The sequence below is a fragment of the Aliterella atlantica CENA595 genome, assembly GCF_000952155.1.
Taxonomy (GTDB): domain Bacteria; phylum Cyanobacteriota; class Cyanobacteriia; order Cyanobacteriales; family Chroococcidiopsidaceae; genus Aliterella; species Aliterella atlantica.
On sequence record NZ_JYON01000001.1, the window covers coordinates 1 to 57,671 of the forward strand.

Below are 57,671 nucleotides of genomic sequence, written 5' to 3' on the forward strand. Positions count from 1 at the left end.
GCATAATAAAGCTCCAAGGTTGTTTAGCTTTGGTTTTTGCAATAAATTTTGTAGTTGTTGCTCTGTACTCACTCGACGTAAAACGTCTCTTGACTTAGGAACAATGTATTGAGAGTAAAGTTCATCTTTGTCCCAATACCCTAAAATAGTAAAAAATAGCCAAGGCTCGTAATTTAGCAAAAACTGCTTGCCTTCAACTCCTCCTTTCTCTCGTAATAATTGACCTATTAAACGCCGTAATTTTTCTGGCGATCGCTGGAAAATTTCAATAACCAAATCTAAACCAGGTTTACCATAATCAAGTGCTTCAGCAAGAGCTTTAATTTGTACTTCTATATCTGAGCTTTTCAGGCGATGCTTAACGCCTTCAAATCCTCCTAAAACTAAGCCATTAATAGGAGGTGGTAGTTGTCCCCCTAATACGGCATCAAATTCACTTGGCTGGTTTTGATTTTCTTGAGTCATAATGCGATCGCTTTTTTCTTACTGTTGTTTCTAGCTTTTTACTCTGCTACAGAACAATAGCGATTGTGAACATAGCTATCCTCATCTTCATCTTTTTGTCTATCTGCAACTATATGTAGCTTTTCATCTGGTGCTAATTGTTGTGGAAATTGCTCGAAATCAACGAGTTGCTGAACTGTACCTATTTGCGAAAATCGCTGCACCATGTCTTCAGATAAGAAGTTTTCGGAGAGATTGAGAATATCGAGTTCGCTAATAGCGGCACAATTGAGGAGAATTTCTGCGCCTGCATCGCTCAACGTACCCATTGAAAGATCCAAAACACTAATAGATTGAAGTAGAGGCGATCGCACTACAGCATCAGCAATTTCATCGCTAAACTGGCTATTACGCAATCCCAAATAAGTCAAATTTGGAAATTTCTGCTCGAATAAAATTGGGTTCACACTTTCCACCCAACAGTCACCGCCGTAATCTTCGCTACCAAACCACAATTCTAGATGTTCTAAAGCTGGTAAGTTAAGGTTGCAAATCTGGGCAACAGTTGTTCGACTCAAACCCCCAGTTTCAACAATCAGCGCCTTTAAATTGTCGTGTCGCACTGGTGGAGTAAATTCTAAGCCATCTCCCCCGCGTACTTGTAAAACTTCTAGTTGGGGATAAGCTGTCAAAATCGGGCTGATGTCACTTTGCCGAATCCAAGAAATTTCGTATTCATCCCAGGCAATATCGCCAAGGAAAACAGCTTTCAGATTGGTTAACCTATCTTTGGCAGTAACTAGAGCATTTACAGGTGGGATGGATATGTCTTCATCATCTTTAATCCACATCCCAAAAACCAAAGCTTCCAACTTACTAGCTAATGGATCTTCTAGAAGCTTTGCAAACTTGCTCGCCATGTCTTCCGCTTCACAATAATCACTTCTCAAAGCATAAGCAGTGCCAACAGGATCGGTGATGCCATTTTCGGGAGAGAAATCTACCATCTGGCGATCGCTAAAGATAGTAGCATTGCCATATTCCTCTAGTCGCTCAAATCGCTGCCAAGGTTCGTATTTTTGTAATGCTAGCTTGACTTGTAGCTCTTGTCTTTTGCGTAACAGTCGATAAGCTGAACGCTGTATCTGTCTCGATCGATCTTGCAATGCTTGAAGCACTACTTCTAAGCCAGCATCGCCATAGTTCAATGCGTCGTTAAGTGCAGTAACTCGTACTTCCATGACTGGACTATTCAAGCGAAGTTTAACACCTTCAATGCTTCCAGTTGCAATGCCTTGAAACGGCGATTGTCCTCCCAATACAGCATCTTCTTTTCTCGATTGATTATTTTGCATGACTTACCTCAGCACTTTTGTTAGGATGCCCATAAATAGCAGTGTTGCGATCGCAATCTCTAAGTATTATTTAATGCTTTTAGTATGTTTGTACTAATATTTAGCAAAACTTTAGCAGCAATTATGTCAGTTTAGCGATCGCTTCTTTATCTACCAACATCTTGCCCGTTAATAGATCCTTAACTGTAACTACTAACATCCGTCGTTCGTTTACTTCAAATTGCGCCTGAATGCGATCTATTCCAGTTTGCCCTGGTGGATCGAGGTGGGCGATACAAACTTGCTGGCGATTGGTTTCTAACGAACGGTAGGTATCCTGTTTCATTAACTGGCTGTTAGTCATTCTCCCTTGAGCATCATAGGTAACTTCTGCTTGAGCAACTTGGGATACTTCGCCAATATCTAAGCGAATTTCTTGCTGCCCCTCTGTAGCTACTTGTAGAGTCAAAGGTTGCGATCGCGCTCCTGGATACGTTGCTCCTTTTTCAATCAGAGTGTGATAGGTATAAGCTTTGTAGTATGGTTCCCAAAGCCGAATTGCATAGCTGTGACGCAAATAATCGTCTAAATCGGCAATTTCGCTCAAAGCTAACGCCCCATGTGCTACAGCTTCAAAGGGCTTGTCTAACTTCACCCGCCCCCGCCCAAAATAGGCATTTACAAGTTGCTGTACGGCAGGAATTTGACAAGTTCCCCCCACTAGCAACACTTGTTCGATGTCTGCTTTGCCGATACCTTTAGTAAGAGCGATCGCTAGCACTTCATCGATACAATCTCGTAGTTGTTGGAGTAGCTGTCGATTTTCTAAAATCTCTGCTAATTCGTCTCGTTGCAGTTGCAATTCATGAGACATAAAATTTTCATCATCAAACCAAGCTTCTTTAGCCGATTGGGCTGTAGAAAGGCGAATTTTTAGTCTTTCTGCAACTTCTAGCAGATTCATATAAACAATTTCGCCTACTTCTTGCCGTTGAGAACCGCTTGTTTGCAAATAGCGATCGACAATCCAAGTATCAATATCAACACCACCAACAAAAGCATCTGACTTGGCGATAACTTCCGCCTTCACGGCTTGTTGCTAAGAAGTAATGCTAATAGTTCTAACTAAACTTAGATCCAGCGTACCGCCACCAAAATCAATCGTCAAAACTACAGCACCAGGGCGTTTTACAGCATAACCAAGCGCGGCGGCTGTAGATTCATCGACAATCTGCACGTTAGGAATATTTAGTTTATCCCCTAGATCGCGAAACCAGTTTTGATAGCGCTCAAAAGCACCCACAGGTACAGTAAAAATAACGCGATCGCATGAAAATTGCTGTTCTACTTGTTGCCAAATTTCTCGCAGAAACAATTCGCAAACCAAAGGCGCAGCATAACTAATACCATCTAACAGGCGAGGAGGCGGGACAAAATCAGCAGCCAAATCGCGCTTAAAGGCTTGGAAACAGCGTTCTGGTTGAGCAAAACCTAAACGATGCGAGCGCACTTGTTCGCCAAGCACAAAGCGATTTTCCTCAGCAACAAATACCAAACTTGGAATAACACTAACATCGCCGCCAACATCCAAGCGACGAGAGATTGAGTCAAACTTCAAAGTTCTGGGCGATCGGGTTATCGCATCAGCAACGCATACTACGGTATTACTCGTACCAAAATCAATTACTACTGTGGTCATTTGTCGTTAGAGTTATCGCAAAATTATGGGGCGGTTGGAAATCGTGTTTACACCAGATAAAGAGATAAAGTAGCGGTTGGAAACCGCGTCTACACAGACAAAGTCCACCTTCGCAGACTAAGATACCCTTAATCTCCCTTGTCTCCCTTATCCCCAACTCCTCCTGGCAAATTACGGCTAACCTTTGCAGGGCAAAGAATGCGCTGTTGGTGCTTGTAGCCCACAAATCGGATATAAACTAATTCGCCTACAGTAATATCGCTCGCGTCTGGCTGATGAATTTGCGGCTCGAAAGGTACTTTTTGCCAAGGTTTACCTATCTGTTCGTAATTCAAGGAAGTAAACAGCGACAGCAGATTTTTGGCTGGTAATTCTGGTTTAATACCTACTAAAGAGTGGATGCTGGGATAATTAGTAAGTAAAGTTTGTAATTGCTCAAATGTAGATTGGCGCAACTCTTGAGTTAGTTCTAGCCGCTGCTGCTGCAATTCTTGATGCAGTCGCAACCCTTCTTGGCGCAATGCTTCTTGCTCTTTTGTAACCTGCTGCCACTGGCTTGTAAGTTGGGCGCATTCAAGACGACTTGCTGCTAATTCTGGATGTTCTAGCGGGAAACCTAATTTTTCTAATAATTCTGCTAAAGGTACGCAAAGGACTGTGGCAATTTGACTTAGTTCGTATAACTTGAGATTAGTTGTGTCGCCATCTCTTAGTTGCCAAATAGCAGTGCTACTTATACCAGATTTTTGCTGTAAAGCTTGCCAGTTAGGAATATCTACGCGCTGCATCCACTCTAACAGCAGCGAATCGTATAGATTACCTTTTGCATAAATACTAGAAAACAACCAACGGAAAAAAGCGATCGCACTTACCCACACTAGCAAGATAGCAATACAAGCGATCGCCAAGTACCAAATATTTACTAACACGATCTACATCTGCTTGAGCGACTGATTTTGTATATCTGTCAAATTCTCATCGCCCTCATAATACTCAGGTAAGAGTTCTTGACTTTCCACATTACCGAGAGTTTTTTCTACATCTGAAGTAGTTTCAATGCAGCTAGAACCAGAAGCATCAATAACTTTCTCCGTAATCTTACCGTCAGAGCCTATGCGATATTCAACTTTTCGATACTCTGACATAACTACATAGCAATATAACAATCCTTTTGTTATATCACTTCCCTAGAGCGATCGCCAATTGGTAGAATACCGAAGTAGGGTGCGTTTTCAAAACGCACCCTACCAATCTGCGTTCCTAATTATTCCCCTCAATTATAGGTAAAGCCGCCGAAGGACACAAATCAGCAAGTACGCAAGCACCACATAGCGGATTTTTAGCTTTACAAATTGCTCTACCGTGATATACCAATCTAATTGACCAATTTTCCCAATCTGGTTGCGGTAGCAAACGCATCAAATCGCGCTCGATGCGAATTGGATCTTCATAATCAGTTAAACCCAAACGATAACTCAAACGCTTGACATGAGTATCTACAGTTACCCCAGCATTAATATTGTAAGCATGAGCGAGAACTACATTTGCTGTTTTTCGCGCTACTCCTGGTAGCTTCAATAATTGCTCCATACTACGCGGTACTTCGCCGTTAAATTCCTTGACTAGCAAAGTACAAGCCGCTTGAATATTTTTGGCTTTGTTGCGAAAAAAGCCTGTAGAACGAATCAAAGCTTCTAATTCTGCTAAATCTGCATTTGCCAAAGCCACTGCATCAGGAAAACGGCGAAATAACTCTGGCGTAACCAAATTCACTCGCTCGTCCGTACACTGCGCCGACAAAATAGTTGCTACCAATAACTGTACGGGCGTTGCATAGTTGAGCGTACAGGGTGCATCTAAATATAGCTTCTTTAGACGCACCAAAATCTCTAACGCCCGTTGCTTTTTAGCTGCCCATTTGCGGGTGATGCTCACTGAAACAGTCTTTGTACCCACTCCAAGTTTGCCGTATCGCGCACGATTAAGAAAATGCCCAAACCCAACAGTAACATTAATCCAGTCTGCATGACACCGTCTTGAATGTGTATTGGTAGGGGTTTTCCTCTTACGCCTTCAACTAATAGAAATGCTAGTTGACCGCCATCTAAAGCAGGTAAAGGTAAGATGTTGAGAATGGCAAGGTTGATGCTAATTAATGCTGCAAATTGGAGTAAGTTAGCAGCATCAGAACGAGCAATTTTTGCACCAAAATCAACGATCGCAACTGGTCCTGAAATTTGACTAGCTGTTTCGCCAAAGTTGCCAATTAGTTGCCCAAAGCCATTAACTGTAAGCACCACAATCCGCTGGAATTCGGTAGCTGCTGCACTAAAAGCTGTCAAAATACCGTCAACTTTTTTCCGTTCTACTTTGCCATTAGGTGCAAGCCCAATCCCAATACTACCTTGCTTTTTGCTGTTGAGTTGGGGGACGACTTCGACGTTAAATGTCTTATCTGCACGTTCTACCGTAAGCTCTAGGGGCTTGCCAGGGCTTGTTTTGATGATTTCGCTCAAAGCCTCCATTTCTTGCAAAGACGTGCCAAATTGGCGATCGCCTACTGCCAAAATTACATCGCCTGGTTTAATCCCAGCATCGGCGGCTACCGAACTGACATTCGCCGCTAGTTGCGGTACTAATACTCCTGGTTGGCTAGCTTGGGGAATACCCACAAAACCGATATGAGTCACTAGGAGTAAGTAAGCAAAAATTAAATTCGCAATTACTCCGGCGCTAATAACGATCGCGCGATCGACTACGGGACGATTGCGTAACAAGTTGGGGTCATCTGGAGGAATTGTACTATCAGGATCGTCATCAGGAAAGCCGACGAAGCCACCTAACGGAAATGCTCTAACAGCATACTCTGTCTCTGTTCCCTGGTACTTCAATAAAATTGGACCAAAACCCAAGGAAAACCGATTGACGTGAATCCCTTGAGAACGGGCGGCTATAAAGTGTCCGAGTTCGTGTACTACGATGAGAACCGCTAAAACGGCGATCGCTGCCAATACTGACATAGAAAAAAATTAATCAAAAGCAACATTTCTTTAATTCTACGCTTGTTCTTGAATTAGGCGATCGCGCTTGAGATAGGGTTGCAATACCGATGGTATGTTTACGCTACCATCTGGCTGTTGATAGTTCTCCAAAATTGCCGCCATCGTCCGCCCTACAGCTAAACCCGAACCATTGAGAGTATGCACGAATTGCGTGCCTTTTTTCCCAGCTTCTTTGAAGCGAATTTGCCCGCGTCTTGCTTGATAGTCAGTGCAATTAGAACAGCTAGAAATTTCTCGATACTTACCCGCAGAAGGCAACCATACTTCTAAGTCATAGCATTTAGCAGCAGAAGGACCCATATCGCCAGTACACAGTTCCAACACGCGGTAAGGCAATTGTAATGCTTGTAAAATTGCTTCAGCATTTTGGACTAATTTTTGATGTTCGTCTTCCGAGGTACTAGGAGAGACAATTTTCACTAATTCAACTTTGCTAAATTGGTGCAGGCGAATTAAACCCCGCGTATCGCGTCCGTAACTTCCAGCTTCGCGGCGAAAACAAGGCGTATAAGCGCAATGGTAAATAGGTAAACTGTCAGCAGCTAAAATTTCATCTCGATAAAGATTAGTAAGTGGGACTTCTGCTGTCGGTATCAGCCATAAGTCATCATCTGCACACTTAAAGCTTTCTTCCGCAAACTTAGGCAACTGCCCTGTTGCTGTCAAGGATGCACTATTAACTAACAATGGGGGCATAATTTCTTGATAGCCAGCAGCAGTTTGGCGATCGAGCATAAACTGAATTAAGGCTCGCTCTAGCGCTGCACCTACACCTATCAGCGTCACAAATCGGCTTTGGGCAATCTTTGCAGAGCGCTCAAAATTAAAAATACCTAACTTTTCGCCTATTTCCCAATGCGGCAGAATATTGGGATTTTGGGGAATGTACTCGTCGCCCCAGCGTCGCACTTCAATATTTTCGTCTTCGCTTTTTCCTACTGGTGTAGAGTCACAAGGCAAGTTAGGAAATGTTAGTAATAGCGCTTGTAACTTAGATGCCAGTTCTTTTTCTTCAGGTTCGAGGAAACTAATTTGCGCTTTGACTTCGTTACCTTCTTCCCGTAGAGCTACAACTTCTGCATCTTCGGGATTAGTTCCCGCTCTAATTTTTTGCCCGACTAATTTACCAATTTCATTGCTACGGGCTTGCAATTGCGATCTTTTTGCTTCTAGTTCGCGCTGCTGTTTATCTAGCTGCGTTACAGGTTCTAGATCGTATTCGCCGCGACGATTTAATAATTCTTGTATTTTTTGCGGATTTTCTCTAATCTGCTTAATATCCAGCACAGATTTTTCCCTTATATTTCTGCCAATAGTTCAGCATACAATAGCTACACTACTGCTTATTCACGCGATTGAGCAGGAAAAGCGAAGCTACAAGTCCGACAAAATGAGCCGCAACTGTATTGGTGTTGGCTTGTACGACAAATATATCGACTGGACGAATAATTTGCTGAGGGTTGTAAATAGCTGCGCCTAATCCTTGGGGTAAAGATAGAGAACGCAATAGTAATATACCAACAATGGCTTGCGCTCCTAAAACAGTAAGTAAAGTGCCGATCAAGTTGACAATCAATCCCAAGCGCAGTACTTGTACTGTATCGGCTTTACGCGGGCGGTTGTTAGGATTGGTAGACTGCAAGCGCTTGCCTATGCGCGTGTAGCGAAAAGCTATATATACGCCTATAGCTAGCGTCACAATGCCACTAACTGCTAAAACTATCCCAAATCCAGTTCCGGCGCTTCTTTGCCCTTGAGGACCTATATCGCGTCCTAAACTGGCAAATATCAATACTAAGGTAGAAACAACTCCTAATACTGATTGAACCCAAAAACTAGCCCAGCCTGCCAAACGAAAAGTAGTGGCTATTTGTTGCAGCGTTGGCGGTAAGGGTTTTGCTGTCGATTTTTCTACCATAAATAATTTTGGCTATGAGTTTATAACTTATACCTCTATTTGAGCAAGCGATCGCCACTATGACTAGAAAAATCAACACTTATTTTCATCGCCGCGATCGCACTTCTAGGCATAACTTACCAATTTTCTCTCTACGACTGTAGAGATTTACCTAAATAAATATAATTTTTTAAAAAAATAATTCATCTTTTCAACATCAAAATGAATTGTTGAATTTACAGTTAGAAAATTAATTATTTTGACAGACAAATATGGGGAAAAGCGTTTAAAATTGCCTCAAATCTACTCATTAGTTTAAAAATGACAACCTCTTAAAAGAAAGCTGCCAATGTACAGTATCTCAGTAAACTACCAGTTCGCAAAACTGCCTCAATGTATGCAGGCTTGGCGGGATCGGTCAGCCAATTGTTAAAGCTAGAAGACTTAATTGATTGTTTTTTCTAATGGTTTGCGTCCACAATCTCTATGTTAAGGAGCGCCAGTATGTAGGCATTTAGGTTTCATTGAAAAGTTAAGAATTACAAACTTTACTTGTTTTTTTTGTCACCAGAACTTGACTCAAGCAGCAATTTAGCTAACCCATATCCTATGTCTAACAAAACTTTACTAGGAGAGCGACAAATGAAACTTGAGCATATCTACGAGTTTTTTCGCAATCGTCCTCCAACTTATTTAGGTCAAGAACTAGCAGTATGTTATGTCTTATCAGTATTGAGCGAGAAAGAGTCGTACGGTACAGAGCTAATTTCGCTGTTGGAGACTGAATACCCCCGCTATCGGCTTTCTGATACTGTTTTATACAGCGCAATCAAATTTTTAGAAGACGAAAAAGCGATTACTGGCTACTGGAAAAAAGTCCAAGGGCGCGGTCGTCCTCGGCGGATGTATCAAATTAGTCCCCAATGGCAAACTCAAGCTCAAGAGTTGGCTAGTCTATGGCAAGAATATACCAGTAGCCCACCAGGTAGCTAATAATGGAGAAGTAGGTACGAACTAAGTTGCTTTGAATACTACTATTTTGCCCTCAACTTTTGTATTGACTTTGTTACTGGCAATTGGACTGGTCTTTTTTATCCGCGCCTCAGCTAAAGACCGCATAGAACAAGTCAAGCTAATTTCTGACCAACCAGAAGGTACTTTGATGGCACAATTGCAACAGTATTTTGCTCAAAGGTCTTATCAAGTCATCAGCCTTGACAAGGAAAGCAACAGCGTTACTTTTGAAGGGATGGTCAGACCTAGTGTTTTTCTGGCTATCTTACTTACTTTGCTAGCTAGTGCTGGTAGTTTGAGTTTGGCGTTGGTTTTATCGTTCCTATTCCCCGACTACGGTCAGTTTTTCCTGTTACTTGTGCTACTTGCTCCTGGCGCAGGAATTTATTACTGGAAAAAGTCAAATCGCAAAGAACAAGTCTTTTTGAGGGTGCAACCAAGTAATAGCGATCGCCCTCTGGCAATTGCTGTCACCGCCCATCGTGATGAAATTGCTGCGCTGCAAAAAGCTGTCCCCGTTCGCAGCGCTGAAAATAGTTTTGAGGTTTGAGCAAGCATTGGTTTGATGTCGGGGTTTTTGCCAAAAAAATTACCCCACTCAAACTTAATAGTTTAAATAGGGTTATTTAGTCTCGAACTCAATTTCCTAATGGAGAAATTTTCGCCGTTCGTTGTTTAACGCGCCATCTCTTACTTGCGTAATGTAACTAAATCCTTTTCTGATGGGTTTTCCAAAAACCTCAGACTAGGAAATAAGAAATGATTTTCCTCTACATACTGCGCCCCAAATAGACCCTTTTCTGCCCAAAAATAACGGTCTGTTGTGTGTTCATTCCGTTTTACTAATAGCAGCGCTGGTGGTAAAATACCTTCCGCCTGAATATATTTTCTAGCAGCGGTTACAGGCTTATCTTCTCCACTTTCGATGCTAAACTGAGGCACATGTTCTAGGATCCGGCGTCCTTCTTGACGACGACGACTTTTACGCTTCCGTCTCCTTGCCAACCTCTTGTCCTCCTCTTTAAACGATCGAAGATTGTAGTTAGTGTTACAAAATTCGTTGTCAGTATATCTTTCTGAGTTTTAAAAATCAACTTATATGAAGCATTTGATACAAACTTAGTAAAAAAACTGTTAAGTTTGCGTTAATATTAAAGATATTGTCAATAAAGTTAACACTTCTTAAGAAAAGATCCATCGAAAGAAATACTCAGCGCTCTTACAAATGCTTGTTGTGAAAGCTAAAGTTTTTGCGAGAATCTAATCTCAGTTGCTAACATGAGGCAACCCCCAATAGACTGCTAGCAGAAGTGGAGAAAATCTTTTAACCTTTACTTTTGCCTATAGGTCTAATTCCAGCAGGGGTGCTTAAAATTCTGGTAATTGCAGAATGCTAACTACTACCGATTTTGTTACTTTATGTCAAGTTCAAGTTGCCATGCTCGCTCAAAGATTAGGAGCCGTATGGAGCATTGTATATTTAACAGAAGAACTAGCAGAGCAAGGTAGTAGCGAAGCAAAGTTAATTCCAGTAGTAGCGTATCCAGAAACGCTAGCCCAACGGCAAAAGGCAGGAGCATTAATCCCCCAAGAGACAGGCGCTCCTAGCTTGCTTCAATTGCCAGCAGCACCCACATCAGTACCTATACCTGCGTGGGAATCTTTAACTGATGAAGCTAAGGCGCAATTGCTACCCAGTCGTCAAATAGTATTGCCTTTGATGTATGAAGGGATATTAATGGGGCTATTAGTTACAGGTAGAGAAGATAGACCTTGGAATGAGAGCGAACGTAACGAAATAGAAAAAATAGCTCAAACCCTAGCGATCGCTCGTTCTTTGGATCGACAAAATAAATGGTACGAACAGCAACTAATTCAACAACAACGTTTGCAGAGACAGCAAAGAGATTTATTGGATGACTTATTGCATCAATTTCGCAATCCACTAACGGCATTGCGGACATTTGGCAAATTACTCCTCAAACGGTTTGCCCCAGGAGATGCCAATCGCTCTGTAGCCGATAGTATAGTCAGGGAAAGCGATCGCTTGCAAGAGTTATTATTGCAATTCGATCGGGCAATTGACCTAACGGTAGCAGATTTAGAGGCGCAAAAAGCTTTACCACCAGCACAAGAACCACCAGCTAAACCCTTGCCATTACTACTAGGGCAAGGAAATTCTCAAGTGTGTTTAGTAGCAGAAGTATTAGCACCATTAGTAGCATCAGCAAAAGCGATCGCCCAAGAGCGAAATTTACAACTAATAGCCGAGATTCCCGCCAACTTACCCCCTGTCAAAGCCGATCGCGCTGCATTAAGAGAAATATTTAGCAATTTAATTGACAACGCTTTGAAATATACTCCCAGTGGCGGAGAGATTTATATTCAATCTGGCAAACAACGCGATCGCGCTCAAGGAATTGAAATTAGCGATACAGGGTTAGGCATTCCGCCAGCAGACTTAGGCAAGATATTCGAGCGCCATTACCGAGGAGTACAAGAAAATTCAGCAATTGCTGGTACAGGATTGGGACTTGCGATCGTCAAGGAATTAGTAGAACAAATGCAGGGTGAAATCGAAGTTTTCAGCCCTGCACAAAATGGTTCGGGAAGCAAATTTGTTGTGTGGTTGCCCATCGCCGCGTAGAGACGTAGCAGTGCTACGTCTGTACATTTAGCGGGTTAAATTATCGATTCGCGGTATAAGGCATAGCCCATCGCGTAGAGACATAGCACTGCTACATCTGTACATTATCGATTCGCAGTTTGGGGAATCGTCAAATCGGAAGTAAGAGTTAATGGCAAATCGGTATCAGGATCGATCGCAATCAAATCGACACTATTTCTACCCAAGAACAAGCCAACTAAAGTACCAATTCCCGCACCGCCTAAGACTTCCTCAGTTGCGATCGCGCGATCGCCAGTTACAGCCGAAATAGCAGCAGCAGCAGCAGCACCCAAAGCGGCATTTTTTACTACATTACCCACATTAACACCCTTGCGGATGCGTTCGGTTTTGGTAATTACTTCTGAAGTAGCACTAATCTTGGATCTTTGTCCGCCACTTAAAACTAATTCTTGAGCGTAGAACTGCGAACCGCCCTCAGCAGGACGTAATTCACCTACTACTTGAGTACCAGCAGGGATTAAAACTGTGCCTTCACGAGTAACAACATTTTGCGCTACTGTGAGCGTCAAAGGTGCAGTTTCTTCCTTAGTTACCAAAATGCGCTCTGCTTGGTCGTATCTTACCGGAATAGCAGTTCCAGTAGGAATTCTCACAGCCTGTGGCGTAGTAGGTGTAGTTGGTTGAGTTGCTTGTCCGACAATATATGAAGAGTTAATTGCTGCAACTTGACCGGAATTAGCTAATGCTTGATAGATAAAAGCTGCTACATCAGCCCGCGTTGCAGGGCGGGTAGGATTGAGGAATTGAACGTTGGGGTAGTTAACAACGATCGCTCTTTGCGTAGCTGCGGCAATTGGCGAACGGGCGTAACCAGAAATGCTAGCAGCGTCGTTATAGTATTGAGTGAGATTGCTGTCACTTGTAGCTGTAAAGTCTAAACCGCTAGCTAAAGATACTAAAACTTGTTCGCGGGGAATATTTTGCTCTGGCTGGAAGCGACTACCAGGATATCCAGACATAAAGCCTGTTCGGTAGGCTTCTTGAATTGCGCTGTAAGCCCAGTAATTTGATGGTACATCACCAAAATTAACTGCATTGCGTTCTGGAGCTTTTTCAAAAGCGTTACGCACAATAGCCGCAAACTGAGCGCGGGTTACTGGTTGGTCGGGGCGGAAGGTACTATCGGGAAACCCAGCAATAATATCTCGTCTTGCTAATTCAGTAATAAAAGGGTTTGCCCAGTAATTTGCCGGAACGTCAGTAAAAGTTGCACTTTGAGCAAATGTTGGTGCAGACCATACTAAAGGTGCAACCGTACCTGCACCAAGGGCAAATGCCATGAAAGCTGCTGTTCCCGATTGCAAGCGATTGAAACTAGACATTGATAAGTGTTCTCCACAAAATTTATTCACTGTTTGCTTAATTACTAGATTTTATGAAGTCTAATTTGTTCCTTAATTCAACTGCGTCTATAGACGCATTTCTTTATCGCTGATAAATTCTAAATATGGCATTTTAAGCACTATTTTTAGCTAAAATAATCCTTAAGATTAGCGACGATATCTATCTAAATAAGTTGCCGTTTATAAATAAAAATACTAAGTAATTAAGTAAATTTACGTAAATATTGCTGCAGTAAGTTGATAACTATTTCTGGCATTTCCAGATGAGGTAATACACCCGCACCAGCGATCGCTTGAACTGCCGAGATCGCTTGTGGATTTAGCTTTGCCAATTGCTGCCCTAATTTAATACTGGTAAATTGTGCTGCTTCTCCCCACGCCATTACAGTAGGTACACTCAGCCTTGGGATATATAAAGATAAGTCAAAATAAAGATCGCCGCGCAAAAAAGCTAGGGCGGAGTAAATGGCATTAGGTTGTTGTGCAGAAGCAAGATAAGCCTGTACCATCTCAGGCGAAACTCGTTGGGGATTGGCGAACAAAAATCGTTCGAGAAAGTTACGCACAGCAACTTCATTTTCCGCGCCCAAAGTGTAGATAAAACGGTCTACAAACGGCGTATTAATAAGTTGCAAAGGTAGCCTGCGCCCTGCACCTTGTCCAAAATCATCGAACCCTGACGGACAAACTAAAAATAAAGCTTGAAATAGTTCTCTATGGCTAATTGCCAGGCGCATAGTTAAAGCCGCGCTCAAAGAGGAAGCGACGACAACTACAGGCGGGGTACAAACTTGGCGAATAAACTCAGCTATGGTTGTAAGATAGTCAGAAATTTGATAATTGCGGACAGGATGAGCAGATTGTCCCCAACCAATTAAATCAGGGGCAATAACACGGTAGTTGTGAGTAAAAGCAGGATAAACTTTAGACCACTCATAAGCAGACGCACCACCACCAAAGTTATGCAGAAACAGCAATGTAGGTAATTTCTGCTCTAAGGTAGCAACAGGTGTATAGTAAACCATTGAGCCTAAAGACGTATCCGTTACTTGTTGGACAAAGCCAGGAGGTTGAAATTGCAGCATATTTACATCAATAGTTGACCAAAATAATTACGAATTACGAATTACGAATTACGAATTACAAATTGCCGCCCTGCGGCTTGAAAGCTACCAAAGCAATCTCAGAAATCGCCATAAGTTCTACGCCAATTTTCTGCTTGCTGAAACTTGATTTTTGCACTATTAGCAGCTTGTTTATCTTCTGGGCGATCGCCTATCATCAATACTTTAACGGGATTATGGATTTCCATCGCTAGCAGTAGCATTCCAGGATTGGGCTTGCGAAATGTTCCCGATAGTTGGTGCTTGCTGTAGTCGTGGGATGCTGTGGGAGTAACGCCAAAGCACCTTTTTCCGGCAAAATCGGGGCAAAAGTAAATTTCCTCAATTTCTGGGAGTAAAGTCATCGTGAATTGCTGTTCTTTGATGCAGCTAGTTAGAGATTTTTTACCTGCTTCTACCCCAGCTTGATTAGTTACACCGACTATTTTCCAGCCTAAATCAGCAAAATATGCGATCGCACTTTCCGCACCAAGAATTAGTTTTTGATCGCTAGGGCGTTGGATAAACTTGTTATCCGAACGCGGTTCGCGCACTGTACCATCCATATCGACAATTAAGAGATTTATCGGGGTAATATTTGCTGTAAGTTCTTGTTCCATCGCTCGATCTTAAACTAGAAGCTAAGAGTTAGACTTTGAGGTAAAACTTTAGAGTGGAAAGAAAAAATATTGCGACTGGAACTCCTTGGGAGCCAATTGTAGGCTATTCGCGGGCAGTGCGGATAAATAACGTTGTCTATGTTTCTGGTACAACTGCAACAGATGATAGCGTTGCGATTGTTGGTTTAGGAGATGCTTACAAGCAAACCCTCCAAATTCTGCAAAATATTGAATCTGCATTACATTTAGCAGGCGCAAGCCTAAATGACGTAGTTCGCACGCGAATTTATGTCACAAACATTGATGAGTGGGAAAAAGTCGGGAAAGCACACGGCGAATTTTTTAGGGAAATTCGACCAGCTACAACAATGGTAGAAGTAAAACGCTTAATTTCTCCTGAAATGTTAGTAGAAATTGAAGCTGAGGCGGTGATGAGTGAGTCAAGTTGAACAACGAGTTGAGCGTTAGATGTTGCCTGTTTACTTTGCTTTTATCGATATTTCTTTTAGCTGAAACTCATGCTTGAGTATGAATAAAAGCTTAATTACCAGACTTGTTTTAGCAAAACTACTAAAATAATAGGACGATAATAGTTTTTTGCGTCTAGAAGCTTGGTTACACAATGAAACTAAATGCCCAAATCCTCGCAGGGTTAGCTAGAGCCTGCGGCATAGCTTCTTTTACTACTATAGGCATAATTAGTATTTACAATCTACCCATATATGCACAATCCACTACCTTTTTTTGTGGAAGCAACAAGGGTATACCTGTAACTTATGCTCGTACCCCAAGGGGAAATGTGCCAATGATTCGCTGGAGCGATCGCTCTTTCGGGGATAATTGGACGAGTCGGCGGCGCTGTGAGGATGTATCTCGAAGATTTCAGCGGAACTATGATAACGGTACGCTGAAAACGCTCGCAACAGGTAAACTGAACGGATACCCAGTTTTGTGCGCTGCTGTTAACCAAGACGATCCTTGTACGGAAAAAACGTTATTATTTACCCTCAAGCGAAACGCTAATGCTAGGCGCGTTGTCGAAAGGCTGTTAGATACCAGAGGGCTTGCTGCGGGAAAGATTGTCAATCAAAGTGCTTGTAAAGATGATTGTCCCGTATATGTGAATGTAGATGTTTATTTGAGTAGTGCTACGCCTGAATAAATTGTTCTAGCCTAGCGCGAAGCGTAGGATTACACGCAGATGAGTTGGCATTGCCTACAGCAAAAACGTCTAAAACTAATGCTGGTCATATGTACGAGCGGATTAATAGTACCAGCATTGAGTGGCGATCGCAGTGTTTCTTTGTTCAGTGATGCTGCGCCCGATCCTCAATTATCATTGCAACAGATCGAATCTACTGCAAGAGCGATCGCAGTTAAAGTGCTTTCAGCAGATGTCTTGGGATCTGGATTTTTGATCGAGAAACAAGGTGAAGTTTATACGGTTGTGACTAATGCTCATGTTCTCCGCGCCGGAGATCCCCCCTTACGTCTTCAAACCTGGGATGGGCAGATTTACCCTGCTTTGTTACTCGAAAACGTTAAGTTTAAAGGAAACGATCTAGCATTGTTGCAGTTTCGCAGTTCTCGTCATAGCTATTCTGTAGCATCGATTGATTTATCTTTTAATTTAGCGATCGCAACTAATGTGTTTGCTGCTGGATATACTCTTGATGACGCGCAATCTGCTACCAAAAAGAAACCGCAGTTAAAAGGATTTGCCTTTAACAGTGGAAGAGTGTCAATGATACTAGATAAACCTTTGGAGGGCGGCTATCAAGTTGGTTATACCAATGATATTGAAAAAGGTATGAGTGGGGGACCACTGCTAAATCAATGGGGTAAAGTTGTCGGTATCAACGGGAAACACGCCTATCCTCTTTGGGATGCTCCATCTGTGTTTCAGGATGGCTCTGTGGCTTGCCCAAGTTTACAAAAGTCAATCGATCGCACTAGCTGGGCAATTCCAATTGAAACCCTAGTGCAGCTAGCACCTACGTCTATTAAGCTTCATTCTCAATTAACAGCACCTTAGCTACTACGAAATATGATTGAAAAGAGTGATTGCCAAGTTCTCAGGTAAAGCCGCGTGAAGATGATCGGATGAAATGTTATTACTTACTACCAGCAGCACTGATAGGGATATCAGCAGTTGTGCGATCGCCTGCTGCCCTAGCACTATCATCTACTGAAGTGAGTAAGATTGCAGTACAAATCACCGTGAGAATTGAAAGTAAAAATTCTCCAGGTTCGGGAGTAATTATTCAACGTGAAGGCAATACATACACTGTGCTAACTTGCAAGCACGTTGTAGCTAAAGCTGATAAGTACACAATTGTTACTGCTAATGGCGAGCAATATCCCCTCGACTACAGCAGTGTGAAAAAGCTTTCTCCAGGACTCGATCTAGCAGTATTAAAATTTACCAGCAATAGAAATTACACTGTTGCAAAAATAGGTAATTCTGATACAGCCACAGTAGGTATAGATGTATATGTCGCAGGATTTCCCGCACCCACAGCAGTAGTTTCGCGTTCTCTGTGGCGGTTTAGTAAGGGCGAGATTACTGCTAATGCTACTCAACCATTGGATGAAGGCTATGCTTTGGTTTATAGCAATAGTACCATCGAAGGTATGAGCGGCGGCGCAGTGTTGAATGAAAACGGCGAACTCATTGGCATTCACGGGAGAGCAGAAACCACTGTCGATGATAATTCCCAGCGAATCAGAACGGGTTTTAATTTGGGTATTCCCATTAATACCTTTGTGAAACAGTTTCCTGTGAGTGTGGCTAGGCTTGCTCCTGCTAAAGCTCAACCTACCACAGCACCAGTAGCAGATGAATTCTTTACCCAAGGTAAGCTAAAGTTAGTGGAAGACTTGGATTATCAGGGGGCGATCGCTGATTTCACTCAATCACTTAGCCGTCATCCCGAAAATGCCGAAGCCTATTATGGTCGAGGGCTTGCTTATTATCATCTGGGAGAGATCCAAGAAGCATTAGCAGACTTGCAACAAGCAGCAAAGTTCTGTCAGCAACAAGGCAAAGCCGATTTATGTCAAAAAGCCCAGAACTTGATCGGACAGCTACAGCTTTAGTTAAACCGATTTTATATTCGTGAGAGGTAGGGGGCTGGTTTCACAAGAATCTTTGTCTTGGCTGAATCTTCCCTTTCTTAATATTCACTGGACAGGTTGATATCTATTTAGGGCGAGTAACAGGTATATCGCGGAATACAGCTTTCGAGGCTCCATCAGAATGGTAAGATATTTCGAGTGCTGCAAATTGTGTTACTTTTCCTGGGAGTTCAAAGCTAACACTTGCTTTTACAGGAATACCAGTAAGAAGAACGGTTTTGGCACGAATTGAACTTTGATCCTTACCAATTTGGGCTATTTGAGCAGCGTATTCATTGCCAGAAAAATCAAAACTGCGAGACCCAGATCTAGCGAATATAGTTACACTTCTATCTTTCTCAGCTAGATTAGTAACTAAAAGGGAACAAGTGACATTTTTACCAGTTCTTTGACAGCCTTGAAGTTGAAATTTAAAACTATTGTCTTCAACAACAGATGCTTGCCCTTGTGGCTTTTTTTGCTGTGGTGTCTGTGCTAGTGTTGCAGGAGAACCAGAAGTGATCTCAGTTGTAGCTATTCCAAAAATCAAACTAGATACAGTAGTCACCAGGACAAATCTTTTACCACTATGCATACAATACATCTTGTTTTCGCTACCTCACACCAAAACATACTCAACTGTATCAGAGAACTACAACAGCAGCCAAACGAATTTTGGATTCAACTGTAATTGGTATAATTCAACCCAATTGATATTAATTAAGTTGCAAAGATTTAATCGTCTTTTCTGCTGTATTTAAATACCGATCGTATTTATCTGCTTCTGCTTCATAAATAATTGAATACACTTTAAAATTTTTGAGCGTCCAAATCTCCATCCTTTTTAATTTATCTCCGTCATCAACAACTGTATAAACTACGCTGTACGCTCTTCTTCTTGCCAACGTTGAGATAGTTTCACTAATAAATTTGACATCTTTTTGCTGACTTATTTGTTGCTTTGACAACTTTGTATATTCATCCAATGACAAAGGAGATGATAAGTTTTCAACAGTGATAATCAGCTTTTCCTGAAATTTGTCTGAACTATCTTCTAGAGGTGAGATAAATTCAACTATTTCGTTAGTTACTATACTTGATATTTCTTGTTTGTCCCACGTTTGGGGGTATTGAATTGTAATTCCATAAGCCCTATTTTCATACTCAGCAAAATTAATTGCGCTTTCTTTTACTAGCAGGTTCTTTAAACCAAATAAAACAGCAATTAATCCAACCGAAAAACTTATAAATAAAACAGCTTTTTTATAACTTGGCGAACGTTTTTTTTGTGGTGAAATAGATTGAGCAGCGAACCTCGATTGTTTAGTGTCGTTAAGGGATGCGATCGCCTCTAACGCCTCCACTGCTGAAGGGTAACGCTGATTGAAGTGATAGCTTACCATTCGATCTATAATACTTGCTAGACTGGGGCTAACTTGTACGCGATCGCGCCAAATGAGTTCTAGATTATTATCTTTAAGCAGTTGGCTTGGGTAAATTCCAGTAAGTGCTTGAATTGCGATCGCTCCTACTGCGTAAACATCGCTGCTCAATCGTGGATGTCCGCTAGATTGTTCGCTAGGCATATATCCAGGAGTACCAATAATAGTAGCTTTAGTTTGCCCCTGCTCGTTAGTTGTCAAACTTTGAATTTCTTTAACTGCGCCAAAGTCAATCAAAAACAACTTGCCATCTTGCCTGCGTCGAATGATATTTTTGGGGTTAAGATCGCGGTGAATGATATTCTTCTGATGGACAAACGCTAATACCTCTAAAATGTCTTGCAGAAGTTTAATAACTTCAGCTTCACTCAACTGTTTACCTGGACTAAGTTCTGTCTTACTGAGGTCTTCTCCCTCAATATAATCTTCAACTAAATAGAATTCTCCATTTTCCTCAAAGTAAGCATACAACTGAGGGATTTGCTCGTGCTTTAAGCGATACAACAATTCAGCTTCTTGTTTAAATAATCGTCTGGCGACGTTCAACGTCCTTGGGTCAGGATTTTTTGGTTGCAAATGCTTGACAACGCGCTGTGGCGAACCTGGTAAATCTTCATCTAAAGATAGGTAAGTGTTACCAAATCCGCCGCTAGCTAGCTTTTGAATAATTTTGTAGCGTCCCCGGAGCTTTTTTCCAATCAATTCATCTGTCATCGGGTAGACTGAATTTCTGCTAATTCTACAAACTTGCAATCTATGATGTAGATTTTGGCACAAAATTAGCGCGTTGCTCAAGCTAGCAATAATAGCATTCGAGCTTATATTTTTATTAAATTAGCGATCGAACTAGCGACTGGCAAATACTAGCACAATAGATATAAGCTGAATAAGGAGAATCATGACGCAACAAAATCGCTCTCGATGGGATGCTGGTAGATTTATCCAAACCCTTGCTTATTTTGACATTATTCCATTTTTTAGCTGGCTGCAAAAGTTAATCCCAGGTAACGCCAAGGATAATGAAAGCAGTCTATCTAGAGGTAAAAGCGTGGGAGTAGTATTAGTAGCTGGGGCGACTGGCGGTGTTGGTAAGCGAGTAGTACAGCGCTTGCTTGAACGCGGCTACAAAGTGCGTAGTTTGGTAAGAGACAAAGATAAAGCCCAAGCAATTCTTGGTAACAATACAGAATTATTTGTCGGCGACATAACCAAACAAGCAACCTTAACGCCCGAACTAATGGCAAATGTTCAAGCCGTCATTTGTTGTACAGCCGTTAGAGTACAGCCAAAAGAGGGAGATACACCAGATAGGGCTAAATATAATCAAGGCATAAAATTTTATGAGCCAGAAGTTGTCGGCGATACTCCAGAAAATGTTGAGTATAACGGAGTAAAAAATCTCGTCCAAGCTGCTGTCAACTATTTACAGCCAGTTACAGAACAACTCTTATTTGATTTTTGGCAACCGTCCAACGACTTAAAAAATACCTGGGGCGCAGTAGATGATGTTGTTATGGGCGGTGTCAGCGAAAGCGAAATTAGATTGATAGACGGTGCGGCTTTATTTACAGGTAATGTCTCTACGCAAAATTCTGGCGGTTTTGTATCCGTTAGAACCAAAAATCTGACTCCGCTGTTGGATTTATCTAAATATGAAGGAGTAGAATTGCGCGTTAAGGGAGATGGCAATAGATATAAGTTTCTTTTGCGTACAGAGTCAAAATGGGATGGTGTTGCTTACTCTTATTCCTTTGATACTATTAGCAATACTTGGATAAGCGTACGTATTCCCTTCAGCCAAATGGTTCCAGTCTTTCGGGCAAAGACTCTGAAAACAGGAGAGGAGATTGATAGCAAAAATATCTGCTCCTTGCAATTGATGCTAAGTAAATTTGAATACGATGGCGAATTAAATCCCAACTTTACGCCTGGAGGCTTTGCGCTGCAAGTTGAATCTATTAAAGCTTGTGGAGGTGAGATATTGCCTCAATTTGTCTTAGTTAGTTCTGCTGGAGTAACGCGCCCAAATCGTCCTGGTATTAACCTAGAAGAAGAACCGCCAGCCGTAAGAATGAACGAGCGATTAGGTGGTATTTTGACGTGGAAACTGCGCGGGGAAGATAGTTTGAGAGCGAGTGGAAAACCTTATACAATTATTAGACCATGCGCTTTAACTGAAGAAATTGGCGTACAGCAACTAATATTTGAGCAAGGGGATAATATCAGAGGAAAAGTCAGCCGCGACTCTATAGCTGAATTATGCATTCAAGCTTTAGCACAACCAAAAGCTTGTAACGTTACTTTTGAAGTCAAAGCAGAAGAAAGTAGCAATATTGATAATAATTGGGAAAATTTATTTGCATCTTTGCATCCAGACAAATGAGGAAAGTTTTACTATTTTGTTTGACGGTAATAGTTGCGATCGCATTTTGGTCTACTTTCCATCCAGTAGCTACCGCCCAAGACTCGCGCATTAGCGCTTTAGAGGTAGATATTAATGGGCTAGAATCGCGGTTAAATCGTTTAGAGTCTCAAATTAGTCAAATTACTAGAACTCCCTACCCAGGAGCGCCAGCAAGCCCATCTCCACCCAGAAATAATCGACGCATTCAGCCCCAATTAAGTCAGGCAGAAATGTTTGATCGCTTGGCAACTTTAGTAATTGAAACCAAAGATCAAGTCAATAAATTGCAAGCTCGTGTAGCTAAGTTAGAAGCACAAAGAAAGTAGAATTAACATGGAAAAATACGAAGGCGGTTGTCACTGTGGCGCAGTACGTTTTCAGGTAGTTGTAGATAAGCATAAAGCCGACGAATGCAACTGCTCAATTTGCCTGAAAAAAGGATTTTTACACTTAATAGTGCCAAAAGAAAAATTTACCTTATTGCAAGGCGCAGATGTATTAACTACCTATACATTCAATACAGGCGTTGCCAAACATACGTTTTGCCGAATTTGTGGTATTCATAGTTTTTACACGCCGCGATCGCATCCTAATGGTTTTAGCATCAACGTCCGCTGTCTTGATGGCGACGAGCCAATATCCCGTTTTGAGATAGTGCCTTTCGATGGCGCAAATTGGGAGCAAAATATCCACAAACTGCATGGCGAAGAAAGTACGGCGAACACGCCAACTGACTAGAGATAGAACTTTATACTAGAAGAAAGAGTAATTTCGCTTGAGGGAAGAGCAATGGCTCCAAATCCCGCTATTATGCAGGCGGTAGAACAATTAGGGTATCGCGTTACTGTAGGTGATGTTGCTACCCAAGCAGGCTTCAATGTCAATTTAGCTGGGCAAGGGCTGCTAGCGCTGGCGACAGATGTGGGCGGACATATGCAAGTAGCCGACTCAGGGGAAATTGTTTATCTATTTCCCAAAAACTTGCGGGCGATTTTACGCAATAAGTTTTTGCGATTGCGGTTGCAAGCCTGGTGGAAGAAAGTCTGGCGAGTTTTGTTTTACCTGATTCGGCTTTCCTTCGGAGTTTTACTACTTGCGTCAATTGCGCTGATATTTATCACCATCTTTATTATCATTACAGCGGCGAATCAAAGTAGTAGCGACAATAATAGAGATAGCGATTATGGTGGTGGTGGCTTTTTCATGCCCTACTTCTGGATTGGTCCCAATTGGTATGGGGTATTCTCTCCAGACTACGATAGACGATACCAAGAACACCGCCAAGAAGATAGTCAGTTAAATTTCTTTGAAGCCATCTTTTCATTTTTATTTGGTGACGGTAATCCCAATGCGGACTTAGAAGAACGCCGCCAAAAACAAATCGCCGCAGTAATTCGCAACCATCAAGGTGCAGTAGTAGCAGAACAAATTGCTCCTTATTTAGATGATATTGGTACGGGATATGCAAAAGAATACGAAGACTATATGCTACCCGTCCTAACTAAGTTCAACGGGCAACCACAAGTTAGCCCAGAAGGGGATATTGTTTACGTATTTCCAGATTTGCAAACTACTGCATCTCGAAGACGGGCTTTACCTGTACCACCTTATTTGCAAGAACTTCCGCAGCGTTTTAGCGAGGCAAGTTCGGGTCAACTTGTCATGAGTGCGGGGCTAGGCGTACTGAATTTAGTAGGCGCGTTATTTCTGGGCGGTTTATTGGCAGATGGAACTGTAGCAGTTGGAGGTATTGTTGGTTTTGCCCAGGCAATATACTGGCTACTACTGGGCTATGGAACTGCCTTTTTAGGCGTACCTTTAGTACGTTACTTCTTTTTGAAATGGCGTAATGCCAAGATTAGCGATCGCAATGCCAAACGTCAAGAACATTCGCTGCTACTAGCGGATGCGGCTGTCAAGAATAAAATCAACTATGCAAAGCAATTTGCCGCCCAAAATGTTATTAGCAAAGACGATTTAATCTACACGACCGAAACCGATATGCTAGACCAAGAAATCGAAAATTCAGCCCAAATTGATGCCGAATGGCAGCGCAGGTTACGGGAATCAGGAAACCAATGAATGCGTGTAGAGACGTTGCAATTTTGCGTGTAGAGACGTTGCAATTTTGCGTGTAGAGACGTTGCAGTGCAACGTCTCTACATAAATGGCGACATTGCATACAGCAGATTATTTTGTTTTAATCGTCGTCAATTTAGTACCGCGATAATAATGCCCCAAAATCTGCTTGTAGTTAATGCCCCGCCCAGCCAACTTATAAGCGCCCCACTGACTCATACCTAAACCATGACCCCAACCACGCCCATCAAAGCGCAAGCCTGTAGGTTCAGCAGTAATAGTAAAGCGCGTACTTCTTAAGCCCAAAGCATTGCGTACTGCTTGCCCTTTTAACTCCCGCGTACCGCGATCGCCTACAAATTTCATGCTCTTAATGCTACCGTATGCGCTAAGGGTTGGGGTAATAGAAACTACATTACCCACTCCAGAAATTTTTTGACTTAATTCTTCGCCTGTAAAGCTTTTCGCCCACTGACATTGAGATACATCAGCGTCGTAATCTTGCACTCCACGCAGGTAAGGTAAGGTTTCTGACCATACATCCTCAACATTTTCTGTATGTCCGCCAGAGCAAGCATGGAATACTGACAGAATCAGCCGATTATTATAAGTTAACACCTGCCCATTAGTTGCCTTTACCGCTGCTTGAGTGCTATTAGATTCGCTAACTAAACCTTTATAAACTTGGGAAGCTTGAGTATTGCTAACATCATAAAGAGCGTTGCGTTCGTTTTCCCGTTTATAGATAGCATAAGTCCGAGCGGCAACAGCCTGAGCCTTCAGTGCTTCTATGTGCCATCTGCTACTCATTTCACTACCTATGACACTGTAGAGATATTGTTCGAGATCGACATTATTAATTGCTGTAAGTCCTTTATCGGTAGGAACTACCAAAGTCGAACCCCGATACCAGCGATCGCCTATATATACATAACCATTACCAGAAGGCAAGATTCTGACTGCACCAGAGCGCATTGTCTCCAATACTACACCTCCTTCACTCGGTACGGCATAAAAGGCATTCATCGCTGCAATTTGTCCGAGTTTGCGTCCTGAAATATCTTGAACTACAGCCGTTGTCGAACTACCGACTTTTAGCTGGCTTGCACCCTTTTCAATTGCAACTCGCAGTTTTACAGCAGCTTGCGCCGGAGTAACCAGCGCCAACCATAGCAATAGTGTCAGCAACCAGTGACGTTTTGTTAGTTGGGCGATCGCATAAGCTAGTAACAAGCGGCAGTTCATTTAGGCTTTTCTCCAGTCAGAGGTGTAAATAAGTGTAAAGTAGCAGTCTTCAAATAAATTACTATAAGCTAATTAACCAGTTATTGGCAGTCAAAAACCTACAGTTGTCTACTAAACAACTTAAAACTCAAACTTCGTTTTCAAAACTATTACCAAGTGCAGATTACATTTTTAGGAACAAGTTCTGGCGTACCTACTCGTTCGCGCAATGTTTCCAGCGTGGCGTTGCGTTTACCCCAACGCGGCGAGTTGTGGTTATTTGACTGTGGAGAAGGAACTCAGCATCAAGTTCTGCGTAGCGAGTTAAAAATCGGTCAGCTTACCCGCATATTTATTACTCATTTGCATGGCGACCACATTTTCGGGCTGATGGGACTTTTAGCTACTTGTGGGTTAGCGGGAAATACAACTAGAGTTGATATTTATGGTCCCCCCAACTTAGAAGACTATTTGCAAGGTTGTCGGCGTTATTCCCATACTCATTTTTCTTATCCAGTACAAGTCCATGTAGTGCAGCCAGGAGTCGTTTATGAAGACGATGAATTTATCGTAAGCTGCGATCGCTTGCACCATCGCGTGACTACATTTGGCTACCGAATCGCCGAAAAAGACCGTTCAGGGCGCTTTGATATCGAAAAAGCCAAATCCCTCGCTATTCCCCCTGGCAGAGTTTACGGGCAGCTAAAACGCGGGGAAACAGTCACTTTACTAGACGGGCGACAAATTGATGGCAAAGATTTGTGCGGACCAACAGAAGTAGGGAGAAAGATTGCTTACTGTACTGATACTGTTTATTGTGAAAATGCTGTATCTCTAGCCCAAGATGCTGACGTACTAATTCACGAAGCAACATTTGCCCACCAAGATGCCGAACTCGCGTTCCAGCGCTTGCACTCTACTTCTACAATGGCAGCGCAAACAGCATTAGCAGCCGAGGCAAAGCAGTTAATTATGACTCACTTTAGCCCGCGCTACGCACCAGGAAACCCGATAGAATTCAAAGATTTATTATCAGAAGCCCGCGCCATTTTTCCCAATACACAAATGGCTTATGACTTTTTCAGTTACGAAGTACCGAGAAGAAGAGATTTGTAACTACTTAAAGTCTCTATTTTGGACGCGATCGCGGATATTAGTCAATTGTGACTGATTATTGACAGGCGATCGCGGTTTGGGCAAATCTAAGTTGGGCCAATTGGTAAGATCGTTGCAAGTACAATCTAAAGAGGAAACCCCGATATCTATCATTGGTACGGGCATACTACAACGAGCACAAGGAGTTATATCCCATTTACCTGTAAGCAGTTCGCCAATAGTTTCATTCGTACCTTGCAAGTAGCTATTTCCAGCAGCCGATGAGATGATTTGTTGCCAGCAATCCTCAAATGCTTGACTGTAGCTTTCGCCCTGCATTACAGGTTGAGGCAATACACCTTGATTGCCACCAATTATTACTTTTTTCCCTAGGAGAAACCAGTAAGCAAGATACTTTTTTACTTGTTGTTCAGATGCCATTTTTCAAATTGTCTCGTTGAATGCAAGCACTGAAAACTTGCGAATCGAGCTCAGCTATATGGTAGCGTTTTCTAGATATTTGCTGCTAAAGCGATCGCTATAATTGCAGAATAGCCCACTTGCATTTTTCTTTTTCCCGTACGGTGATGCCTTTTTGGGAAGAAGGATTCATCCTTTAAAGATCCCAGAGATTGGGGGTGGAATCCTTCCACCCCCAATCTCTCCTTCACAATGTCGCCGCGCCCCCACACCCCAACTAAACTATGTCTGAAGAACTGCAACACATTATCCCCATACCTGCGGCGCAAATTCGAGATACGTTTGCTGCGTACCAAACTACTAGCCAATTTTACCAAGAAGTGCGATCGCGTCACGCCCTCAATACTTACTGTGCGTGGTACTACGATACAGCCAAACGCCACCGCCAAGAATTACAGCAGATGCGCGGGGAGCTTAATATTTTAAGTTGGTTTCGCGGTGGGAAAAAACGCTAAGATACCAGTTCTAGTTCATTTTCCCGCAAATGGGCTTTAAATTTTTTACTAAACTGGACGTATATCGGCAGATTAGCACTGACTGGTCTACCGTGCCATTCGGTTACAATGGCGATAACTTCTCCTTCTGAGCTTTTGAGGTCAAAAGCTTGACTGCGATGCTCTGGGTGATGGTAAACAATTATTGATTCTTTAACACGAACTTTATCGCCAACTTTCATAAACCTGTAACCTAGTAGTTCTCCAACCTGCCCAAAGGCAAGTCTTTATTCAAAGTGCTAATTAAACAATCTTTCTATTCTTGCATAAAGGGTGTCTTATATTGGCACAACTTTCTAGCTAGTAGCTATAGATAAAGAAATAATTAAATTTTGCTCGTATATGATTGGCGATCGCTATCCTCACTCCCAGCAAATATTACAATTCAAGCATCTAAGGTTAGAATATATTGGTTTAAATCAACTGGCAATTTTCTAAGAGCGATCGAGAACAATTGAGTTAGCAGTTACTTTTACTACTGATTTAAATCGCCAATAGCCCCAAATATCAAAATGTTTGTCAATCCTACATTGGTGTGGCTAATAGCAGGAGCAGGTCTTTGTTTAGCAGAACTGTTTTTGCCTACAGCTTTTGTTGCTTTTATGATGGGCATTAGTGCATTTTTAGTGGCGCTAGTATCGTTGCTTATTCCTAATTTGAGCTTGCAGGTTGTCTTGTGGTTAGTTTTTTCTACAAGTTTGGTATTATTATCGCGGCGATTTTTACCAAAAGCCAAAAAAGGCAACAAAATTAGAGATGCAATAATAGCAGAGACTTTAACTGAGATTGTTGCTGGTAAGGAAGGACGAGTAATTTATGAAGGAAATTCGTGGCGGGCGCGATGCGAAGATGTTAGTTGTGCGATCGCACCTCATCAAAAAGTTTATGTAGTAAGGAGAGAAGGAACTACGTTAATTGTTGTCCCAGAAAACTTATTGCATTCTTAGTTTGAGGATAAAAAAATGGAACAATTATTTTTATTAGTATTTTTAGCTTTAGGTGGTTCGGCGCTAGCAGGTACAGTTAAAGTAGTCAATCAAGGAAATGAAGCTTTAGTAGAAAGATTGGGGAGTTATAACAAAAAATTAGTACCAGGATTAAATTTTGTTGCGCCATTTGTCGATAGAGTTGTGTACCGCGAAACAATTAGAGAAAAAGTTTTAGATATTCCGCCGCAGCAATGTATTACCCGCGATAACGTATCAATTACTGTAGATGCGGTAGTTTATTGGCGGATTGTCGATATGGAGAAAGCCTACTACAAAGTAGAAAATCTTAAATCGGCGATGGTGAATTTGGTATTGACGCAGATTCGGGCGGAAATGGGACAGTTAGAATTGGACGAGACATTTACAGCGCGATCGCAAATTAACGAAATTCTCTTGCGGGATTTAGATATTGCGACCGATCCTTGGGGCGTAAAAGTGACGAGGGTAGAACTGCGCGATTTGATTCCATCTAAAGCCGTACAAGAATCGATGGAATTGCAGATGTCAGCAGAAAGACGCAAACGGGCATCGATTTTGACTTCAGAAGGCGATCGCGAATCAGCCGTCAACAGCGCTAGAGGTAAAGCAGAAGCACAACTATTAGACGCTGAAGCTAGGCAAAAAGCAACAATATTGCAAGCAGAGGCGCAACAAAAAACAATTATTCTTCAAGCCCAAGCCGAACGCCAACAGCAAGTATTAAAGGCGCAAGCTACCGCAGAAGCCCTGCAAATAGTCGCCAAAACCTTGCAAACCGATGCTCACGCCCGCGAAGCGTTGCAATTTCTCATCGCCCAACACTATTTAGAAATGGGGACAAAAATTGGCAGCAGCGACAGTAGTAAAGTGATGTTTATAGACCCGCGCAGCATTCCAGCGACATTAGAAGGAATGCGTAGTATTGTCTCTAATGGGGTAGAAGTGAAGTCAGAAAACGGCTTGCAGCAATCTTAGCTCGCAGATAAGGTTATGTTACGTTAGTAGAAATATACTAACGTAAATAATCTTTATACATAAATTGTAAAATCCCGTACTTATACTGCACTCATTTTTGATTCCTGCGAGGCAATCTAGTTGCTATACAGCAGTGTTAGGAGTCAGAACAATGCGATCGCACCTTAAAATTCAAATGTCCAAATTCTAATGAATTTGGACATTTGCTTTACTATTTGCTCTTACAAATATCCATAACAGACCCGCTTGGGCATTTTTATCGAGCGTAGATAGTTGTTTGCAACAGCCTCAATGTGCAGGTGCGATCGCCTCAGAGCTAGCGCCAGTAATTGCTACTCCCACAGCACAAGCAGGTGGCACGGTAGTAATTAGTGCAACTACAGCCGCCGGAGCGACCGCTACTTCACAAGCTGTTGCTGGAGTCACCGTTGTAGGCGACGTTCGTTTAGCTGGCATTGCTGCTTATCATATATGGCAATCGTTACAGAATGGACAAGCTCAAGAAAGAGCTAGGCAAAGGTATTGTGAAGCTTATCCAACTGATGAGGTTTGTGCACCTTATACTGGCGGACAATCTCCAGGAGTTTCGTATTGGGCTGTAGCTACTGCTGTAAGCTCTTGGAACTGCCAGATGTTACAGAGTTCTTATGGTTTTCAGCTTGAATATTGTGATGATAGTAGCGGCTATGCCTCTTTTTACGATCTAGCTCATAGAGTAGGCGCTGGAATCACAGATTTAAAGGGACCAGTTCAATTTCTGGGTTTTAGGCAGGCTTTAGACCAATTTAATCAAGGCTGTTGGTTCATGGATGTGCTAACAGCAGATGGATATCGTAGTGAGAGACAAGTCTGCAATTATGGACCTTGGTTTCCTCCTCCTGGCAAGATGAAGTTGGCTGGGATGTTGAGAATGGATGGACAACCTGATACTGGAGGTAATCCACCTTCTTTACCTTGGCAGGATTGGTCGCCCGAAAAGCGTAGTATCGCGGTGACAACACTCAAAGAAACTGATTGGCAAGAGTTTATTAAATCAATGCCCGAAGGCGGCAGATTAGCTCCAGGCGATAGGCTTGATGCTCCTACAATTGTCTTACCAGGACTGCCTCTTGATGACCCAACAACACCAGAAGACGATCGCCTAACCAAAAAGATTCCTGGATCTTGGACTGTTCCTAGTCCTTACCCTGACTTAGACCCAAATCCATCGCCATCTCCTTCCCCATCACCTAGTCCATTACCCTATCCGTTTCCTAGCCCTACACCCTCACCAAGTCCATCCCCTTCTCCAACTCCCTCACCTTCACCAACACCTAGCCCTTCGCCTACACCCCCTCCTCCTTCAAACAATACCGACCCACCGCCCGCGCCTAATACGCCTCCACCAGACGAACCACCGCCACCAGCAGAAAATTCTGCGCCTGCACCCTTAACTCAAGACTCTGTAGTTATAGATACTCAAATAGCGATCGCCTTGAATAAAGCAGCTATAGGGCAAAATTTAGATAACGGACAGCAAAGTGCCTTTAATTGGGTTAAGCAACAACAATCTAATGGCGCAGACATCCGTGTAAACGACATTGTGGAAACAGAAATACAAAATTATGTATCACCCTATGAAAAAGTACCTACTACCGCCGAGCGGAGTAGCCCAGAGTACCAAAAATTAGTTCAAGAATTAGAACAAAATGGTGTAGGGAACAAACCCCCCAAAGGTGTAAACGATCGGAATATTGTTGCGGATGTTTTCTTTGCAGAGACCGAACCAGGAGTTATACCAACTTTAGCCACTCAAGACAAAGGTATATATAACAAGCTCGCACCCATAGCAGGCATAAATCCAAGCAAGATAAAAGGTCAAGAAGGAATACCAGGAGCATACCCCAAAGGCTTTAGAGTCACATTGCAAGGTAAAACTATTCGTGTGATTGTCCCACCTAAATGATTATTCGTTGAATTTTCCGAAACTTAGTAGTTGAGTTAGTAAAATTGCCAATAGCTGCAATTTTACTAACTGATAGTTAAATAAAAAGAGTCAATTAAATGCCATCAAATCCTACAAACAAAATGCCCATACCTGTAGAGTTAAATAGAGAAATACCCTTTGTCAATGCAGTTTACAATATTATTGAAGGCAAAGACGATTTAGATGCTGCTGTAGGTATATTGAAACAACAAGAACAAGCTCATGGTGTATTCATTCATTATGACGAGTTTCATGCTCTTTGGGGTTTAGATTTAATTCCCAAACAACCACCTGTTGATGCAACACAAATGCTAGCTTTAGCAGCTAATGATTGGGATGAGTTCATAGAAAATTATGTAGAAGTTAAGGCTTATTCTGATGAAATTAAAAACTTTGAAACCAAACTGTTTCACTTTTTAGACGACACGTACATGGTATTAGATGGCTCAAAATTCGCTTGCGACTGTCTGCTTACACTTAATGACGGTAGTATCTGGACTTTTGCTATGGGCGCATGGGGTGAATATTTAGCTGACTGGGCAAGGCAAAATCTATGGATGCAACATGCACTTAATGACTATTTCAATGAGGTTAATACTTTTTACGGCGATGTAGTGGTCAAAGACTACTACACATGGGCAACTACAGCCAAAGCTGTAATTGAGCGTAAATGTTCTAAGTAACCTATAGTGCGATCGCCTATCTTGTAAGGTGCGTTGCAAACAACGCACCCTACTGGGCAAATAGGAAAAACTGCTAAGGCTCAGATGGTGGGATAAAAGGATCTGGCGTAATAAAAGCATTATCAAAACTGCGACAATACCAAATACCTAATTCTCTAGCAGATTTAAGCTGTTTTAAAGCAAGGCGGCGATCGCCTGTGCGATCGTGTGCGGCTCGATTTCCCTCGCGGCGAATGTCTTGAAACATTCTATGCATATCGTCAGGCAAATAACCAGTATAGTGCAAGCGATTGAGTAAATCGAGTTGCGGTTCTTCTGGCAGCAAATATACGCCAACTTTTTTAGCAACTAATTGGGCTAATAATTCGCCAAATTGTCGCAGTTTCATCAAACAAGTGACAGGATCGTTGGTGTAATATTGCTCGGCTAATGTTGCTAAATTTGCTAGCTGCGGCTCGTATGTTTGCAAAAAAGCAAAGTTACCTAAATTGCTGGTATCTGCTCTAAAGCTAGGCGACTGAAATTGTTTTAATTGATTTAGAGTTTTATTGTAGTTATCCCAGTCTTGTTTGGCACAAAATTGACTAGCTGCTATTTGCCGATCGCTAATTGCTTTTTGCATTTCTTCTTGATGAGCGTAAGCTTGAGCGCGACTTAAATAAGCTTCGGGGTAATCGGGTTTTATGGCGATCGCTTGAGAAAAATCGCTAATTGCACCTTGGTAATTGCCCATCGCCATACAAACATCGCCTCTTGCTACGTAGCTCATAGCATCTTGAGCATCGATGTGTAAAACTTGGTTGAGATCGCCCATCGCGCCCAAACAATCGCCAACTAAAAAGCGTAGTTTACCTCGGTTGCGTAGCGCGATCGCGTTTTGAGGATTGAGTTCTAAAGCGTTGTTGAAATCAGCGATCGCACCTTGCTTGTTGCCCATTTTACTTTTGACAATCCCGCGACAACAATACACTTTTGCATCTTTATCGTCTACCTGAATTGCCCAATCTAAAGCTTGCAAGGCTCCTATACAATCTCCCTTTTCTGCCTGCTGTAGAATCTGCGTTAAGAGTTGCTCTTGAGACAGTAATTGTGTTGGCTGTTGTTGCACTTTTTCTTGCATTTTCGCAGTCGAAAATTGCAGTTTCTCAATTTTTTGCAAACAATTACGGCAACTTTCCTTATCGTTTGCTGCCAAATATAATTGCGCCGCGTGTTTGAAACTAGAAATTGCAGTTGGAAACATCGTTAACTTGGTCTCAATTGTCCCTTTGAGTTGATGAGCGGGTGCATAGTTAAAGTTGCAACTAATTGCCGATTGGATATCTGTCAAAGCACCAGAGAAATTTTTTAACTCCAAACGCCCAAAAGCACGCGCAAAGTAAAACTCCATTCTGCTTTGGTCGTGTTTTAATGCTTCTGTATAATCAAAGACGGCTGCGTGTAGATTGCCTATGTTCGCATAAGCTAGTCCTCGACGATAATAAGCTTCGGCTAAATACGGATCTAGGGCGATCGCTTGGCTAAAAGTTGCGATCGCTCTCTTGTAGTTTCCTTGATGCGCTTGTTCTTTGCCCTTGTCGAGATGAGATGGCTCTATATTTGGCGCTGGCAATACTAGCTTCCACTATATCTCAGCTATTTACGCTCTTGGGCGATCGCTTTCTTTTACTTAAAGACTGTTTCCCCAAACTTAGCTAATATCACAATTTGACTATGAAACAATAGTATTTATAAAAGCTTTAATATCAGGTATTTATCTCAGTAGTATTACGTAAGCTGTTTTAGTAAATTTACTTAATATCACTCTAAAGTAATATCCACAAAGCCTTTAGCTGACAATACTTACTCCTTCCAGACAAGTTCATTATTTCTTTACGATTAATTTATCAATTTTACACCTATACACAAGTTATCTATGACACTGTAGAAATTACTGATACGCGATACAAAAAACGAGCATACGTTGGAAGTAGAGGTACAGTCTAATTTGCTTCAACTTAGTTAAAAGCAAAACAGTTCGCACCGAACTTGGGTTTGCAGGGGTAAAACATTCAGGGTTATTCATCATCAAAGCTAGTAGTTACTTACGCGAAAGATGATGGTTGTGCATTTACATCGATTAGATACATCGCTAATCCAATTGCCCAAACAGCAGAACATCAAGCCAATAGCCAAGTTCTGTCCAGTAAAAAGAGCGACTACAAAAATTTATGTAGCTGACTCAAACCTTCTTCCTTTGACCTAATTTTCTAGACAACAACAGAGCAATCAAATCATGATGGATACAATTTTCACCAACAAATCCGCCCGCAAGCTTCTACCGATCGCTGCTAGTTTTGCTGCTGTATATGGAGTATCTACTCCAGCTAATGCTTTTACTATCGGTTCGTTAAATCCCGACTCTGCGCCTGGCATCCATGCGAACAAAGCACCCTATACTGTAGGAATTACCAGTGCTGATGTTGGTAAAACATTCAGTACCTACTGGATTCTAAAAGGTGCTACTACTCAACCGCTCAAAGCGAAAGCATATTTCAAGGTAACTGAGCTAACTAGCTCAAACCTTTCCTTAGATACTGTACTGTTCAATCGTACAGATGACTCATTCCGAGCAGCACTAACAAATTTAGGGTTAGGTGTCAGTCCTAACGCTAACAAGGTTTCCTTCAAATCCAAAGGCGATGTATTTAAGTACGCTTATGTAGAAACTGGAAAGCAATACTTTCCTGGAGGATACCAAGACATTGATGTTTGTATCAATACAGTCAAAACTGGTTCCAAGAGCAACTGTGCTGGTGGAGCTGTCAAAGATGGCTTGCAAGCAGGTGATAAAGATATTTTTGGACTTGACATTGCAGGTAAATACGGGAATAACCCCACTGTAACTTTACAGACCTTTCCAGTTAAGTTTCATACTTCTGAAGGTATCTATGAACTATCGGCAAGTAAGCCTCGTGAAGTTCCTACACCAGCAGCTACTTTAGGCATCATAGCTTTTGGTGCTATCAGTGCAGTTTCCACACTCAAGCGCAAATCAAAGTCTATTACCGAATAAATCGGCACTCATAACTTCAGCGGATTATAGCTCATGAGAGTAACTGACCTAGGCTTAAATAGTTTGTTAGTTAAGCCTAACCTCTGGCTGCTGGGGGTAACAGCAGCTTTAATTGCTATCCACATTAATGCCGTCAGCAAGTTTGATGGTGACATCGACAAAACGAGCATTAGTGTGGTCTGCTGGGGGGTTTTTTTGCTATTGATAAGTAGAAAACATCAAACTTTAAAACTGCAAAGCGATCCAATTTCTAGCCTTGTCGGTTTAGCTTTGATGTTTTCGCTCCTAGTTAGGAGTATGTTTGTACATATTCCTAACGATATCTTAGTAGAAATTTCACCCCTGTTTACTTTTCTAGGTCTTGGGCTGTTGGCTTCTGGCTTTAAAGGGCTAAAGCAATACGGGCAAGAAGCGATGGTCATTTTTATAATGGTACTTCCTCAAGTATTAGTAGCAACACTGGCTGAAAAGTTTGTCGATCTAAATGCGATCGCAGCCCAATTTTCCTATTATCTTCTGTGGTATAGCGGTTTTAACGTTCAGCTTCAGGGAGTTAATATCATCTTGCCTACTGGTTCGGTAGAAGTCTATTCTGGCTGTTCGGGTTTGATTCCGATGCTGATGATGTTTAAACTGTCAGTGCTGTTTTTAGTGATGTTTCCCACTAAGACGATTGAGAAGATTTTTCTCCCTATAGTCGCCGTATTTATAGCATTTATTGTCAATGGCTTTCGGATTGCTTTGATGGCACTTTTGGTTGCCTTCTCCAATGCAGCAACGTTTGACTACTGGCATGAAGGGGACGGCTCGCAGATATTTTCTTTAATTTCTATCTTCATTTTTGGGCTACTTTGTCGTTTCCTACTGCAACAGGATAGCTCGGCAGATTTAAGCTCTACAAGCTTAAAACAAATATGATCTGGCAACAACTACGTACTCCATTTCTGGCGATCGCTTTTGTCGGGTTAGTTTCGATTTTTGCTAAGTCAGTCACCGATCCAACACTAGGTAAACCTACTGCTTATACTTTTCCTGCTGCTGTACCTTTATCTGGGTGGCAGCCTCAAGTAAATCCTACACCAGTAAAGACTCAAGCTCCTCAAGCCAAGCAACTGCTATCTAAGAGCAAGAGTTATCGCTATACCCGCAATAGCTACCAACTAGATGTAAATATGCATTATTTAGTTGGCACTAGCGGCGACGAGCAACTTTTTATGAGAAACTATACTGCTATTCCCATAGATAGCAAGCAGCTTGCTCCTGCGGTACGCTATCAAAAAGGGATTGGCTACTACCAACTATTGAGCGATCGCTCCTTTGCTCACCTGGTTGCTTGTATCAACCCCCAAGGCGAAAGTACAGTCACCCGCAAACAGTTTTTGCACAATCGCAATACCTACGACCTCCAACCGAGTAATATTTTACTGTGGCTAACTGCTAAAAGCGATTTGCGCGATCGCCGCTGTCTGTGGACTCATCTGACTATGCCCTTAAATCGGGCTGTAACCCCACAAGCAGCTTATCGGCAGCTAGAAACCACTTGGATTTCCCTCTCGCAATGGTGGACTCCACGCTTTCCGCCGCTGTAAACAAGGTTGACAGTTAAATTACGATTTTGATTTGGCGATCGCATCAACCATACGCGATCGCTATTTCTTTTTATCTATGTCTATGGTATAATATAGTATCAGTACAACTATGTTGTGCTAAAAATTAGGGTTTTCAGTAAAATTGCTGGGGTTTTCTGTAACGAAAGTTATTTAATTATTTACCCATTACTGAAAATAGTCAAAATAATTTATAAAAATTAATATTAATTGCTGTAATAGCTGCGGATAAAGGCGTTCAACGAAATATTTTGTCATTATCAAGTCAGGTTTCATTCGATACCTAGAAAAACTTGATAAGATTTACCATTTCTTTATAATGAATTCACTACTACTTTATCCACTCGAACACCAATAAACTTATAAAGAATATAGAGCAATCTTGCTTTGAGGAAGTGCAGATATCTCACTGCAAGTTCTATTCGTGCATTTGCCAAGTCCAAATATTATAAAGCGGCACAAATACTTCTTGGGAGCCGATAACTTTTACCCGCCTGTATTTCGATAAATGGATATTTAGAACTATGCTTGTGAAGCGATGCGATCGTCAGTCTGAAAATTTACCTAGTTTTGACGTAGATTTACTAGGGCGACGAATTACTTGTATGACTGTGCCAAATATTGTTGCTGCCATTGATAAAGCTTGCATTGAGCGCAGAAAAATTGTTGTTACTAACTACAATGTGCATGGTTTTAATCTCACCATGCAGATACCTTGGCTTTATGAATTCATGCAAAATGCTGACATTAGCCACTGCGACAGTGTAGGCATTATCAGGGCAATTGGCTATATGCAAGGATGCAAGATTCCTTTGGATTATCGTGCATCCTATACCCGCCTAATGCCCGAATTGCTAGAACACTGCAACCGCCATCATTTGTCAGTATTTTTGCTTGGCTCTAAACCTAAGTACGTGCAGATGGCTGTAGAGCGCCTCCGAGCAATTTACCCAAATGTTACCATAGCCGGACGTGATGGTTACTTTTCTGCTCAAGATCCTGCCGCAAATGCCGCAGTTATTAGTCAAATCAATGCCTGCAAACCTCATATTTTGATTGTCGGCATGGGAATGCCAATTCAAGAAAACTGGGTGCGGCTGTATAAAGAGCGTCTTAACGTCAACGCAATTTTAACAGGCGGAGCAGTTATCGATCGCCTAGCAGGAGTAGTACCAGACTGTCCAAAACTAATGTCGGACATGGGTTTAGAGTGGTTATACCGCTTATATCTCGAACCCAAACGGTTGGCTGTGCGTTATCTACTAGGCAATCCAGCTTTCACGATGCAAATTGCCCTTGCCAAGCTTAATTCTAGTTATGCCAAGGTAGTCAAAATGCAAAATGACAGCAATTCTCCCTCTACCGAGTACCCAGACTTTGCTCATCTTCTGACGGCAAGTACCAGCACCATCGATACAACTGCTTGAACAATGAAAATACTACAAGCTATTTATCAATTTAAATCAGGAGGTGGGGCGCTACAAGTAGTAGTTGACCTAGCTAAAGCGGCACGCAGCGACGGGCATACTGTCACGGTTTTATCTAAGGATACGCCCATTTCGACAGCAGTAGGAGCAGAAAGGTTTTTTACAGGCAATAAACTTCAAGATTGGTGGCGGCTGTGGCAGCATTGCCAACAGGAACAATACGACATTATTCACGTCCACGATCGCTACTGCTCGTTGTTAGTAAGTTTGCTACCTCAAGCTCCAGCTAGCGTGCAAACAAATCATATTGCTTATAGCACGCAGCGCAGATTAACGCGATTTGCCAATAAAGTTGTTGGTTGTTCGCAATCTATGGATCGACACCACGCTGAATTTTTCCAATTGCCAGCATCGCGCCGCGCCCTGATTCCCAACGGCGTTAGCTTTGCCCGCCCAGATGCAACTAAAGTTGCAGCGTTGCGACAAAATTTACCACTGGTAATCGGCAATCGCCATATTTGCCTTACAGTAGCGCGTCTTTCTCAGCAAAAAGGACATAGCTATTTATTAGAAGCGATCGCTCAATTACCTGCTAGCTTGCGCCAAAATTGGTGCTTTGTTTTGGCAGGGGATGGTGATTTGGAACAGCAACTACGGGATTTAGCAGTACAACTAGGTATCGCCTCTGATGTAGTGTTTCTCGGTCATACGACAGATGTACCCCAATGGCTGGCAATAGCCGAAGCATTCGTATTGCCATCATTGTATGAGGGTTTGCCCTTGGCACTACTAGAAGCGATCGCGGCTGGATTACCCTGTATCGCTACAGCGGTAGACGGCAACCTCGAAGTGCTGCGCCATACCGAAAATGGTCTGCTTTGCCCCAAGGCTGATGCTCAAAGCCTCAGCCAAGCTTTGATAACTTTGCTTGATGATGCTGCCTTACGGACTAACTTAGGCAAACAAGCACAAGCAGACTACTGGAATTATTGGACTTTTGACCGTACCTGGCAAAAATACGCAGAGCTTTATTTACAGTTATCTCAGCCCCAACATAGATATGCCTAATCAATCTCCAAATCAGCCCATGCTAGCAGCGCCTAAATTTAGCGTAGTTATTCCGGCATACAATGCCAGTGCATATATTACCGACTGCATCAATTCAGTTTTGGCGCAATGCGAAACGGACTTAGAAGTGATTGTAGTAGATGATGGATCTACTGATGACACTGCCCAAATGATCTCTGCTTTTACTGACCCGCGCGTACATTTAATTCAACGGATTAACGGTGGATTAGCTGCCGCCCGCAACACAGGCATTCAAGCTTCTAGAGGCGAATTCGTCGCCTTTTTGGATGCGGACGATCGCTGGTGTCCTGAAAAATTGACCGCTCACAGACAAGCTTTAGAGGCAGACTCTAGTGTTTCTGTCAGTTATGACTGGTCGGTATTTATTGACATCAAAGGCGAACGAACGGGTTTGTCTATGGCGCAGACGCAAAAGTTACTGACTCACGAAGCATTGCTTTTGAAAAATTATTTGGGTAATGGCAGCACATCAGTAGTCAGGCGATCGGTGTTAGAGGAATATAATGGTTTCGATGAAAGTTTGCGTCGCTTAGTCGATCACGAACTTTGGGTGCGGTTGGCATATAGCGGTCATAAATTTAAGCTCGTGCCGCAACAGTTGACCGAGTATCGGATTCATCCTGCTAGCTTTACAGCAGATACCGAGCGGATGCTCAAGGGAGTAGAAGCATTTTTAGTTAAAGTAGCTACCTACGCGCCAGCAAGCGTGCAGAAGCTCAGACCCTTAGTTATTGCTTGCACTCATCGCTGGATGGCAAGAGCCGCCTTTGTAGAAGGCAACTATGCCAAAGCGCGGATGCACAGCGTACAAGCATTGCGTCACAGCCCGCAAGTTTTGTGGCGCGACGAGAGAGCAGCCATTACCTTCGCGGCGATCGCCATGCAAGCGATCGTGCCAGGTTTCTTATTTAAGCGGCTGCATCAGATGGGCTATCGCCTAGTTACCAACTGGTTTGAAGCTCGTACACCCAAAACAGCAGCATAAATGTGGCAATTAGTGCAACTGGTTTGGGAATCTTATATACAAAGGGCAACAGCAATAATGCGTGCCATATACCTTATTACTAAGTAGAAGAATATACCTCGTGAATACTGAATGGTCTATTTCTGCTCGTCCCTCCTTTGCTGCGCGTTTCCTTAACGCCCTCAACAAAGAACGCTGGTCTTTTTTGGTTACGCTACTACTGCTACTTGGTGTTTCAGGAGTATTAATTCGGCGCATTCCGCCTACGTACACTTCCAGCGCCAAGTTGTTAATTGAATACCCACGCAGTACCGAACAGCTTACAGGCTTAGATGCCGAAGCGGAAGTTGGGAAGTTAGATGCTGTAGGCGAACGAGTAAACCCGATCAACAACCAAGTAGCTTTACTCGGTTCTTATACCGTGTATCGGGAAGCTTTGACCCAGCTAAATCTATCAGAAGCAGAATTTCCTTATGCAAATCTGACTGTCAGCAACATCCCAACAACAGACGTAATTCAAGTAGCTTACGAAGCTGCGTCTCCTGAACTCGCAGCGCAAATTACCCAAGCTGTGGTGACAGTTTACGTCCAAGAAAACCTCCTTAGCAACCGCAAGAAAGGTTCATCTGCACGTAAGTTTTTGGAAACGCGCTTGCCCGAACTGCAAAAGCAACTAGAGCAAGCTCAAGATCGCTTAGAGCAATTTCAAAGTCAAAATCGGTTTTTAGGTACAACAGTTGAGACAGATGCCTTAACTAACAGCCTCACGAACTTAAAATCGCAAGTGAATGCGGCAAAAGTCCAGCTAGCCTTTACAGAACAAAAAGCTGCAGGACTCAAAGCGCAGTTGCCCAATAACTTAGAAGTAGCAGTAAATTCAGCCGGAGCAAGTCAAGATGTAGGCTATCAACAACTGCAAACCAAGTTATTAGAGGCAGAAACTCTGCTCGCTCAATTGCAAGTTCGCCTCACTGACGAGAATCCGCAAGTCATCTCCGCAAGGCAAACACGAGACCAAATTAAAGCCCTATTACAGCAGCAATCAGCTAGCCTATCGCCTAACAGTACACCCAGCACAGTAAAGCCTGTAGATCCTTTGCGCCAGCGTTTGATCGAGCAGTGGGTAGGACTAGAGACAGAAAGAGCAGCCCAAGCTAGTCAACTAAGACAACTAACTCAGCAATTAAATCAAACTCAAGCACTTTCCGAACGCTTACCACAGCTAATTAAGCAGCAAAATCAGTTGCAAACGGCTGTAGAAGCAGCGCAACAAGAATATCTCACCTTCAAAGAGAAGTACACCACAAGTCAAATTGCCGAGCAACAAAATATCAGTAACGTCCGCGTCGTTGAAGCCGCCGAAGTTCTGCCTTTCCCAACAGCACCGAACCGCAAACTACTATATGCGATCGCTCTAGTTGTCAGTACGGGTATTTCCTTGGGAGTTGTCTGGTTGCTCCAAAGCCGCAACGATACGATTGAGGGCGTGGGCGAACTTAGAGAAGCCCTGCCGCTATCGGTATTAGCGACAGTACCTTGGAGTGGAGATGGACTATTAGCCCATGAAGACGCGCGGTTAGAAGGTCCCCTCGCTCAGAGCTACCAATTACTGCAAGCACACATTCGGATGCTACCGCAAAACATCCAAGTAATCGCTATTTGCAGCGGCGTATCCACCGAAGGACGTTCTTCAGTCGCTAACAATTTGGCAGCAGTTGAAGCTCTTGCTGGGCAGCGCGTGCTGTTGATTGATGCAGATGGTCGCTCCTTCGAGCGCAACGAACTCAACAACTTCAAAGCAAGCGATCGCCCCAATAAAAATAAAGAGCAAGAAGCGCCTCGCTACTACAAGTCTCCTAGCAATCACCAAGTAGCAAACTACGATGTGTTGTCTTCTAGAGATGTACCGCCGCCCTTTTTATACAAAGAGTGGTTGGCAATGCTAGAACAGCGCCGCCAGCAGTACGACTTAATTATTGTTGACTGTCCGCCAGCGCTAGATAGTCCTGATGCTACAGTAATTGCTTCCATGTGCGATGGCGTGCTGTGGGTTGTATGTCCGCAAAGGTTAGGTCGTAAAGGCGCAGCAGCTTGTGCAGAAAACTTACATACATGGGGTACTCGCCTCTTAGGTCAAGTAGTTGTAGGCGTTGACAGCCAACAGCCACCAACAATAGTCTTAGAAGACGCGCAAGCGGCAAAACCGCCCCAACTTCAACTGCTACTGCAACAAGAAGTAGAGCGCTAATCATGATTCGTCCCCAAAATTTTCGCCCTCCTACTAGCAACCCATCTAGCTATTTCAGCAGACAAGCAACTTTAGTTGGTCAGCAGCCAGATATTTTCGCCGAACAACTTGTATTTTGGACGATCGCCTTAGTACCTTTGTGGTGGATTTTGGGACTTCAGCTAGTTGTCTATCCTGTGGTGGGCTGGTATTTGTTCTACCGCAGTTTGCAGCGACCAAATCAAGTCAGCGTGCCGTTTGGTTGGCAAATGTGGTGTGTATATATTGGTGTTTGGATAATATCGCTGCTGGTAAATTTAGCAATTGGTACGGCTGAAGTAGGGCGCAGCATTACCGCCTTCGGTTCCATCACGGGCGTGTGGATGCTGACTGTGGCGCTGTGGTACGCCATGCGGCGCTTGAGCATCCGTCACCGCGTGATTGTGCGGGCTATATGTGTTGTCGGTTTGTGCCAACTTGTAGCGGTAATTTTGGGTGAAGCTTATCTTACAGCTACAGGCTCAATTCCCCAGACGCATAGCTTGCTAGTCACCCTCATTCCTTCTATTCCTAGCAAGATTTTCTTTGATGCGGCGCTCTACGGACGCGAAACTTTAGTTTGGGATGCAGATCCTATTCCCCGCCTCAAGTCTTTCTACTACTGGTCGCCTTTAGCTGGAACGATGAGTATCTTCATTTGTTCGGCAGCTATGGCAGAACGCCAGCGCTTCTGGCAGATAGCTGCTTTGCTAGGAGGTTTGGCGACTGTATGGCTAGCTGCGGCGAGGGCTGCACAAGTAGGTATTGTGTTGGCGATTATTGTGTCGCTGTGGTTTGGCAGCAAGTGGGGACGCAAGTTACTCATTGCCTGTGCGATTCCAGTCGGCTTGCTTTCACCGATTATTATTAGCGAACTTTACAAATACTTTTTTGAGTACCGTAAAGACTCCGCCGCCGGACGTTTGGCGCTTTATGAAGAAACTTATAAAGCTTTTTTAAACTCGCCATTGATTGGTTTTGGCGCTCAAGGTCGCAGTAACGTACTTGCCGATATTCCTTTGGGTTCTCACTCGCAGCTTTACTCTACGCTGTATCAAACTGGGATAATTGGCTGTGCTGTTTTGGCAGTTGCTTGGCTGGCGATCGCTTGGGCAATTTTCCAACTCGTCCGCAAACAACCGATGTTGTCTCCAGTTCTAGGCGCTTGGATTGGACTGACGCTAGTTATGCCTGGAGGAGAACTAGCCGCCGCTAGCGTTACAGTGTTTGCGATTGCTGCTTGGTTGGGTTGTGCTTGGAACCAAGTAGAACAAGCAACAATTAAGCGCAATTTGCCTTGGCTGCTCAATACTCCCTTGCCCGAACTGCCTACACCTTGGGAAATTTGGCAGCGTTGGTTCTCCGGTTCTCAGCCTTACTCCAAAGATCGACATCTAACTTACATGAGGATGGCAAAGCATGAAAAGAAGGACCCTGTTAGGAGGCTTCGCTGGGGGAGCCGCGATCGCTAGTGCTTATCATTTATTTAGCAGCGATCTGCCCCAAAGTGCTCAAACTACTGCGCCATCCGTATCTACTGCCTCGACAGTAGCTACTTCTGCTGACTTTTTTGGCTTAAATGTCGGTTCGGAATTAAGTTGGAAGTCTTGGCGCAATCAATTATTGCCGTTGTATCAAGATTTGGGAGTGCGCTGGCTGCGCGTCTGGTACAACTGGGCAGATTTGGAGCCACAAAAGGGTAATTATCGCGCTACCCCTGTGCGCGAAGCTCTGCAACTAGCAAAAAGCAAAGGTTTTCGCATTCTATTTGTTATTTGGGGAACTCCCACTCATGCAGGTAGCGGCAAGTTAGGTGCTGTTCCCCAACCGCAAGCCTTGGCTAAATACTGCCAGTGGGTGCAGGCTAATTTAGGCGATTTAGTCGATGCATGGGAAGTCGGCAACGAACCAAATTTGGAGCGGTATCATGCTGGTACGCCAACAGAGTACGTCCGCACCCTGGCAACTGCTTATGAGGTACTTAAAGGCGAAAAGTTAGTAATTGCTGCTGCTCCTAGCGGCGCTGCCAAACCTCATTATTGGCAAGCTTTGTTTGCTAGCGGATTAGAACAACATTGCGATCGCGTAAATTTGCATCCCTACCGCCAAAAACCCCGCGAGGTGGTGCGGACGGTAGACAATTTTTTAGAGCAAGTACGCAAGCCTTTATGGATTACTGAATTAGGTGTTTCTGCCAACAATGGCAACGAACAAGGCAAAGCTAACTTTACAACAGAAGTAGTATCGCAACTTACCTCGCGCGTAGAGCAACTATTTTGGTATCGCAGCGTTCAAGGCAGAAAATTACACCCTCTACGTTTTGGCATTATTGAAGCCGATCGCGCTTCGGGTAAAGTAACTCCCTTACCTGCTTATTATGCCTTGGCGGCTCTTGCTCGAAAATATCAACAAGCTTCAACCTAAATAATGTTTATTCAAAATCATGCCGCAGAACGATCCAGTTAATAAATCTACCCAAAACGTAAGTGGCAAATTGTCGGCTGGGGTGCGCTGGACAGGTATATCGCAAATATTGCAGCAAGTCATAAATCTAGGCTGTAGCGTAGTCTTGGCTAGATTGCTTGCTCCTGATGACTTCGGCTTGCTAGCAATGGCAAGCGTATTTACAGGCATTGTCTTTTTTGTCCTCGATTTGGGGCTAAATGCTGTCATTGTCCAACGCCAGCAGATTGAAAATCGGCAAATTTCAAGTATTTTCTGGATTAACGTTTGTTTGGGGTTATTTATGACCCTGATCGGCGTTGGTGCTTCTGGGGCGATCGCTAGTTTCTACAACAGTCCTGCCGTTCAACCTATAGTAGCGCTGCTATCTTGTAACTTTTTAATTTCTTCCCTCAGTAGAACTCAAGCGGCTGTCTTAACTCGCCAGATGGATTTTCGTTCGCTGGAATTACGCACTTTAACAGGGCTAATTGTCGGTGCAACTGCTGCAGTTGTTCTCGCATTTTCAGGCTTTGGCGTGTGGAGTTTGGCAGGACGCATTGTCATTACTGGCGCGGTGGAAACAACAATGTTGTGGGCTGTTTCTGGCTGGAAACCGAGCTTTTGGTTCCGTTGGGCAGACGTGCGCGATTTAATTGGGTTTAGCAATGATGTCTTAATTGCTAACTTATTAAGGTATTTCGGGCGCAATGCCGATAACTTACTTATTGGTAAGTTTGTTGGCGTAACTGAACTTGGTTTCTATGCTCTTGCTTACAACTTAATGATGCTTCCGGTACTGCGCTTTTCTCAAGTGCTAGCTGGCGTTTTATTTCCGGCTTTGTCCAGATTGCAAGAAGATTTAGCAAAACTCAAGCAAAGTTGGTTTCGCGCTGCTCGTACGCTAGGGGCGATTATTATCCCGTTGATGTTGGGGCTAATTGTCCTTGCACCGCAGTTTGTTTATGTTGTCTACGGACAGAAATGGCTGCCTGTAGTGCCGTTGTTGCAAGTTTTGACTACCAGTGGCATTTTTCAAGCTTTGGGCTTGCTTAACAGCACAGTATTACTAGCAATTGGTCAAACTCAGTTGCGCTTAAAACTAACTTTTTATTCTGTTGGACTTGCCGTAGTTGCGTTCTTAGTTGGTTTGCCTTACGGCGCTTTTGGTGTGGCTGCTTGCTTTGCGCTCATGAATATTGTTACTGAAACATTCTTTCTGGTCAAAACTCTCGAATGCATAGGTGCTAGCTATACCCAATATGTACGTAATTTGAGCGGGGTAGTAGTTTCTGCAATTGGGATGAGTGTGGTGCTATTAGCTTTAAGTTTAAATTTACCGCTTGCCCCTAGCGCAATGTTAGCGATCGCTATTCCTTCAGGTATTGTAGTGTATCTAATGCTACTTTACTTCATTTCCCGCAATATCCTTACAGAAATATTAAGTATTTTGCCCAAGCGCTTTACGAAATCTTGGTTGAAAGTTGGTTAAAAAGTAGTCATGGAACTAAAAACTATGTCTTCAACTTCTATTTCGCCTCCAGTGTTGGATTCAGCACTGAAAAAACATAAGGTTCTGCATATTGTCAAAGACAACAAAGTTGGTGGAGTTAAATCTAACCTCAACGGTTTTGTTAAGTCGAATTTAGCCGCAGAATTTGATTTTAGCGTTCTTACTCAAGGCAGCGACCGCATAGCGATCGAAAACTGGCAACTGCAACCCGATGTTATTATCTGGCATCCCCCATGTCGCTTAAAAAGTTTACCTAGTTTGCTGCTATTAAAGTTGCTCAATCCCCACACTAAAATAATCATTCACGAGCATGGTTACTCTCAAGGGTACGAGCCTTTTAATGTCTCTTCTGTAAGTCGCTTTCATTTCATGCTCAAACTGTTCTACGGATTAGCTGACAAGGTAGTAGCTATTTCCCAATCTCAACAAGCATGGATGTTGCAAAATAGTTTGGTTGCACCCCAAAAGTTAGCTGTAATTAGTCAGTGTCCTCCCTTAGATAAGTTTTTTGCTGTCACGCCCAAATCTCCTAGTAACCCGTTCAAACTTGCTGCTTACGGACGTTTTTGCGCTCAGAAAGGTTTTGATGTTTTGTTAAAAGCCTTGCAGCTAATTCCTCATGCTCCTGTACGAGTTTATATAGGTGGTGAGGGAGTAATGGAAGCGGAGTTAAAGCAGTTGGCGCAAGGGCTAGATAATGTTGAATTTGTCGGGCGGGTTGATGATGTGCCTGGTTTTTTGCAAGATTGTGACGCTGTTGTGATTCCTTCGCGTTGGGAACCTTGGGGAAATGTCTGTTTGGAGGCTAAAGCTGCTGGTAAAGCGGCGATCGCGTCAGATGTAGATGGTTTAACTGAACAAATGACTGGATGCGGTTTGTTGGTACCGCCAAATGACCCCGAAAAGTTGGCTCAAGCAATTGTAGATTTAGTAGAACTACCACCAAGTCAGTTAGAAATTTGGGGTAAGAATGGGCGGCGTTTAGTTAGTGGTGACAATGGGCAATATATCGGGCGTTGGCAAGTTTTGCTTAAGGAAGTGTTAGCGAATTAAGTTAAACGAACCGCTTTCACGAAGTGTAGCGTAGCGTTTAGTCGCCAAGTGAAGAGGTTATAGAGAGTTTTTTGTAAAGAGTATAAGAGGAAAAGATGCTACTTGAAAGAAGTGTTGTTAGTAATGTTAAAGATTTTTTGAATGGCTATAGCGGTCGCTGTAAGTTTTACGATCATGCTCGGATTAATCCTCGGCAGCGCCAGGTAAATTCGCCGATTATTCAGTTTTATTCTTCTATTAATAATATCGGTAATTTTTTGCCTGTTCTTGGGATTAGCAAGATGCTCGGTCAAACTGCTGATACTTGGTGTATGCATGACAAAGAAGTTGATTTTGACTTTGTTAATGCTAATTATAAGTGTGCGATTATTGGTGGAGCAGGTTTATTTCATAGATGCTTTGACCATTTTTGGCAGAGACTTTTGCAGGAGTGCAAAGTTCCGGTAATTATTTGGGGTGTTGGCACTTGTTTTCCTGATGATGAAGAGGTGCGCGGCGTTGACCCGAAAATTATGGCTGAAGTTGCTAAACGCTGCGATTTAATTAATGTTAGAGATGAACTAACAGCTAATTACTATAATTTAGAAAATGTCAGCATTACGGCGTGTCCTACGATTGTATATTTGCAAGATTTCAAAAAGTCTGTAAATAAAAATAGTAAAGCAGTTTTGTTTAGTTCTCATGTTGAGTTAGTTTCTGATACGGAGTCAGAGGAAATTCAAGCAGCGACTAGCAAGATTGCTGAAGAATTTAAATATACAAACAATTTGCAGCGCCGTTTTACTCCGCTTAATGGCATCATTGCTAACAGCTATTGTCAAAGTCGGGTGGTAGTGACAACAAGATTGCATGGCGCAATTATTGCTTACGGACTTGGGATTCCTTATATTATGATTCCCCGCGACGAAAAGCTCCGCGCCTTTCATGGTAGGTATGGTAATGGCATTAATATCAATAGTGCTGACGATATTGAAGCAGCGTTGAAGGTTGCACATTTGAGCATTACTAAACCAATTGAGATCGAACCCGTGTTGGATTTTGGCGTTCAAGCGCGAAATTGGGTGCGATCGCATTGTAATTAAATATATTTGGTAAGCAAGATCGCAACTAATGAACAACACAGTTGAGATGCCATCTGTAGAGGTGGAAACTAGCGCAGATAAGCTTAGGCTTGCCTTGATCTGCGACTATTTAGAAGAGGGATGGTTGAGCATGAATTTCTGTGCTGAGATGCTGTATAAGTATCTTGATGCGGAACACAGTGCAGAGATGCGATCGCAGCAAATCCTCCCAGCTTTTCAAAAGCGCTTTGGATATATACCCAGGTTGAATCAGAAAAAGTCTGCTTTTGCAATGGATCGGTCGATAAATCACTTTTGGGATTATCCGCGTTATCTGAGCAAACAGATAAATGATTTTGACTTTTTTCATATCTGCGATCACAGCTACTCTCAGTTAGTGCATACTTTACCCCCTGAGCGTACTGGTGTATTTTGTCACGATATAGATGCTTTTCGGACTCTTTTACAACCAGATAAATATCCTGGTTCTGTGCGCTACAACGCTATGCAAACAAGGGTTTTAAAAGGCTTTCAAAAGGCTGCTGTTGTGTTCTACACGACTACTGATGTCCGCAAACAGATCGAACGATATAATCTTCTCGATCCAGCGCGTTTAGTGCAAGCACCATTAGGAATTGCACCAGAGTATTCGCCTCACGCGCAGGAATTGGGATTAAGCGATCGCCAAATTATCGCCCAAGTTGATAACCAGCCTTTTATTCTTAGCGTCAGTAGCAGCAAAAATCGCAAGCGATTAGACGTTTTACTTGATGTATATGCTGCTGTAAGAGCTAAACACCCAGAACTAAAGCTTGTCCGTGTAGGTAGCGATTGGACATCTGCTCACAAGGAGCAAATCGAGCGCTTAAAAATTGCTGATGGAATTATTCATTTGCAAGGCTTAGAGCGCACAGCACTTGCCGAACTTTATCGACGGGCGTTGCTAGTGCTTGTAACTAGCGAAGCTGAGGGCTTTGGTTTACCTATAATTGAAGCTTTAGCTTGCGGCTCTACTGTCGTAGCTAGCGATTTACCCGTACTGCGCGAAGTTGGCGAATCAGCAGGCGTTTACTGTCCGGTAGGCGATGTTCCTCAATGGGCGGAAACTGTAGGTCGACTTTTGACTAGCCCTAAATCTGCTCCCGAACGTGCTGTGCGTTTGGCTCAAGCTACTAAATATTCTTGGTCTGCTCATACTCGAACTATTAGTCAAACTTATCTCCAACTAGCTAAATAGTTTTATCTAAATTAAATCCACAAGGAATGGTAATTATGTCGCAAACACATTTATGGGTTGAACAAATAGTTGACGCTAATGGAATAACTACCGCCAGCGCCACAATTGAGATTCCCAATCAACCAAAAACAAACTTATGGTATCGCGTACCGTCTCAATATGGTTCTTTGCTGACTCAAAGCGGCGATCCCTTTGTAGTTGCAATGATGCTGATGGCAATGTATCAAAGAACTGATTTAGTGGTTCATGGTGAAGTTTCTCCATCTTTATTGCAGAATCTGACTGAGTTTCAACTAGCTTGGTCGCGCTGGCGACCTGAGAAGTACAAGCAAATTGAAATTATTGCTGATGTTGAGCGCGAACAGCCAAAAGCTGGTACAGGTAAAGCTATTTCTACATTTTCTGGTGGGGTAGATAGTTGCTTTACTGTATTGCAGCACCGCAAAGCCAAGTGCGGTAAACTTCAGCGCAATTTGCAAGCGGGTATGATGGTACACGGGTTTGATATTCCCTTGGCGCAGAAAGATATATTTGATAGTGCTGCGGCTAAGTCGAGGAAGTTGTTAGATAGTTTGGGTGTAGAGTTAGTCCCGATGGCGACTAACTTTAAAGAGGATATTAAACTGAACTGGCAAGATTCAGTCGCGATCGCTATGGGATCTTGTATGATGATGCTCCAAAATGGCTACGAACAAGGTTTAATTGCTAGCACATTCCCCTATCAAGCTTTAGTTTTGCCTTTAGGCTCAAACCCGCTGACAGATCGGTTACTATCAAGCAATGCTTTTCAAATGGTTCACGATGGTGCAAGTCACAGTCGGGTAGAAAAAATCCGCGAACTGGGCGATTGGAAAGAAGCTTTACAAGACTTGAGAGTTTGCGGACAAGGACAGCTATTAGATCGCAACTGCGGACGTTGTGAAAAGTGTATTCGCACTATTCTTGGTTTTAGAGTAATGGGAATTGGTCTACCTGAATGTTTCGAGCGCGATGCAACTGACGAGCAAATTGCAGGTATTAAAGGCTTGAAAGGGGCGCAGTTAGCTGACCTTGATGAAGTGCTAAAAGCAGCAAAAGCTAAGAATATTACAGGTTCTTGGGTGACAGCATTGGAAAGGTGCTTGAGACGGCATCACTATCGGGCTGCTGTGAAAAATACTTTACGACGAGTCAAACTTGTTCGTCAACTCAAACAAATGATCGATGCAAGCAATTCTGATGTAAAAGTCGTAGCTAAATAAGTCTCATAAGGAGGTGATTTTAAGTTGCCTCCGTAATGCTTGATATTGCTATTTTGTCTACAAATTTGTAGGGTGCGTTTTCAAAACGCACCCTACTTTGAGTTCCTACTTACGTAAGAACTAAGATTTATCAAAGCTTTACACAAAATCACAAGTTCTAGGTTTTATTCTTTATCTACCTGTTCGTAATATAGTTATAACGCTTAAGTAATCTTACGGGAATTTTACTAGCGTTCTGTAGTTTTTGTTAAACACCGCAAGGTAACTCAAGTCAGTTAATTCTTAAACTATCTGTTATGTCTTTCTATATTTCCAGACGTAAAGCAATTACCCTCATTGGCGCATTTGTAGCTACATCTACAACACTAGGCGGTATTTCAGTTATTAGGAACGGGCGCGATAATGCTGTTTTTGCTCAAGAAAAAGCTAACTCAAAGCAGAAATTACTCTACAAAGGTCGAGAAATTCTGATTCAACAAGACGACAGCAGCAGCAAAGGTGTAGAAGGCGAATTTAAGCTATTTATTAGTGGCAAAAGAATCGATTTAGGTAAAGACAAAAAAACAGGTAGATTTATCTCTGGTTACTTACCTTTTGATGATTTTACTTCGCTCACAGATATGGCAAAAGAAATCATCGATCTAGGCGCGGTAGAGTTCGATCGCAAAAAACCAAAACTAGGGTTTTTCTAACACATTTAGCTACATCCACAAATATTTTTAGATACCTGAGCAAAGAACATGGCTATTAGGAAAAATGTCAACGCGCTTACCAGCGTTGAAAAGCAACAATTTGTGCAAGCGGTACTAGCGTTAAAAAATAACAACCGTACGGGTAATATTTACAATCAATATGTAAGATTACACGGGCAAGCATCCAATCATTACACTCCCTCTGGCTCTACTCGCACCGCTGCACATGGCGGTCCTGCCTTTTTGGCATGGCATCGGGAATTCTTACGCAGATTTGAACTAGATTTGCAAACAATCGTTCCAGGGATAGCAATTCCCTACTGGGATTGGACGGCTGATGCAACTCTAGCCAACCCCAGAACTGCACCTGTATGGGCAGACGACTTGATGGGCGGTGATGGCGATGCTAGCGATGGCTCTTATGCAGTCAAAACAGGTCCTTTTGCTTCCGGTCGTTGGACAGTTGTGTATGAAAGTGGTAGCCCAATTCGCTATCCTGATGGTAGATTTACAGGCGCTTTAAAACGCCAGTTTGGTGCTGGTGTTGCTACTTTACCAAGCCAAGCGTCGGTTGATGCAGCGCTTAATGCTTCTCTCCACGATACGACCCCTTGGGATAGATTATCTAGTGCCTCAAGCCATCGCAACCAAATGGAAGGCAATATTAATGCTCCGCAATTGCACAATCGGGTGCATCGTTGGATTGGGCAAACTATGCGCTTGTTAACTTCTCCTAACGATCCTGTATTCTTTTTGCACCACAGCAATATAGATAGGATTTGGGCGCAATGGCAAGCGCGTAGCTTAGAGCGCGGCTATGTGCCTGTAAGTAATGGACCAAGCGGACACAATCTCAACGACCCCATGTTTCCCTGGACTACTGCCCCGATAGACGTTCTCAATCATCGAGCTTTGGGCTACACGTACGATACAGAGTCCATCGCTTAATTGAGTCAAGAACAAAATTTTGACGAACATACATTCAATCTACAAAAACTTATGAGTATAAATATTGTTACTGGCGCTGCTGGTTTTATCGGTTCTCATCTAGTAGAAAAGTTGTTAAGCCAAGGCAAACGAGTAATTGGTATCGATCATTTTAATGACTACTACGATCCACAATTAAAGCGAAACAATATTTCTCGATTTGAACATCATCCAGCTTTTACTTTAATTGAAGGAGATATTCAATTATTAAACTGGTCTGTACTGCTTAAAGGTGTAGAAGTTGTTTATCACCAAGCAGCACAAGCAGGCGTAAGAGCTAGTTGGGGGGATGGTTTCCGCGCTTATACAGAACGCAATATCAATGCTACACAAGTATTGTTAGAAGCAGCCAAAGACGCTAAAAATTTGCAGCGTCTAGTATTTGCTTCTTCATCTTCAGTTTATGGGGATGCTGAAACGCTGCCAACTCACGAATCAATTTGTCCGCAACCAGTTTCGCCTTATGGAATTACTAAGCTAGCGTCCGAACGGTTGTGTTTGCTGTATCACAAAAATTTTGGCGTGCCTGTTGTGGGTTTGCGTTACTTTACTGTATATGGTCCTCGCCAGCGTCCAGATATGGCGTTTCATAAGTTCTTTCAAGCTGTGTTGCAAGGAAAAGCGATTCCTATTTATGGCGACGGACAGCAAACACGCGACTTTACTTATATTAGCGATGCGATCGCAGCTAATCTAGCAGCAGCTACAGCACCCGCAGCAATTGGAGAAGTCTTTAATATTGGTGGTGGTAGTCGCGTAGTTTTGACTGAAGTCATCGACTCGATGGAAAAAATTGTCGGTCGTCCTATTTATCGCCAACATATCGAAAATGCTAAGGGAGATGCTAGGCATACAGCCGCCGATGTATCTAAAGCCCAAAAACTTCTCGGCTATCAGCCGCAAGTGACGCTAGTAGAAGGACTAGCTCAAGAGTGGATGTGGATGCAAACTTTGGGCAATCGCACTCTTAAACTTAGCGTAGCTTAATTTGCTTGTAGAAAAGCGATCGTATTATTAAATTCAGCATAGTTCGATTTGTACCATCCTACCTCTAAGCAATTGGGGGTAGGTTTTTTTGTTAAACCTGATGTTTGAATTGTTTTTTATAACTGCTTCTAAATCTAAATTAAGTATTAATTTTTATTATTTATTTACCTGTATTCCATTAACGTTCATCTAATACTAGTGCGCTTACTCAACCGACGTAGCTATTTTACAAATCTATCTTTAGGAATAGCTCAAACTTGGAAATAGCTATAACTATGTAGAAATTCTCCTGTCTGTCGCAGTCACTAATTGACCTTATTCAAATCTTTACAGAAAATACTTAGGTTAAGGCTGGAAACTTTACAAAGAACTTTATATATTTAAAGTAATCTAAGTAAATTTAACTAGAGTCTTATTGAAGCTAATGTTCAAATTTAATTTGAAAATATTACATTTGAACGGCTACTTATTGTTTGTTGGCTAAGGATAGTTATCATGTTTTCTGGCTTTTCTCGACGCAAGCTGATAAAAATACTTGGCGCAGCCGTCGCTACTTCTACAGCTTTTGAAAGCGCCCTACTGCTTAACAAATGGCAAGGAAACGCGGCTCAAGCTCAAGATAAGGGTAGAGTAAAGGAAAAACTAATTTACCAAGATAGAGAAATTATTGTTTTAGTAGTTGATAGTGGCAACAAAGCAACTGATGCCGATGCAGAGCTTTACATTAGTGGTAAGAAAATCAAAACTGCTAAAGACAAAAAATCAGGTAAGTATGTTACAGGTTTTCTACCTTTTGATGAATTTTCTACGCTTACAGACATGGCAAAAGATTTGATCGATCTAGGTGCAGTGGATCTGAGCGATACAAAGAAAGTCAAGTAATTTTTACTAAGTTGGTTTAGATGCAACTAGGCGCGGCTAAATCGATAATCAGAATTTGTTAAAAGGGAATATGGCTGTTAGAAAAAACGTTAAATCGCTCACTGCTACTGAAAAACAACAATTTGTGCAAGCAGTATTAGCGCTAAAAGATAATAATCGAACTGGAAATAAATACAACCAATATGTAAAGTGGCACGCTGACGCATCAGTAATGCAGACTCCTACTGGCTCTACGCGCAGCGCTGCTCACGGAGGTCCGTCATTTTTAGCATGGCATCGCGAGTATATCCGCAGATTTGAGCTAGATTTACAAGCAATTGTGCCTGGAATTGGTCTTCCTTATTGGGACTGGGCGGCTGATGCGGCTTTGACTAATCCTGCTACTGCACCCGTTTGGGCTACTGACTTTATGGGTGGAAATGGCGATACTACTGACGGCTCTTATGTAGTAAAAACAGGACCCTTTGCTTATGGCAAGTGGGTTGTAATGAACGAAAAAGGTGCGCCTATACAGTACAATAGCAATGGTACTTATACAGGAGCCTTAAAACGCCAGTTCGCTGCAGGCGTATCTACGTTACCCAATCAAGCGACAGTTGATGCTCTGATGAGCGTTACCCCTTATGATTCATCTCCTTGGGATGGTACTGTTAGCCTCAGCCATCGCAATCGTTTAGAAGGATGGTTTAATTCTCCACAATTGCACAACCGCGTTCATCGCTGGGTGGGGCAAACGATGAGACTTTCAGTGTCGCCTAACGATCCTGTATTCTTTTTACACCATAGCAACATCGATCGCTTGTGGGCAATGTGGCAAGCTCGCAACTCAACTCAAGGATACGTTCCCGTCAGCAATGGACCTGTGGGACACAATCTTAACGATCCGATGTTTCCTTGGACTACTACCCCCGCTCAGGTAGTAAACCATCGTTCTTTGGGATATTCATACGATACTTTGCCATAACTGCCGTAGTAGCCAGAGAAATTGGGTGTAGGCTGCAATAATGACGAGCGTTTTCATAATACGCTTCCAGCAGTCGTAAAACTGTTAACCTAAGCATAAGGGACCACCTCCATAGTTAGGTTAACGGCTTGTATCCCATATTTCCGGTCAACAGGTACGAAAATGGTTACTACACCTATATCTAATCGTGTAGCTCAAATTGGTGGAAAGGTTAACGCCTTCCAATGGCAATGGCAAGATCGAACCTTGGCGATCGCCTATGAAACTCGCGGTAGTGGCTCAAAAGTGCTGCTGCTACCTGCCTTTAGCACTGTTTCTACTCGGATGGAAATGCAGGGTATTGCCGACCAATTAGCCCCTCATTTTCAAGTTGTGGCAATAGACTGGCTGGGATTTGGGCAGTCCGATCGCCCCGCTCTCGATTATCAACCGCACATTTATTGTCAATTACTCCAAGACTTCCTGCACGCTCAATTTAGCCAACCCGTTGCCGTAGTTGCCGCCGGACACGCAGCAGGCTATGCGATGCAACTTGCCCAACAAACTCCTTGCCCTTGGTCAAAAATGGTGCTGCTAGCGCCTACATGGAAAGGACCGTTGCGCGTGATGGGCGTGCCAACACCTGTGCGGAATGCAGTAAGAGACTTAGTGCGATCGCCCGGAATCGGTCAGGTACTCTACACTCTCAACACAACTCCAGCATTTCTCAAATTCATGTACCGCCAGCATGTCTACGTGGATGCAAATAAACTAACCCCTAAATTCATGCAGCAGAAGTATGACATCACGCAACAATCAGGGGCGCGGTATGCGCCTGCTGCCTTTGTAACTGGAACGCTAGACCCGATGCAAAGTCGAGAAGAATTCTTGCAGATCGGGCAAGGCGAAGATCGGCAGGGCGACTCGCTTTCTGTGCCTACGATGGTCGTAATTGGCGAACAATCTCCCAGTCAGTCAAAGGCTGAAATGGAAGCTCTTGCAGAGTTGCCAAAGGTGCAGAAATATACTATTGCTGGTTCTCTAGGACTGCATGAGGAGTATGCCAATGAGGTAGCAGCGATCGTGCTACCGTTCCTGCAAAATTAACTATTACTGCATGACCGGGGCGAGGCTCTAGACCCTCTTGTTCAGTGACTAGCTCAACTTATTCCTCTCCCAAGCTCAAATTCCATTCCAACTGCGCCAAGTGCCACGAGCCAACAAACACAGACAGCCTAACTCTTGGCAAACGCTATCAGTTCACATCATCAGGGGAAAATAAAACTATTGTCGGTATTAAGTATTGTAGGGTGCGTTGACTTGCAACGCACCCTACTGGGGAAGCGATCGCAGTTATTGACCTTTGAATACCGATTCAACTGTTGACTTAATTGAATCGCGTGCTTCTTTGAACTTTTGGGCGATGGGTTGCTGTTCGTGGAGGAAAATTCTGGCGCAGTTGCGTCCTGGCATTCCAGAGATAGAGCCACCTGGATGCGTCCCCGCACCTGTCAAGAATAAGCCTTCAATCGGTGTTTTGTAATTAGCAAGTTCCGGCAGAGGACGGAAAAATACCATTTGATCTAAAGTCATATCAATATGGTAATAATTGCCTTTATACGCTCCTAAGCGTTCTGCTAATTCTGCGGGACTTTCGACGCGACGAGCAATAATTGAGTCTTTGACGTTGGGCGAATAGTCGGCTAACTTATCGATTACTCTATCGGCAACTTTATTTTTGAGTTCGTCAGTCCAACCAGTACCTTTTAACCCCGTACCTTCAGCGCCAGCAATTTGATAAGGTGCAAAAAACTCAATCCAAGCGGTATGTTTACCTGCAGGAGCCATTGAAGGGTCGAGCATGGTAGGTACTACTAGATACATTGATGGATCGGAATCGGGGATTTTGCCGAGCGTACATTCGCTATGTGCTTGTTCGACGTGCGTGACAGAATCGGCAATTAAGATTGAACCAATAAGATACTTATCATCGTGGTTGTAACGTTCAAAGTTCAAAGGTTTATCTAAAGCTAAGTCAATTTTGAGGATAGTTTCGTTATTGTTAACGATGCGGCGTTCTAAACGTTCGCGCA

Annotated in this window: 55 protein-coding genes and 2 pseudogenes (1 of these 57 running past the window's edge); 37 read left to right on the top strand and 20 right to left on the bottom strand. The window is 42.9% G+C overall.

Annotated features, from left to right (window positions below):
* From UH38_RS00005 to UH38_RS00045, 9 genes and pseudogenes are all read right to left on the bottom strand, one after another.
* A pseudogene (locus tag UH38_RS00005) lies at positions 1-465 on the bottom strand (hypothetical protein); the annotation flags it as partial.
* Between the two features lie 38 nt (positions 466-503).
* Positions 504-1,799, bottom strand: coding sequence for an STM4015 family protein (locus tag UH38_RS00010; protein ID WP_045052570.1), 1,296 nt, complete (start codon positions 1,797-1,799; stop codon positions 504-506).
* A gap of 121 nt (positions 1,800-1,920) precedes the next feature.
* A pseudogene (locus UH38_RS27555) lies at positions 1,921-3,477 on the bottom strand (Hsp70 family protein).
* 128 nt (positions 3,478-3,605) lie between these two features.
* The gene (locus tag UH38_RS00020) at positions 3,606-4,406 is read right to left on the bottom strand and encodes a helix-turn-helix domain-containing protein (RefSeq protein WP_045052571.1); all 801 of its coding nucleotides are present in this window, start codon (positions 4,404-4,406) and stop codon (positions 3,606-3,608) included.
* Positions 4,407-4,409: 3 nt separating this feature from the next.
* Positions 4,410-4,622, bottom strand: coding sequence for a DUF2997 domain-containing protein (locus UH38_RS00025; RefSeq protein ID WP_045052572.1), 213 nt, complete (start codon positions 4,620-4,622; stop codon positions 4,410-4,412).
* Positions 4,623-4,737: 115 nt separating this feature from the next.
* A complete protein-coding gene (nth, locus tag UH38_RS00030) occupies positions 4,738-5,412 on the bottom strand; it encodes an endonuclease III (RefSeq protein ID WP_045052573.1) in 675 nt (224 codons plus the stop codon).
* Positions 5,409-6,497 (bottom strand): RIP metalloprotease RseP, encoded by a 1,089-nt coding sequence (gene rseP, locus UH38_RS00035; protein ID WP_045052574.1) that lies wholly within the window; start codon positions 6,495-6,497, stop codon positions 5,409-5,411. The genes nth and rseP overlap by 4 nt, the downstream gene beginning before the upstream one ends.
* A 36-nt stretch (positions 6,498-6,533) precedes the next feature.
* Complete coding sequence (serS, locus tag UH38_RS00040; protein WP_045052575.1) at positions 6,534-7,826, bottom strand: serine--tRNA ligase; 1,293 nt, start codon at positions 7,824-7,826, stop codon at positions 6,534-6,536.
* A gap of 49 nt (positions 7,827-7,875) precedes the next feature.
* Positions 7,876-8,457, bottom strand: coding sequence for a DUF3611 family protein (locus UH38_RS00045; RefSeq protein WP_045052576.1), 582 nt, complete (start codon positions 8,455-8,457; stop codon positions 7,876-7,878).
* Between the two features lie 621 nt (positions 8,458-9,078).
* Between UH38_RS00045 and UH38_RS00050 the strand changes: the two genes are divergently transcribed.
* Together UH38_RS00050 and UH38_RS00055 are read left to right on the top strand one after the other, a co-directional pair.
* On the top strand, positions 9,079-9,429 hold the full coding sequence (locus UH38_RS00050; RefSeq protein ID WP_045052998.1) for a PadR family transcriptional regulator: 351 nt from the start codon (positions 9,079-9,081) through the stop codon (positions 9,427-9,429).
* A gap of 31 nt (positions 9,430-9,460) precedes the next feature.
* Positions 9,461-10,000 carry a cofactor assembly of complex C subunit B gene (locus UH38_RS00055; protein WP_045052577.1) on the top strand — a complete coding sequence of 180 codons (540 nt, stop codon included), beginning with the start codon at positions 9,461-9,463 and terminating at the stop codon, positions 9,998-10,000.
* A 140-nt stretch (positions 10,001-10,140) separates the two neighbouring features.
* On the opposite strand, the gene UH38_RS00060 is transcribed toward UH38_RS00055, so the two are convergent.
* Positions 10,141-10,455, bottom strand: coding sequence for a DUF3155 domain-containing protein (locus UH38_RS00060; protein WP_045052578.1), 315 nt, complete (start codon positions 10,453-10,455; stop codon positions 10,141-10,143).
* A gap of 385 nt (positions 10,456-10,840) precedes the next feature.
* On the opposite strand from UH38_RS00060, the gene UH38_RS00065 reads away from it, so the two are divergent.
* Positions 10,841-12,097, top strand: a complete 1,257-nt coding sequence (locus UH38_RS00065; protein ID WP_045052579.1) for a GAF domain-containing sensor histidine kinase — start codon at positions 10,841-10,843, stop codon at positions 12,095-12,097.
* Positions 12,098-12,201: 104 nt separating this feature from the next.
* Here the strand turns inward: UH38_RS00065 and UH38_RS00070 are convergent, their stop codons facing one another.
* The 3 genes from UH38_RS00070 to UH38_RS00080 all read right to left on the bottom strand — a co-directional run bounded on the left by UH38_RS00070 (position 12,202) and on the right by UH38_RS00080 (position 15,205).
* Entirely contained in the window at positions 12,202-13,461 is a 1,260-nt protein-coding gene (locus tag UH38_RS00070) for an S-layer homology domain-containing protein (protein ID WP_045052580.1), read from the bottom strand.
* A gap of 224 nt (positions 13,462-13,685) precedes the next feature.
* Positions 13,686-14,567: an alpha/beta fold hydrolase gene (locus UH38_RS00075; protein WP_045052581.1), complete on the bottom strand. Its 882-nt coding sequence runs from the start codon at positions 14,565-14,567 to the stop codon at positions 13,686-13,688.
* Between the two features lie 98 nt (positions 14,568-14,665).
* Positions 14,666-15,205: an HAD-IIIA family hydrolase gene (locus UH38_RS00080; protein WP_144405595.1), complete on the bottom strand. Its 540-nt coding sequence runs from the start codon at positions 15,203-15,205 to the stop codon at positions 14,666-14,668.
* A gap of 53 nt (positions 15,206-15,258) precedes the next feature.
* Between UH38_RS00080 and UH38_RS00085 the strand changes: the two genes are divergently transcribed.
* The 4 genes from UH38_RS00085 to UH38_RS00100 all read left to right on the top strand — a co-directional run bounded on the left by UH38_RS00085 (position 15,259) and on the right by UH38_RS00100 (position 18,304).
* The gene (locus tag UH38_RS00085) at positions 15,259-15,654 is read left to right on the top strand and encodes a RidA family protein (protein WP_045052582.1); all 396 of its coding nucleotides are present in this window, start codon (positions 15,259-15,261) and stop codon (positions 15,652-15,654) included.
* 173 nt (positions 15,655-15,827) lie between these two features.
* Positions 15,828-16,367, top strand: coding sequence for a COP23 domain-containing protein (locus UH38_RS00090; RefSeq protein WP_045052583.1), 540 nt, complete (start codon positions 15,828-15,830; stop codon positions 16,365-16,367).
* 39 nt (positions 16,368-16,406) lie between these two features.
* On the top strand, positions 16,407-17,240 hold the full coding sequence (locus UH38_RS00095) for a S1 family peptidase (protein ID WP_045052584.1): 834 nt from the start codon (positions 16,407-16,409) through the stop codon (positions 17,238-17,240).
* 68 nt (positions 17,241-17,308) lie between these two features.
* Positions 17,309-18,304, top strand: a complete 996-nt coding sequence (locus tag UH38_RS00100) for a trypsin-like peptidase domain-containing protein (RefSeq protein WP_072044856.1) — start codon at positions 17,309-17,311, stop codon at positions 18,302-18,304.
* Between the two features lie 103 nt (positions 18,305-18,407).
* Here the strand turns inward: UH38_RS00100 and UH38_RS00105 are convergent, their stop codons facing one another.
* Positions 18,408-18,917: a hypothetical protein gene (locus UH38_RS00105; RefSeq protein ID WP_045052585.1), complete on the bottom strand. Its 510-nt coding sequence runs from the start codon at positions 18,915-18,917 to the stop codon at positions 18,408-18,410.
* Positions 18,918-19,038: 121 nt separating this feature from the next.
* Entirely contained in the window at positions 19,039-20,478 is a 1,440-nt protein-coding gene (locus UH38_RS00110; RefSeq protein ID WP_200892221.1) for a serine/threonine-protein kinase, read from the bottom strand.
* Between the two features lie 184 nt (positions 20,479-20,662).
* On the opposite strand from UH38_RS00110, the gene UH38_RS00115 reads away from it, so the two are divergent.
* From UH38_RS00115 to UH38_RS00130, 4 genes are read left to right on the top strand one after another with little or no spacing between them, the layout of a single operon-like run.
* Positions 20,663-22,147 carry a CIA30 family protein gene (locus tag UH38_RS00115; protein ID WP_045052586.1) on the top strand — a complete coding sequence of 495 codons (1,485 nt, stop codon included), beginning with the start codon at positions 20,663-20,665 and terminating at the stop codon, positions 22,145-22,147.
* Positions 22,144-22,494 (top strand): hypothetical protein, encoded by a 351-nt coding sequence (locus UH38_RS00120; protein WP_045052587.1) that lies wholly within the window; start codon positions 22,144-22,146, stop codon positions 22,492-22,494. The genes UH38_RS00115 and UH38_RS00120 overlap by 4 nt, the downstream gene beginning before the upstream one ends.
* A gap of 7 nt (positions 22,495-22,501) precedes the next feature.
* Positions 22,502-22,906, top strand: a complete 405-nt coding sequence (locus UH38_RS00125; protein ID WP_045052588.1) for a GFA family protein — start codon at positions 22,502-22,504, stop codon at positions 22,904-22,906.
* 51 nt (positions 22,907-22,957) lie between these two features.
* Positions 22,958-24,250 carry a hypothetical protein gene (locus tag UH38_RS00130; RefSeq protein WP_045052589.1) on the top strand — a complete coding sequence of 431 codons (1,293 nt, stop codon included), beginning with the start codon at positions 22,958-22,960 and terminating at the stop codon, positions 24,248-24,250.
* A 108-nt stretch (positions 24,251-24,358) separates the two neighbouring features.
* Here UH38_RS00130 and UH38_RS00135 read toward each other — a convergent pair whose 3' ends face one another.
* A complete protein-coding gene (locus UH38_RS00135; protein ID WP_045052590.1) occupies positions 24,359-25,492 on the bottom strand; it encodes a SpoIID/LytB domain-containing protein in 1,134 nt (377 codons plus the stop codon).
* A gap of 156 nt (positions 25,493-25,648) precedes the next feature.
* Here UH38_RS00135 and UH38_RS00140 point away from each other — a divergent pair, with 156 nt between their 5' ends.
* Positions 25,649-26,587 carry a ribonuclease Z gene (locus tag UH38_RS00140; RefSeq protein WP_045052591.1) on the top strand — a complete coding sequence of 313 codons (939 nt, stop codon included), beginning with the start codon at positions 25,649-25,651 and terminating at the stop codon, positions 26,585-26,587.
* Here UH38_RS00140 and UH38_RS00145 read toward each other — a convergent pair whose 3' ends face one another.
* The gene (locus UH38_RS00145) at positions 26,588-27,007 is read right to left on the bottom strand and encodes a hypothetical protein (RefSeq protein ID WP_045052592.1); all 420 of its coding nucleotides are present in this window, start codon (positions 27,005-27,007) and stop codon (positions 26,588-26,590) included.
* Positions 27,008-27,270: 263 nt separating this feature from the next.
* Between UH38_RS00145 and UH38_RS00155 the strand changes: the two genes are divergently transcribed.
* A complete protein-coding gene (locus UH38_RS00155) occupies positions 27,271-27,501 on the top strand; it encodes a hypothetical protein (RefSeq protein WP_045052594.1) in 231 nt (76 codons plus the stop codon).
* On the opposite strand, the gene UH38_RS00160 is transcribed toward UH38_RS00155, so the two are convergent.
* Complete coding sequence (locus tag UH38_RS00160) at positions 27,498-27,722, bottom strand: ferredoxin-thioredoxin reductase variable chain (RefSeq protein WP_045052595.1); 225 nt, start codon at positions 27,720-27,722, stop codon at positions 27,498-27,500. The two genes, UH38_RS00155 and UH38_RS00160, sit on opposite strands and share 4 nt — an antisense overlap.
* A 330-nt stretch (positions 27,723-28,052) precedes the next feature.
* Between UH38_RS00160 and UH38_RS00165 the strand changes: the two genes are divergently transcribed.
* The 4 genes from UH38_RS00165 to UH38_RS00180 all read left to right on the top strand — a co-directional run bounded on the left by UH38_RS00165 (position 28,053) and on the right by UH38_RS00180 (position 32,132).
* Positions 28,053-28,487, top strand: a complete 435-nt coding sequence (locus UH38_RS00165) for an NfeD family protein (protein WP_045052596.1) — start codon at positions 28,053-28,055, stop codon at positions 28,485-28,487.
* Positions 28,488-28,502: 15 nt separating this feature from the next.
* Positions 28,503-29,483: an SPFH domain-containing protein gene (locus UH38_RS00170; protein ID WP_045052597.1), complete on the top strand. Its 981-nt coding sequence runs from the start codon at positions 28,503-28,505 to the stop codon at positions 29,481-29,483.
* 277 nt (positions 29,484-29,760) lie between these two features.
* Complete coding sequence (locus UH38_RS26580) at positions 29,761-31,428, top strand: hypothetical protein (RefSeq protein ID WP_052672197.1); 1,668 nt, start codon at positions 29,761-29,763, stop codon at positions 31,426-31,428.
* Between the two features lie 98 nt (positions 31,429-31,526).
* Positions 31,527-32,132, top strand: coding sequence for a hypothetical protein (locus UH38_RS00180; protein ID WP_045052598.1), 606 nt, complete (start codon positions 31,527-31,529; stop codon positions 32,130-32,132).
* A gap of 73 nt (positions 32,133-32,205) precedes the next feature.
* On the opposite strand, the gene UH38_RS00185 is transcribed toward UH38_RS00180, so the two are convergent.
* Positions 32,206-33,744 carry a tetratricopeptide repeat protein gene (locus UH38_RS00185; RefSeq protein ID WP_052672198.1) on the bottom strand — a complete coding sequence of 513 codons (1,539 nt, stop codon included), beginning with the start codon at positions 33,742-33,744 and terminating at the stop codon, positions 32,206-32,208.
* Positions 33,745-34,407: 663 nt separating this feature from the next.
* Here UH38_RS00185 and UH38_RS00190 point away from each other — a divergent pair.
* From UH38_RS00190 to UH38_RS00285, 20 genes are all read left to right on the top strand, one after another.
* On the top strand, positions 34,408-35,187 hold the full coding sequence (locus tag UH38_RS00190) for a cistern family PEP-CTERM protein (protein WP_144405598.1): 780 nt from the start codon (positions 34,408-34,410) through the stop codon (positions 35,185-35,187).
* Positions 35,188-35,220: 33 nt separating this feature from the next.
* A complete protein-coding gene (crtA, locus tag UH38_RS00195) occupies positions 35,221-36,105 on the top strand; it encodes a cyanoexosortase A (protein WP_045052600.1) in 885 nt (294 codons plus the stop codon).
* On the top strand, positions 36,102-36,776 hold the full coding sequence (locus UH38_RS00200) for a cyanoexosortase A system-associated protein (RefSeq protein WP_045052601.1): 675 nt from the start codon (positions 36,102-36,104) through the stop codon (positions 36,774-36,776). The genes crtA and UH38_RS00200 overlap by 4 nt, the downstream gene beginning before the upstream one ends.
* A 542-nt stretch (positions 36,777-37,318) precedes the next feature.
* The gene (locus tag UH38_RS00205; RefSeq protein WP_045052602.1) at positions 37,319-38,221 is read left to right on the top strand and encodes a WecB/TagA/CpsF family glycosyltransferase; all 903 of its coding nucleotides are present in this window, start codon (positions 37,319-37,321) and stop codon (positions 38,219-38,221) included.
* A gap of 3 nt (positions 38,222-38,224) precedes the next feature.
* Positions 38,225-39,289 (top strand): glycosyltransferase, encoded by a 1,065-nt coding sequence (locus UH38_RS24565; RefSeq protein WP_052672199.1) that lies wholly within the window; start codon positions 38,225-38,227, stop codon positions 39,287-39,289.
* The gene (locus tag UH38_RS00215; RefSeq protein WP_052672200.1) at positions 39,282-40,295 is read left to right on the top strand and encodes a glycosyltransferase family 2 protein; all 1,014 of its coding nucleotides are present in this window, start codon (positions 39,282-39,284) and stop codon (positions 40,293-40,295) included. Before UH38_RS24565 ends, UH38_RS00215 begins: the two co-directional genes overlap by 8 nt.
* Before the next feature lie 100 nt (positions 40,296-40,395).
* Positions 40,396-42,522 (top strand): GumC family protein, encoded by a 2,127-nt coding sequence (locus tag UH38_RS00220; RefSeq protein ID WP_045052603.1) that lies wholly within the window; start codon positions 40,396-40,398, stop codon positions 42,520-42,522.
* 2 nt (positions 42,523-42,524) lie between these two features.
* Entirely contained in the window at positions 42,525-44,012 is a 1,488-nt protein-coding gene (locus UH38_RS00225; RefSeq protein WP_045052604.1) for an O-antigen ligase family protein, read from the top strand.
* Complete coding sequence (locus UH38_RS00230) at positions 43,960-44,964, top strand: glycosyl hydrolase (protein ID WP_045052605.1); 1,005 nt, start codon at positions 43,960-43,962, stop codon at positions 44,962-44,964. The genes UH38_RS00225 and UH38_RS00230 overlap by 53 nt, the downstream gene beginning before the upstream one ends.
* 19 nt (positions 44,965-44,983) lie before the next feature.
* Entirely contained in the window at positions 44,984-46,474 is a 1,491-nt protein-coding gene (locus tag UH38_RS00235) for an MOP flippase family protein (protein WP_045052606.1), read from the top strand.
* A gap of 24 nt (positions 46,475-46,498) precedes the next feature.
* The gene (locus UH38_RS00240; RefSeq protein WP_045052607.1) at positions 46,499-47,548 is read left to right on the top strand and encodes a glycosyltransferase family 4 protein; all 1,050 of its coding nucleotides are present in this window, start codon (positions 46,499-46,501) and stop codon (positions 47,546-47,548) included.
* Positions 47,549-47,643: 95 nt separating this feature from the next.
* On the top strand, positions 47,644-48,630 hold the full coding sequence (locus UH38_RS00245) for a polysaccharide pyruvyl transferase family protein (protein WP_045052608.1): 987 nt from the start codon (positions 47,644-47,646) through the stop codon (positions 48,628-48,630).
* 28 nt (positions 48,631-48,658) lie between these two features.
* A complete protein-coding gene (locus tag UH38_RS00250) occupies positions 48,659-49,846 on the top strand; it encodes a glycosyltransferase (protein ID WP_200892222.1) in 1,188 nt (395 codons plus the stop codon).
* Between the two features lie 35 nt (positions 49,847-49,881).
* A complete protein-coding gene (locus tag UH38_RS00255; RefSeq protein WP_045053007.1) occupies positions 49,882-51,087 on the top strand; it encodes a hypothetical protein in 1,206 nt (401 codons plus the stop codon).
* A gap of 296 nt (positions 51,088-51,383) precedes the next feature.
* The gene (locus UH38_RS00260; protein WP_045052609.1) at positions 51,384-51,779 is read left to right on the top strand and encodes a hypothetical protein; all 396 of its coding nucleotides are present in this window, start codon (positions 51,384-51,386) and stop codon (positions 51,777-51,779) included.
* 48 nt (positions 51,780-51,827) lie between these two features.
* On the top strand, positions 51,828-52,727 hold the full coding sequence (locus tag UH38_RS00265; RefSeq protein ID WP_045052610.1) for a tyrosinase family protein: 900 nt from the start codon (positions 51,828-51,830) through the stop codon (positions 52,725-52,727).
* A 51-nt stretch (positions 52,728-52,778) separates the two neighbouring features.
* Entirely contained in the window at positions 52,779-53,753 is a 975-nt protein-coding gene (locus tag UH38_RS00270) for an NAD-dependent epimerase/dehydratase family protein (RefSeq protein ID WP_045053008.1), read from the top strand.
* Between the two features lie 495 nt (positions 53,754-54,248).
* Positions 54,249-54,635 carry a hypothetical protein gene (locus UH38_RS00275; protein WP_045052611.1) on the top strand — a complete coding sequence of 129 codons (387 nt, stop codon included), beginning with the start codon at positions 54,249-54,251 and terminating at the stop codon, positions 54,633-54,635.
* A gap of 70 nt (positions 54,636-54,705) precedes the next feature.
* The gene (locus UH38_RS00280; protein ID WP_045052612.1) at positions 54,706-55,599 is read left to right on the top strand and encodes a tyrosinase family protein; all 894 of its coding nucleotides are present in this window, start codon (positions 54,706-54,708) and stop codon (positions 55,597-55,599) included.
* 162 nt (positions 55,600-55,761) lie between these two features.
* Complete coding sequence (locus UH38_RS00285) at positions 55,762-56,685, top strand: alpha/beta fold hydrolase (RefSeq protein ID WP_045052613.1); 924 nt, start codon at positions 55,762-55,764, stop codon at positions 56,683-56,685.
* Between the two features lie 246 nt (positions 56,686-56,931).
* On the opposite strand, the gene crtO is transcribed toward UH38_RS00285, so the two are convergent.
* Positions 56,932-57,671, bottom strand: the final stretch of a protein-coding gene (gene crtO / locus UH38_RS00290) for a beta-carotene ketolase CrtO (RefSeq protein ID WP_045053009.1). 955 nt of this gene lie beyond the right edge of the window; the window shows 740 of its 1,695 coding nt (coding positions 956-1,695); the start codon falls outside the window, past its right edge; its stop codon occupies positions 56,932-56,934.

Excerpts from the sequence above, each read along its gene's own strand:
- UH38_RS00010 (WP_045052570.1), bottom strand. The coding sequence starts at position 1,799 with ATGCAAAATAATCAATCGAGAAAAGAAGATGCTGTATTGGGAGGACAA.
- UH38_RS00025 (WP_045052572.1), bottom strand. The coding sequence starts at position 4,622 with ATGTCAGAGTATCGAAAAGTTGAATATCGCATAGGCTCTGACGGTAAG.
- rseP (WP_045052574.1), bottom strand. The coding sequence starts at position 6,497 with ATGTCAGTATTGGCAGCGATCGCCGTTTTAGCGGTTCTCATCGTAGTA.
- UH38_RS00045 (WP_045052576.1), bottom strand. The coding sequence starts at position 8,457 with ATGGTAGAAAAATCGACAGCAAAACCCTTACCGCCAACGCTGCAACAA.
- UH38_RS00050 (WP_045052998.1), top strand. The coding sequence starts at position 9,079 with ATGAAACTTGAGCATATCTACGAGTTTTTTCGCAATCGTCCTCCAACT.
- UH38_RS00065 (WP_045052579.1), top strand. The coding sequence starts at position 10,841 with ATGCTAACTACTACCGATTTTGTTACTTTATGTCAAGTTCAAGTTGCC.
- UH38_RS00070 (WP_045052580.1), bottom strand. The coding sequence starts at position 13,461 with ATGTCTAGTTTCAATCGCTTGCAATCGGGAACAGCAGCTTTCATGGCA.
- UH38_RS00075 (WP_045052581.1), bottom strand. The coding sequence starts at position 14,567 with ATGCTGCAATTTCAACCTCCTGGCTTTGTCCAACAAGTAACGGATACG.
- UH38_RS00080 (WP_144405595.1), bottom strand. The coding sequence starts at position 15,205 with ATGGAACAAGAACTTACAGCAAATATTACCCCGATAAATCTCTTAATT.
- UH38_RS00090 (WP_045052583.1), top strand. The coding sequence starts at position 15,828 with ATGAAACTAAATGCCCAAATCCTCGCAGGGTTAGCTAGAGCCTGCGGC.
- UH38_RS00095 (WP_045052584.1), top strand. The coding sequence starts at position 16,407 with ATGAGTTGGCATTGCCTACAGCAAAAACGTCTAAAACTAATGCTGGTC.
- UH38_RS00100 (WP_072044856.1), top strand. The coding sequence starts at position 17,309 with ATGAAATGTTATTACTTACTACCAGCAGCACTGATAGGGATATCAGCA.
- UH38_RS00105 (WP_045052585.1), bottom strand. The coding sequence starts at position 18,917 with ATGCATAGTGGTAAAAGATTTGTCCTGGTGACTACTGTATCTAGTTTG.
- UH38_RS00110 (WP_200892221.1), bottom strand. The coding sequence starts at position 20,478 with ATGACAGATGAATTGATTGGAAAAAAGCTCCGGGGACGCTACAAAATT.
- UH38_RS00115 (WP_045052586.1), top strand. The coding sequence starts at position 20,663 with ATGACGCAACAAAATCGCTCTCGATGGGATGCTGGTAGATTTATCCAA.
- UH38_RS00120 (WP_045052587.1), top strand. The coding sequence starts at position 22,144 with ATGAGGAAAGTTTTACTATTTTGTTTGACGGTAATAGTTGCGATCGCA.
- UH38_RS00125 (WP_045052588.1), top strand. The coding sequence starts at position 22,502 with ATGGAAAAATACGAAGGCGGTTGTCACTGTGGCGCAGTACGTTTTCAG.
- UH38_RS00130 (WP_045052589.1), top strand. The coding sequence starts at position 22,958 with ATGGCTCCAAATCCCGCTATTATGCAGGCGGTAGAACAATTAGGGTAT.
- UH38_RS00135 (WP_045052590.1), bottom strand. The coding sequence starts at position 25,492 with ATGAACTGCCGCTTGTTACTAGCTTATGCGATCGCCCAACTAACAAAA.
- UH38_RS00145 (WP_045052592.1), bottom strand. The coding sequence starts at position 27,007 with ATGGCATCTGAACAACAAGTAAAAAAGTATCTTGCTTACTGGTTTCTC.
- UH38_RS00155 (WP_045052594.1), top strand. The coding sequence starts at position 27,271 with ATGTCTGAAGAACTGCAACACATTATCCCCATACCTGCGGCGCAAATT.
- UH38_RS00160 (WP_045052595.1), bottom strand. The coding sequence starts at position 27,722 with ATGAAAGTTGGCGATAAAGTTCGTGTTAAAGAATCAATAATTGTTTAC.
- UH38_RS00165 (WP_045052596.1), top strand. The coding sequence starts at position 28,053 with ATGTTTGTCAATCCTACATTGGTGTGGCTAATAGCAGGAGCAGGTCTT.
- UH38_RS00170 (WP_045052597.1), top strand. The coding sequence starts at position 28,503 with ATGGAACAATTATTTTTATTAGTATTTTTAGCTTTAGGTGGTTCGGCG.
- UH38_RS00180 (WP_045052598.1), top strand. The coding sequence starts at position 31,527 with ATGCCATCAAATCCTACAAACAAAATGCCCATACCTGTAGAGTTAAAT.
- UH38_RS00190 (WP_144405598.1), top strand. The coding sequence starts at position 34,408 with ATGATGGATACAATTTTCACCAACAAATCCGCCCGCAAGCTTCTACCG.
- crtA (WP_045052600.1), top strand. The coding sequence starts at position 35,221 with ATGAGAGTAACTGACCTAGGCTTAAATAGTTTGTTAGTTAAGCCTAAC.
- UH38_RS00200 (WP_045052601.1), top strand. The coding sequence starts at position 36,102 with ATGATCTGGCAACAACTACGTACTCCATTTCTGGCGATCGCTTTTGTC.
- UH38_RS00205 (WP_045052602.1), top strand. The coding sequence starts at position 37,319 with ATGCTTGTGAAGCGATGCGATCGTCAGTCTGAAAATTTACCTAGTTTT.
- UH38_RS24565 (WP_052672199.1), top strand. The coding sequence starts at position 38,225 with ATGAAAATACTACAAGCTATTTATCAATTTAAATCAGGAGGTGGGGCG.
- UH38_RS00215 (WP_052672200.1), top strand. The coding sequence starts at position 39,282 with ATGCCTAATCAATCTCCAAATCAGCCCATGCTAGCAGCGCCTAAATTT.
- UH38_RS00225 (WP_045052604.1), top strand. The coding sequence starts at position 42,525 with ATGATTCGTCCCCAAAATTTTCGCCCTCCTACTAGCAACCCATCTAGC.
- UH38_RS00230 (WP_045052605.1), top strand. The coding sequence starts at position 43,960 with ATGAAAAGAAGGACCCTGTTAGGAGGCTTCGCTGGGGGAGCCGCGATC.
- UH38_RS00235 (WP_045052606.1), top strand. The coding sequence starts at position 44,984 with ATGCCGCAGAACGATCCAGTTAATAAATCTACCCAAAACGTAAGTGGC.
- UH38_RS00240 (WP_045052607.1), top strand. The coding sequence starts at position 46,499 with ATGTCTTCAACTTCTATTTCGCCTCCAGTGTTGGATTCAGCACTGAAA.
- UH38_RS00245 (WP_045052608.1), top strand. The coding sequence starts at position 47,644 with ATGCTACTTGAAAGAAGTGTTGTTAGTAATGTTAAAGATTTTTTGAAT.
- UH38_RS00250 (WP_200892222.1), top strand. The coding sequence starts at position 48,659 with ATGAACAACACAGTTGAGATGCCATCTGTAGAGGTGGAAACTAGCGCA.
- UH38_RS00255 (WP_045053007.1), top strand. The coding sequence starts at position 49,882 with ATGTCGCAAACACATTTATGGGTTGAACAAATAGTTGACGCTAATGGA.
- UH38_RS00260 (WP_045052609.1), top strand. The coding sequence starts at position 51,384 with ATGTCTTTCTATATTTCCAGACGTAAAGCAATTACCCTCATTGGCGCA.
- UH38_RS00265 (WP_045052610.1), top strand. The coding sequence starts at position 51,828 with ATGGCTATTAGGAAAAATGTCAACGCGCTTACCAGCGTTGAAAAGCAA.
- UH38_RS00270 (WP_045053008.1), top strand. The coding sequence starts at position 52,779 with ATGAGTATAAATATTGTTACTGGCGCTGCTGGTTTTATCGGTTCTCAT.
- UH38_RS00275 (WP_045052611.1), top strand. The coding sequence starts at position 54,249 with ATGTTTTCTGGCTTTTCTCGACGCAAGCTGATAAAAATACTTGGCGCA.
- UH38_RS00280 (WP_045052612.1), top strand. The coding sequence starts at position 54,706 with ATGGCTGTTAGAAAAAACGTTAAATCGCTCACTGCTACTGAAAAACAA.
- UH38_RS00285 (WP_045052613.1), top strand. The coding sequence starts at position 55,762 with ATGGTTACTACACCTATATCTAATCGTGTAGCTCAAATTGGTGGAAAG.